General features: G+C 72.9%; 49 protein-coding genes and 2 tRNA genes (1 of these 51 running past the window's edge). 25 read left to right on the top strand and 26 right to left on the bottom strand.

Annotation, left to right across the window (positions count from 1 at the left end; translation table 11 throughout):
- The 5 genes from J2X59_RS00255 to J2X59_RS00235 form a co-directional block, all read left to right on the top strand.
- Positions 1-2,489 carry the 3' portion of an MMPL family transporter gene (locus J2X59_RS00255; protein ID WP_326495296.1) on the top strand. 220 nt of this gene lie to the left of the window's left edge, so 2,489 of the gene's 2,709 nt are visible here — the last part of the coding sequence; its start codon lies off the left edge, out of view; it ends in the stop codon at positions 2,487-2,489.
- Positions 2,490-2,641: 152 nt separating this feature from the next.
- Complete coding sequence (locus J2X59_RS00250) at positions 2,642-3,088, top strand: MarR family winged helix-turn-helix transcriptional regulator (protein ID WP_326495295.1); 447 nt, start codon at positions 2,642-2,644, stop codon at positions 3,086-3,088.
- Positions 3,089-3,137: 49 nt separating this feature from the next.
- Positions 3,138-3,350 carry a hypothetical protein gene (locus J2X59_RS00245; protein ID WP_326495294.1) on the top strand — a complete coding sequence of 71 codons (213 nt, stop codon included), beginning with the start codon at positions 3,138-3,140 and terminating at the stop codon, positions 3,348-3,350.
- A gap of 53 nt (positions 3,351-3,403) precedes the next feature.
- The gene (locus J2X59_RS00240) at positions 3,404-4,498 is read left to right on the top strand and encodes an alkene reductase (RefSeq protein ID WP_209685658.1); all 1,095 of its coding nucleotides are present in this window, start codon (positions 3,404-3,406) and stop codon (positions 4,496-4,498) included.
- A 121-nt stretch (positions 4,499-4,619) separates the two neighbouring features.
- Positions 4,620-4,829: a hypothetical protein gene (locus tag J2X59_RS00235; RefSeq protein WP_326495293.1), complete on the top strand. Its 210-nt coding sequence runs from the start codon at positions 4,620-4,622 to the stop codon at positions 4,827-4,829.
- On the opposite strand, the gene J2X59_RS00230 is transcribed toward J2X59_RS00235, so the two are convergent.
- Together J2X59_RS00230 and pucL are read right to left on the bottom strand one after the other, a co-directional pair.
- A complete protein-coding gene (locus J2X59_RS00230; protein ID WP_326495292.1) occupies positions 4,787-5,494 on the bottom strand; it encodes a nucleotidyltransferase family protein in 708 nt (235 codons plus the stop codon). The genes J2X59_RS00235 and J2X59_RS00230 overlap by 43 nt on opposite strands.
- A 14-nt stretch (positions 5,495-5,508) precedes the next feature.
- Positions 5,509-6,450, bottom strand: coding sequence for a factor-independent urate hydroxylase (gene pucL, locus J2X59_RS00225; RefSeq protein WP_326495291.1), 942 nt, complete (start codon positions 6,448-6,450; stop codon positions 5,509-5,511).
- A gap of 283 nt (positions 6,451-6,733) precedes the next feature.
- On the opposite strand from pucL, the gene J2X59_RS00220 reads away from it, so the two are divergent.
- The 3 genes from J2X59_RS00220 to J2X59_RS00210 are packed head-to-tail and all read left to right on the top strand — an operon-like array spanning position 6,734 to position 11,351.
- On the top strand, positions 6,734-7,567 hold the full coding sequence (locus J2X59_RS00220; protein ID WP_326495290.1) for an FAD binding domain-containing protein: 834 nt from the start codon (positions 6,734-6,736) through the stop codon (positions 7,565-7,567).
- On the top strand, positions 7,564-10,359 hold the full coding sequence (locus tag J2X59_RS00215; RefSeq protein ID WP_326495289.1) for a molybdopterin-dependent oxidoreductase: 2,796 nt from the start codon (positions 7,564-7,566) through the stop codon (positions 10,357-10,359). Before J2X59_RS00220 ends, J2X59_RS00215 begins: the two co-directional genes overlap by 4 nt.
- Positions 10,359-11,351: an XdhC family protein gene (locus J2X59_RS00210; protein ID WP_326495568.1), complete on the top strand. Its 993-nt coding sequence runs from the start codon at positions 10,359-10,361 to the stop codon at positions 11,349-11,351. Before J2X59_RS00215 ends, J2X59_RS00210 begins: the two co-directional genes overlap by 1 nt.
- 129 nt (positions 11,352-11,480) lie before the next feature.
- Here the strand turns inward: J2X59_RS00210 and J2X59_RS00205 are convergent, their stop codons facing one another.
- The gene (locus J2X59_RS00205) at positions 11,481-12,779 is read right to left on the bottom strand and encodes an amidohydrolase family protein (protein ID WP_326495288.1); all 1,299 of its coding nucleotides are present in this window, start codon (positions 12,777-12,779) and stop codon (positions 11,481-11,483) included.
- Between the two features lie 147 nt (positions 12,780-12,926).
- On the opposite strand from J2X59_RS00205, the gene J2X59_RS00200 reads away from it, so the two are divergent.
- Entirely contained in the window at positions 12,927-14,324 is a 1,398-nt protein-coding gene (locus tag J2X59_RS00200) for an amidohydrolase family protein (RefSeq protein ID WP_326495287.1), read from the top strand.
- Between the two features lie 98 nt (positions 14,325-14,422).
- Here the strand turns inward: J2X59_RS00200 and J2X59_RS00195 are convergent, their stop codons facing one another.
- Together J2X59_RS00195 and J2X59_RS00190 are read right to left on the bottom strand one after the other, a co-directional pair.
- Positions 14,423-15,376 carry a PDR/VanB family oxidoreductase gene (locus J2X59_RS00195; RefSeq protein ID WP_326495286.1) on the bottom strand — a complete coding sequence of 318 codons (954 nt, stop codon included), beginning with the start codon at positions 15,374-15,376 and terminating at the stop codon, positions 14,423-14,425.
- Positions 15,373-16,008 carry a helix-turn-helix domain-containing protein gene (locus tag J2X59_RS00190; protein WP_326495285.1) on the bottom strand — a complete coding sequence of 212 codons (636 nt, stop codon included), beginning with the start codon at positions 16,006-16,008 and terminating at the stop codon, positions 15,373-15,375. The genes J2X59_RS00195 and J2X59_RS00190 overlap by 4 nt, the downstream gene beginning before the upstream one ends.
- Before the next feature lie 212 nt (positions 16,009-16,220).
- Here J2X59_RS00190 and J2X59_RS00185 point away from each other — a divergent pair, with 212 nt between their 5' ends.
- The 7 genes from J2X59_RS00185 (at position 16,221) to J2X59_RS00155 (ending at position 23,488) form a co-directional block, all read left to right on the top strand.
- Positions 16,221-17,513 carry an amidohydrolase family protein gene (locus tag J2X59_RS00185; RefSeq protein ID WP_326495284.1) on the top strand — a complete coding sequence of 431 codons (1,293 nt, stop codon included), beginning with the start codon at positions 16,221-16,223 and terminating at the stop codon, positions 17,511-17,513.
- 26 nt (positions 17,514-17,539) lie between these two features.
- On the top strand, positions 17,540-18,331 hold the full coding sequence (locus tag J2X59_RS00180; protein WP_326495283.1) for an ABC transporter ATP-binding protein: 792 nt from the start codon (positions 17,540-17,542) through the stop codon (positions 18,329-18,331).
- A complete protein-coding gene (locus tag J2X59_RS00175) occupies positions 18,331-19,200 on the top strand; it encodes an ABC transporter permease (RefSeq protein WP_326495282.1) in 870 nt (289 codons plus the stop codon). The genes J2X59_RS00180 and J2X59_RS00175 overlap by 1 nt, the downstream gene beginning before the upstream one ends.
- A gap of 119 nt (positions 19,201-19,319) precedes the next feature.
- Entirely contained in the window at positions 19,320-20,516 is a 1,197-nt protein-coding gene (locus tag J2X59_RS00170) for an ABC transporter substrate-binding protein (RefSeq protein WP_326495281.1), read from the top strand.
- A 118-nt stretch (positions 20,517-20,634) separates the two neighbouring features.
- The gene (locus tag J2X59_RS00165) at positions 20,635-22,032 is read left to right on the top strand and encodes an FAD-binding oxidoreductase (protein ID WP_326495280.1); all 1,398 of its coding nucleotides are present in this window, start codon (positions 20,635-20,637) and stop codon (positions 22,030-22,032) included.
- Positions 22,029-22,868 carry a creatininase family protein gene (locus tag J2X59_RS00160; RefSeq protein ID WP_326495279.1) on the top strand — a complete coding sequence of 280 codons (840 nt, stop codon included), beginning with the start codon at positions 22,029-22,031 and terminating at the stop codon, positions 22,866-22,868. The genes J2X59_RS00165 and J2X59_RS00160 overlap by 4 nt, the downstream gene beginning before the upstream one ends.
- Positions 22,865-23,488, top strand: coding sequence for a pyridoxamine 5'-phosphate oxidase family protein (locus J2X59_RS00155; RefSeq protein WP_326495278.1), 624 nt, complete (start codon positions 22,865-22,867; stop codon positions 23,486-23,488). Before J2X59_RS00160 ends, J2X59_RS00155 begins: the two co-directional genes overlap by 4 nt.
- Positions 23,489-23,516: 28 nt before the next feature.
- On the opposite strand, the gene J2X59_RS00150 is transcribed toward J2X59_RS00155, so the two are convergent.
- The 6 genes from J2X59_RS00150 to J2X59_RS00125 form a co-directional block, all read right to left on the bottom strand.
- A complete protein-coding gene (locus tag J2X59_RS00150; RefSeq protein WP_311206012.1) occupies positions 23,517-23,942 on the bottom strand; it encodes a hypothetical protein in 426 nt (141 codons plus the stop codon).
- Positions 23,935-24,234 carry a hypothetical protein gene (locus J2X59_RS00145; RefSeq protein ID WP_326495277.1) on the bottom strand — a complete coding sequence of 100 codons (300 nt, stop codon included), beginning with the start codon at positions 24,232-24,234 and terminating at the stop codon, positions 23,935-23,937. The genes J2X59_RS00150 and J2X59_RS00145 overlap by 8 nt, the downstream gene beginning before the upstream one ends.
- A 227-nt stretch (positions 24,235-24,461) precedes the next feature.
- Positions 24,462-24,683, bottom strand: coding sequence for a hypothetical protein (locus J2X59_RS00140; protein ID WP_326495276.1), 222 nt, complete (start codon positions 24,681-24,683; stop codon positions 24,462-24,464).
- Positions 24,684-25,155: 472 nt separating this feature from the next.
- Positions 25,156-25,228, bottom strand: a tRNA-Arg gene (locus J2X59_RS00135).
- A gap of 112 nt (positions 25,229-25,340) precedes the next feature.
- Positions 25,341-26,126, bottom strand: coding sequence for a dienelactone hydrolase family protein (locus tag J2X59_RS00130; protein WP_066655775.1), 786 nt, complete (start codon positions 26,124-26,126; stop codon positions 25,341-25,343).
- A gap of 102 nt (positions 26,127-26,228) precedes the next feature.
- Positions 26,229-27,653 (bottom strand): glucose-6-phosphate dehydrogenase, encoded by a 1,425-nt coding sequence (locus tag J2X59_RS00125; protein ID WP_326495275.1) that lies wholly within the window; start codon positions 27,651-27,653, stop codon positions 26,229-26,231.
- A gap of 81 nt (positions 27,654-27,734) precedes the next feature.
- Between J2X59_RS00125 and J2X59_RS00120 the strand changes: the two genes are divergently transcribed.
- From J2X59_RS00120 to J2X59_RS00110, 3 genes are all read left to right on the top strand, one after another.
- Positions 27,735-28,904 carry a Gfo/Idh/MocA family protein gene (locus tag J2X59_RS00120; protein ID WP_326495274.1) on the top strand — a complete coding sequence of 390 codons (1,170 nt, stop codon included), beginning with the start codon at positions 27,735-27,737 and terminating at the stop codon, positions 28,902-28,904.
- Between the two features lie 52 nt (positions 28,905-28,956).
- Positions 28,957-30,771: a thiamine pyrophosphate-requiring protein gene (locus J2X59_RS00115; RefSeq protein ID WP_326495273.1), complete on the top strand. Its 1,815-nt coding sequence runs from the start codon at positions 28,957-28,959 to the stop codon at positions 30,769-30,771.
- Positions 30,772-30,893: 122 nt separating this feature from the next.
- Positions 30,894-33,236, top strand: coding sequence for a bifunctional metallophosphatase/5'-nucleotidase (locus J2X59_RS00110; RefSeq protein WP_326495272.1), 2,343 nt, complete (start codon positions 30,894-30,896; stop codon positions 33,234-33,236).
- Positions 33,237-33,489: 253 nt separating this feature from the next.
- Here the strand turns inward: J2X59_RS00110 and J2X59_RS00105 are convergent, their stop codons facing one another.
- From J2X59_RS00105 to efeU, 3 genes are read right to left on the bottom strand one after another with little or no spacing between them, the layout of a single operon-like run.
- The gene (locus J2X59_RS00105; protein ID WP_326495271.1) at positions 33,490-34,773 is read right to left on the bottom strand and encodes a Dyp-type peroxidase; all 1,284 of its coding nucleotides are present in this window, start codon (positions 34,771-34,773) and stop codon (positions 33,490-33,492) included.
- The gene (gene efeO, locus J2X59_RS00100) at positions 34,770-36,020 is read right to left on the bottom strand and encodes an iron uptake system protein EfeO (protein ID WP_326495270.1); all 1,251 of its coding nucleotides are present in this window, start codon (positions 36,018-36,020) and stop codon (positions 34,770-34,772) included. The genes J2X59_RS00105 and efeO overlap by 4 nt, the downstream gene beginning before the upstream one ends.
- Positions 36,007-37,596 carry an iron uptake transporter permease EfeU gene (gene efeU, locus J2X59_RS00095; protein WP_326495269.1) on the bottom strand — a complete coding sequence of 530 codons (1,590 nt, stop codon included), beginning with the start codon at positions 37,594-37,596 and terminating at the stop codon, positions 36,007-36,009. Before efeU ends, efeO begins: the two co-directional genes overlap by 14 nt.
- 69 nt (positions 37,597-37,665) lie before the next feature.
- Here efeU and J2X59_RS00090 point away from each other — a divergent pair, with 69 nt between their 5' ends.
- Both J2X59_RS00090 and J2X59_RS00085 read left to right on the top strand, forming a co-directional pair.
- On the top strand, positions 37,666-38,439 hold the full coding sequence (locus J2X59_RS00090; RefSeq protein WP_066655795.1) for a trimeric intracellular cation channel family protein: 774 nt from the start codon (positions 37,666-37,668) through the stop codon (positions 38,437-38,439).
- A gap of 439 nt (positions 38,440-38,878) precedes the next feature.
- A complete protein-coding gene (locus tag J2X59_RS00085; protein WP_066655808.1) occupies positions 38,879-39,487 on the top strand; it encodes a TetR/AcrR family transcriptional regulator in 609 nt (202 codons plus the stop codon).
- 388 nt (positions 39,488-39,875) lie between these two features.
- Here the strand turns inward: J2X59_RS00085 and J2X59_RS00080 are convergent, their stop codons facing one another.
- From J2X59_RS00080 to J2X59_RS00050, 7 genes are all read right to left on the bottom strand, one after another.
- Positions 39,876-42,233, bottom strand: coding sequence for a transglutaminaseTgpA domain-containing protein (locus J2X59_RS00080; protein ID WP_326495268.1), 2,358 nt, complete (start codon positions 42,231-42,233; stop codon positions 39,876-39,878).
- On the bottom strand, positions 42,230-43,561 hold the full coding sequence (locus J2X59_RS00075; RefSeq protein ID WP_326495267.1) for a DUF58 domain-containing protein: 1,332 nt from the start codon (positions 43,559-43,561) through the stop codon (positions 42,230-42,232). The genes J2X59_RS00080 and J2X59_RS00075 overlap by 4 nt, the downstream gene beginning before the upstream one ends.
- Entirely contained in the window at positions 43,561-44,553 is a 993-nt protein-coding gene (locus J2X59_RS00070; RefSeq protein WP_326495266.1) for an AAA family ATPase, read from the bottom strand. Before J2X59_RS00070 ends, J2X59_RS00075 begins: the two co-directional genes overlap by 1 nt.
- 188 nt (positions 44,554-44,741) lie before the next feature.
- Complete coding sequence (locus J2X59_RS00065; protein ID WP_326495265.1) at positions 44,742-45,740, bottom strand: glycosyl hydrolase family 18 protein; 999 nt, start codon at positions 45,738-45,740, stop codon at positions 44,742-44,744.
- 147 nt (positions 45,741-45,887) lie between these two features.
- Positions 45,888-45,977 (bottom strand) — tRNA-Ser (locus J2X59_RS00060).
- Positions 45,978-46,320: 343 nt separating this feature from the next.
- The gene (locus J2X59_RS00055; RefSeq protein WP_251160378.1) at positions 46,321-46,995 is read right to left on the bottom strand and encodes a GntR family transcriptional regulator; all 675 of its coding nucleotides are present in this window, start codon (positions 46,993-46,995) and stop codon (positions 46,321-46,323) included.
- 149 nt (positions 46,996-47,144) lie between these two features.
- On the bottom strand, positions 47,145-48,545 hold the full coding sequence (locus J2X59_RS00050) for an MFS transporter (RefSeq protein WP_066658565.1): 1,401 nt from the start codon (positions 48,543-48,545) through the stop codon (positions 47,145-47,147).
- Between the two features lie 248 nt (positions 48,546-48,793).
- On the opposite strand from J2X59_RS00050, the gene J2X59_RS00045 reads away from it, so the two are divergent.
- The 3 genes from J2X59_RS00045 (at position 48,794) to J2X59_RS00035 (ending at position 53,544) form a co-directional block, all read left to right on the top strand.
- Positions 48,794-49,993, top strand: a complete 1,200-nt coding sequence (locus J2X59_RS00045; protein ID WP_066655822.1) for a cobalamin-independent methionine synthase II family protein — start codon at positions 48,794-48,796, stop codon at positions 49,991-49,993.
- Positions 49,994-50,117: 124 nt separating this feature from the next.
- Positions 50,118-51,533: a magnesium chelatase gene (locus J2X59_RS00040; RefSeq protein WP_326495264.1), complete on the top strand. Its 1,416-nt coding sequence runs from the start codon at positions 50,118-50,120 to the stop codon at positions 51,531-51,533.
- On the top strand, positions 51,526-53,544 hold the full coding sequence (locus J2X59_RS00035; RefSeq protein WP_326495263.1) for a vWA domain-containing protein: 2,019 nt from the start codon (positions 51,526-51,528) through the stop codon (positions 53,542-53,544). Before J2X59_RS00040 ends, J2X59_RS00035 begins: the two co-directional genes overlap by 8 nt.
- Before the next feature lie 119 nt (positions 53,545-53,663).
- Here J2X59_RS00035 and J2X59_RS00030 read toward each other — a convergent pair whose 3' ends face one another.
- Genes J2X59_RS00030 through J2X59_RS00020 form a run of 3 tightly spaced genes read right to left on the bottom strand, consistent with a single transcriptional unit; the run spans position 53,664 to position 55,798 of the window.
- Positions 53,664-54,440 (bottom strand): SCO1664 family protein, encoded by a 777-nt coding sequence (locus J2X59_RS00030; protein WP_251154492.1) that lies wholly within the window; start codon positions 54,438-54,440, stop codon positions 53,664-53,666.
- Entirely contained in the window at positions 54,437-54,964 is a 528-nt protein-coding gene (locus J2X59_RS00025; protein WP_326495262.1) for a DUF3090 domain-containing protein, read from the bottom strand. The genes J2X59_RS00030 and J2X59_RS00025 overlap by 4 nt, the downstream gene beginning before the upstream one ends.
- Before the next feature lie 33 nt (positions 54,965-54,997).
- The gene (locus J2X59_RS00020; protein ID WP_326495261.1) at positions 54,998-55,798 is read right to left on the bottom strand and encodes an MSMEG_4193 family putative phosphomutase; all 801 of its coding nucleotides are present in this window, start codon (positions 55,796-55,798) and stop codon (positions 54,998-55,000) included.
- A gap of 61 nt (positions 55,799-55,859) precedes the next feature.
- Between J2X59_RS00020 and J2X59_RS00015 the strand changes: the two genes are divergently transcribed.
- Positions 55,860-56,318: a BLUF domain-containing protein gene (locus tag J2X59_RS00015; protein ID WP_144411358.1), complete on the top strand. Its 459-nt coding sequence runs from the start codon at positions 55,860-55,862 to the stop codon at positions 56,316-56,318.
- A gap of 32 nt (positions 56,319-56,350) precedes the next feature.
- Here the strand turns inward: J2X59_RS00015 and J2X59_RS00010 are convergent, their stop codons facing one another.
- Positions 56,351-56,962: a ScbR family autoregulator-binding transcription factor gene (locus J2X59_RS00010; protein ID WP_326495260.1), complete on the bottom strand. Its 612-nt coding sequence runs from the start codon at positions 56,960-56,962 to the stop codon at positions 56,351-56,353.
- Between the two features lie 76 nt (positions 56,963-57,038).
- Positions 57,039-57,509 (bottom strand): BLUF domain-containing protein, encoded by a 471-nt coding sequence (locus J2X59_RS00005; protein WP_066655844.1) that lies wholly within the window; start codon positions 57,507-57,509, stop codon positions 57,039-57,041.
- Positions 57,510-57,671 lie beyond the last annotated feature (162 nt).

Genomic DNA, 57,671 nt, shown 5'->3' with positions numbered 1-57,671 from the left:
TCTTCGAGACGACCGACGGCAAGGCGTTCACCGCGACGCAGCAGGCCGACGTCAAGGACTTCCTGGACGGGATCGCCGACCTCGACGGGGTGAAGGAGGTCCGTGACGGCTTCACCACGCAGGACCAGCTCGACGAGCAGCGGCAGAAGATCGTCGACGGGCGCCAGCAGATCGAGGACGGTCGCAAGCAGATCGAGGACGGCCAAGCCCAGCTCGACCAGCAGAAGGACCAGCTGGAGTCGGGCAAGCAGCAGATCGAGCAGGCGCAGGCGCAGCTCGACCAGCAGAAGGCCCAGGCCGAGGCGCAGGCCCAGGCCGCCGGGGCCGCCGCCGCGAACAGTGCGGCCGCGCAGGCCGGTCAGCAGCAGCTCGAGCAGGCCCAAGCACAGATCGACGCCCAGCAGCAGCAGATCACCGCGGGCGAGCAGCAGATCGCCGACGCCCAGCAGGAGATCGACGACAACACGAAGAAGCTCGAGGACAACGAGCGCGAGCTCGAGCAGGGGTCCGACCTGCTCGACCTGTCGAAGGACATCCGCTTCGTGTCGTCGAACGGCGCTGCTTCGATCGGCACCGTGCAGTTCACGAAGTCGACCTTCGAGGTGCCGCAGGAGACCAAGCAGGAGATCTCCGACCGGGCCGAGAGCGCGAAGATCGACGGCGTCGAGGTGTACGTCTCGAACGACATCGCGCAGGGTGTCCCGTCGATCCTCGGCCCCGGCGAGATCGTCGGTGTCATCATCGCCGCGCTCGTGCTCTTCCTGATGCTCCGCACGGTCATCGGCGCCGCCATCCCGCTGCTGTCCGCCGTGCTCGGCGTCGGCGTCGCGACCCTCGCGTCGCTCTCCTTCTCGAGCCTGGTCGAGTTCATCTCGGTCACGCCGGTGCTGGGGGTGATGCTCGGCCTGGCGGTCGGCATCGACTACTCGCTGTTCATCCTCAACCGACACCGGACGCAGCTGAAGGCCGGCATGGGCGTCCACGAGTCCATCGGTCTCGCCAACGGCACCTCCGGCAACGCGGTGGTCTTCGCGGGCACGACCGTCATCGTGGCCCTGCTCGCGCTGAACATCACCGGGATCCCGTTCCTCGGCCTGATGGGCACCGTCGGCGCCGTCGCCGTGCTGTTCGCGATCCTCATCGCGACGTCGTTCACCCCGGCGCTGCTGTCCCTGCTCGGCATGCGGATCCTCCGGAAGAAGGAGCGGCAGCAGATCGGGCACACCGGGTCCGTCCGGGTGCCGAACAAGCCGATGTCGACCTGGCGCGCGGTCGTCACGCTCGTCGCCGGCATCGCGGTGCTCGGCACGATCGCCCTGCCCGCCACGCAGATGCGCCTCGGCCTGCCGACCGGTGCCTCCGAGGCCACCGACTCGTCGCAGTACAAGGCCTACAAGGCGCTCGAGGACGAGTTCGGCGCCGGCCAGAACGGTCCGCTGCTCGTCGTGGCCGACCTGCCGGAGGCGATCGCGAAGGACGACGTCACCGCGACCGAGGTCACCATCGGCCAGGCACTCGCGAAGAACGACGACGTCGAGGCCGTCCTGCCGATCGGCGCGTCGTCAAACCGCGACATCATCGCCTTCCAGGTCAAGCCCGCGGGCGGCCCGGACAGCGTCTCGACCGAGACCCTGGTCAAGGACCTGCGCGAGCAGACCGTGCAGACCGACGACGGCACGGTGACGCTCGGGGTCGCGGGCAACGCCAGCGCGAACATCGACGTGTCGGAGAAGCTCGCGAACGTGCTGCCGCTCTACCTCGTCGTGGTCGTCGGCCTGTCGCTGATCATCCTCATCGTGGTGTTCCGGTCGTTCCTCGTCCCGATCACCGCGACGGCCGGCTTCATCCTGTCCGTGCTCGCATCCTTCGGTGGTCTGACGGCCATCTACCAGTTCGGCTGGCTGGGCTCCGTGTTCGGCGTGCACGACCCTGCGCCGATCCTGAGCTTCCTGCCCATCATCGAGATCGGCATCCTGTTTGGGCTCGCGATGGACTACCAGCTCTTCCTGGTGTCCGGCATGCGTGAGGCGTACGCGCACGGCGCCTCCGCCAAGGTCGCGGTGCAGCGCGGTCTGCACGCCGGTCGTGCGGTCGTCACGGCAGCTGCGATCATCATGATCTCGGTGTTCGCGGGCTTCATCTTCTCGGAGTCCTCGACCATCAAGCCGATCGGCTTCGGCCTGGCGTTCGGTGTACTGGTCGACGCCTTCGTCGTCCGGATGCTGCTCATCCCGGCGGTCATGCACCTGCTCGGGAAGAGCGCCTGGTGGATCCCGAAGTGGCTCGACCGGATCCTGCCGGACGTCGACGTCGAAGGCGCCAAGCTCGAGCGCTCGCACCCCGGTGACGACCGCGGCCACGGCGCCGAGCCCGCCGTCGCCGGTGCCACCGCCGGGGCCGGAGCCGGAGCGCACCGCGGGTCGCACGCCGCCGACGTGGAGCCCGATGCGAACCCGCACGAGGGGCACACGCCGACGCACCGCGCCTAGGCGTCGAGCATCCGCGGGGGCGCCAGCCCCACTGCACCGCCGGGAGGCCCGGTGCCGGTCCACGAGACCGGCACCGGGCCTCCCGTCCGTGTGCCGCGCGCGATCGTGGCACCGGGCACCCCGACCGTTCGTGGACGAAGTACCGTGGAGACATGACTGCGACCGACGTCGACCCCCTCGCCCTCGACCGGCAGCTCTGCTTCGCCCTGGCCGCCACGAGCCGCAGCGTCATCGGCCTGTACCGCGACCTGCTCGACCCACTGGGCCTGACGCACCCGCAGTACCTCGTCATGCTCGCCCTGTGGGAGCACGACCCGCGCTCGGTGCGCGAGATCGCCGCGGAGCTTCGCCTCGACTCCGCCACGCTGAGCCCACTGCTCAAGCGGCTCGAGGCATCCGGCTACGTCCGGCGGCAGCGCAGCACGGCCGACGAACGCCAGCTCGAGGTGTCGCTCACCACGGCGGGTCGAGCACTCCGCGAGCGGGCGAGCACCGTCCCGGTCGCGGTGGCCGACCGGCTCGGCTGGCCGCTCGACCGGCTCGAGCGACTGAAGGACGACCTGACGGAGCTGCTCGGACGCATCGATGTACTCGACTGAGCGGGTACTTCGTGGCAGAATGATTCGCGTACGAACGAAAGGACGGACCGTGGGTCGCTTCGGCAGCTGGTACGACCGCTGGAACCGCACACTCATCGAGAAGATGGGCCCTTCGCAGATCGGCGCCGGACGCGCCGAGGGCATCGACGACCGCAGCGTGGACCGTCCGTGCCCGATCTGCCTCCAGCCGCTGTCGCAGCACACGGTGATCCGCCCCGAAGGGCAGGTCCGCTCGAGCACCCTGGTGTGCCCCGGTCGCTGAGGATCCGCTCCCGAACCGGAATTGCTCGCCGCAACACGTGGTTCAACGGAGACGTGAAGCTCTTCGAAGCCGCCGACCTCGGCGCACTCCACCTCCGCAACCGCATCGTCATGGCACCCCTCACCCGGACGCGCGCCGGTGAGCAGGGCATCCCCAACGACCTCCTCGTCGAGCACTACGCGCAGCGCGCCGGCCTCGGCATGATCATCACCGAGGGCACCTGGCCCGTGCAGGAGGGCCGCTCCTACCCCGGGCAGCCCGGCATCGAGACCGACGAGCAGGTCGCCGGGTGGCGCCGCGTGACGGACGCCGTGCACGAGCGCGGCGGCACGATCGTCATGCAGCTCATGCACGGCGGTCGCGTCTCGCACACCGACATCTCGCAGACCCCGCGCATCGTGGGCCCCTCGGCGATCGCCGCTCCGGGGCAGACGCACCTGGCCGACGGCTCGAAGGCCGACATGCCCGTGCCGCACGAGCTCACCACCGACGAGGTCCGCGAGGCCGTCCAGGGCTTCGTCCGCGCCGCTCGCAACGCGATCGCGGCCGGGCTCGACGGCGTCGAGGTGCACGGTGCGAACGGGTACCTCGTGCACGAGTTCCTCTCCCCCGTCTCGAACACCCGCACCGACGAGTACGGCGGCTCGCCCGAGAACCGGGCGCGCTTCGCCGTCGAGGTCACCACGGCGATCGCGGAGGCCGTCGGCGCCGACCGCGTGGGCATCCGTCTGTCGCCGCAGCACAACATCCAGGGCGTGCTCGAGGAGGACGACGCCGACGTCCGTGCGACCTACACCGCCGTCGCCGAGGGCCTCGCGCCGCTCGGACTGGCCTTCGTGGACGTCCTGCACGCCGAGCCGGCCAGCGAGCTCGTGCAGCACGTGCGCCGCACCGCCGGTGCCCCGTTCATCGCGAACTCGGGCTTCTCCTCCATGACCACCCGCGACGAGGCGATCACGCTGCTCGACGGCGACCTCGCCGACGCCGTCGCGGTGGGTCGGGCCGCCATCGCGAACCCGGACCTCGCCGAGCGCTGGGAGCAGGACGCGCCGCTCAACGAGCCGCGTCCCGAGCTCTTCTACGGTGCGAGCGCCGAGGGCTACACCGACTACCCGACGCTCGACCAGGTTCGCGAGCCCGTCGCGTAGTCGACGCGACCAGCGACGGACGGGAGGCGCGGTGCCGGCTGGTACCGCGCCTCCCGTCCGTCCGTCATCCGTGTCGCACCGGTGCCAGGTCGGAGGCTCCCGGCCCACCTAGGACCTCCCGGTGAGCACCGCGACCGCGCCGCCGACGCCCCTCGATCGCCCCGACCACCTCGTCGAGCGCTCGGTGCAGTTCCCGCTCATGGTGCTCGTGGCCTCCACGCTGGCCGGCCGTCGACGCTCACGGTGGGTCTTCTGGGTGGTGCTCGGCATCGGGATCGTGGACGCGACCTACCAGTCGTACCGGTCCGCACTCGGCGACTGGGGCGACTGAGCCGTCAGCGGTCTGGTCGCGGGCGGTCCGGGCGTCGGGCGGTCCCGGTCCTCGCCGTCCCACAGGTCCGCGCAGTCGACCGCGGAGACCCCCGCCCGTCGGAGCCAGGCACCGGCGACCCGGTCCCCCGGGTCGGCCGTGACCGCCGCGACGAGCGCCCCGCGGTGCGCCGGACCGACCAGCACCGGGTGACCCGGTCGGCCGTCGAACGCGGCACGCCGCAGGGCGTCCGCAGCCGCAGACGCCCCGATGACGCGGCGCACGACCGTCGCTGGCATCGTCGGCAGGTCGACGAGCGCGACGCACGCGACGACCCCGTCGTCGAGCACCTGCAGCCCCGCCGCGAGCGACGCACCGGGTCCCTCGGCCCAGCGCTCGGCGACCACCGTGCGGACGGACGGCAGGTCCGGCACGAGCACTCGGGCGTCCCCGGCCGCTGCGCCGAGGACCACGACCACCGAGGCGCAGCCGCCGTCGAGCAGTGCCCGGCTCACGGACCCGAGCCACGGCGTCCCGTCCGTCGTCCGCACCAGCGCCTTCGGCATGCCCATGCGCGTCCCGGCACCGCCGGCGAGCAGGACCCCGGTCACCGGCAGCGGGCCGTACGGGTCGACCGGCAGCGGGACGTGCGGGGCGACCGGCAGCGGGTCGTCCGCTCGCGGCACGCGCGGGCCGCCGCTCAGACGAACGCCGGGACGGACGTCCAGGCTGCCGGGGCGTCCTCGACCCCGTCACGCACGACCGTGCCCGAGATGAGCCCGTAGGGACGGTCGGCGGCGAAGAACACCTCGCCCGGGTTCTCGAGCCCGAACGGGGACAGGTCGACCAGGAAGTGGTGCTTGTTCGGCATCGAGAAGCGCACTTCGGCGATCTCGGGGAACGACTCGATCGCCGCGCGCCCCATCGCGAACAGGGTCTGCTGCAGGGCGAGCGAGTGCAGGTCCGCGAAGGTCGCGAGCATCCGGTCGAGCACGCCGGTCCACACCCCGTCGTAGTCGATGCCGGCGGCGACCGCCTCGGGTGTGTAGCGCCACCGCGCGGTGACCGACGTCGCGAGGATCCGGTCGTCGGTCTCGGCGAGCGTCGTGTACGCGTCACGCGGGAAGCCGTGGAACTCGCTGCCCGTCGACTTCAGGACCGTCAGGTCGGTCACGCCGGCGAGCACGTGGACGTCGTCGCCGTCGACCTGCACCACGGCGGTGCGGGTGCCGCGGCCGGACCGGACGAACGCGTGGTCGTGCGCCCGACCGTCGACCGCGATCCGCTCCCAGGCGTGCTGCTCGGCGGACAGCGTCGACCCGTCGTACCAGTCGAACGCCGTCGCGAAGTGCCGGCCGAGGCGGAGGAGGAACTCCTCCGGGGCGCCCACACCGTGCTCCTTCGCGAACGCGTAGACGGTGTTCTTCTGCGTGTCCGTCGCGACGACCTTCGCGTTGTCGCCCTCGGTGTAGGACTCGGCGAGCGCCGCACCGCGCAGCTGGGTCGTGACCGTCAGGTCCTCGATCTCGTGGCGGTCGGTGTCGCGGGTGACCCGGACGAGGCGGACCTCGGCCTTGCCGTACTGGTTCGCACCGAGGCGGACGGACGTGCTGACGGGGGCTGCGGTGGCGGTGGTGTCCATGCGGTGACGATGACAGCCGCGTGTTTCGGTGGTGCGTCGATCAGGTCACGAGCTCCGTCCGCCGAGCCGGCCCGGTCGTGACGCGGCCGTCGTTCCCCCGTAACGGTGCCGAAACACCCGTTCCCTAGCGTTGCCGCCACGAACCGATCCGACCGAGGAGGCACCGTGGCGCGCAGCACCGCACCCCGAGCGTCCTCGGCGTGGAACCGCGGGATGATCGCGCACGGCCGACGACCGGGCGACACCGTCGTCACCCGTCCCGCCACCCCGATCGGACCCCTGCATGGACCTCGTCACCGTCCGCACCCTGCGGACACCGTCGCACCGCGACGACCTCGCGCTCGCCCCCGGTGAGCAGCCGCTCGCCGGCGGCACCTGGCTGTACTCCGAGGAGCAACCGGGAACCACCGGCCTCGTCGACCTGACCGGCCTGGGCTGGCCGGACGCCGAGCACACGCCGGAGGGCCTGCGGCTCGGTGCGACGTGCACCATCGCGGCGCTGCTGCGGCTCGACCCCGAGCCGGGGTGGCGTGCGTGGCCCCTCGTCGAGCGGTGCGCGAACGCCCTGCTCGCGTCGTTCAAGGTGTGGAACGCGGCGACGGTCGGCGGGAACGTGGCGACGGCGCTGCCCGCGGGAGCGATCACGGCGTTGCTGGTGACCCTGGACGCGACGGCGGTCGTCTGGACGCCGGACGGCGGGGACCGCCGCCTGCCCGTCGCCGACCTCGTCACCGGGGTCCGCGCCACGGCACTGGCGTCCGGCGAGGTGGTCCGCGCGTTCGACGTGCCGGAGTCGGCGCTCAGGAGCACCACCGGGTACCGCCGTGTGTCGCTCAGCCCGCACGGTCGGACCGGCGCGCTCGTGACCGCGCGCTGGGACGCCGACGGCTTCGTCCTCGTCGTCACCGGCGGGACCCCGCGACCGGTCGTGCTGCGGTGGGACGCGGTGCCCACGGCTGCCGAGGTCGACACGGTGCTCGCCGCCCACGACGAATGGTACGACGACCCGCACGGCTCCCCCGACTGGCGCCGGGCGGTGTCCCGCCGCTTCGCCGCCGAACTCGTCGCCGAGGCCGGCGGCTCGGGTCTCGCTGCTGCGGAGGGGGACGCCCGATGAGGTTCGAGGTCGACGGGACGACCGTGGACGCCGCCCCCCAGCCGGGCCAGGTCCTGCGCACCCTGCTCCGCGAGCACGGTGTCACCAGCGTCAAGAAGGGCTGTGACGCCGGCGACTGCGGTGCCTGCTCGGTCCTGCTCGACGGGATGCCCGTGCACTCCTGCATCACACCGGCGCACCGGCTCGAGGGTCGCGTGGTGACGACGGCCGCGGGCCTCGGCACGCCGGAGCAGCCCCACCCCGTGCAGCGGGCGTTCGCCGAGGCCCCCGGGTTCCAGTGCGGGTTCTGCACCGCCGGGTACGTCGTCACCGCGTCCGCCCTCGACGACGACCAGCTCGCCGATCGACGCCGGGCGCTCAAGGGCAACCTCTGCCGGTGCACGGGGTACCGCGCGATCGAGGACGCCCTCGACGGCGTGCGCAACACGGCGTGCCCGAGTGCCGGGGCCGCCGTCGGCACGTCCGTCGCAGCCCCGGCGGCGATGCGGATCGTGACCGGGGGCGAGGAGTACACGCTCGACGTCCGCCCGACCGAGGCGCTCCTGCACGTGGCGGTCCTCGGCAGCCCCCACCCGCACGCCCGCGTCGTGTCGATCGACGCGAGCGCGGCCGAGGCCCTGCCCGGTGTGCACCTCGTGCTCACCCACCACGACGACCCCGGCGTGCTCTTCTCGACCGGGCGGCACGACTCGCGGCTCGACGACCCCGACGACACCCGCGTGTTCGACCGGGTGCTGCGGTTCCGAGGGCAGCGCGTGGCGGCCGTCGTCGCCGACAGCGTCCGGATCGCGGAGCAGGCGTGCGCCGTGCTGCGGGTCGAGTACGAGCTGCTGCCGAGCGTGCACGACGTCGACGCCGCGCGCGGCCCGGGCGCTCCCCTGCTGCACGGCGACAAGACGACCGCCGAGCACCGCATCGCCGAGCCCGGCCGCAACGTGGTCGCGGCCCTGCACGGCGAGACCGGCGACGTCGAGGCCGCGCTGGCGTCCGCCGTCGCGTCGGTCGACGGCACCTGGACCACCGGTCGCGTCTCCCACGCGGCGCTCGAGACGCACGCGACCCGCGGTTCGCTGGACCGGGACGGGAGGCTCGTGCTGCGGACCGCCACGCAGGTCCCGTTCCTGGTCCGCGACGAGATCGCGCACGTCTTCGGCCTCGACCCGTCGCGTGTGCGGGTGGTCGCCAAGCGCGTCGGCGGTGGGTTCGGCGGGAAGCAGGAGATGCTCACCGAGGACCTCGTCACCCTCGCCGTGCTGCGCACGGGTCGGAGCGTGCAGTACGAGTTCAGCCGCCGGGACGAGTTCACGATCGCGCCCACGCGGCACCCGATGCGGGTGCGTGTCCGGCTCGGTGCGGACGCGTCCGGCCGCCTGACCGCGATGCACGTCGACCAGGTGATGGACACGGGCGCCTACGGGAACCACGGCGTCGGCGTCATGTTCCACTCGGTCAGCGAGTCGGTCGCCGTCTACCGCTGCCCGGCGAAGCGGGTCGACGCCGAGTCCGTCTACACGAACAACCTGCCGTCTGGAGCGTTCCGCGGGTACGGCCTGGGCCAGGTGGTGTTCGCGATCGAGTCGGCGATGGACGAGCTCGCGCGTCGGCTCGACCTCGACCCGTTCGAGCTCCGGCGGCGCAACGTCGTCGTGCCCGGCGACCCCCTCGTCGTGACCGACCCCGACGAGGAGGACGACCTGCGGTGGGAGGGCAGCTACGGCCTCGACCAGTGCCTCGACCTGGTGGAGGACGCGCTGCGCGCACCGCTGCCCGAGGTCCCGCCGATGGACGGCCCGGAGCTCGACCCGCCCACGGCGGACGGCACCGCGGACTGGGCGTACGGCACCGGCATCGCGCTGGCGGCCATCGCGACGATGCCGCCCCGTGGGCACCACGCGCACGCGACCGTCGAGGCCACTGCGGACGGCCGCTACCGGATCGGGGTCGGCACGGCGGAGTTCGGCAACGGCACGACGACCGTGCACACCCAGCTCGTCGCGACCGCCCTCGGCACCACGCCGGACCGGGTCGACGTGCACCAGTCCGACACCGACGCCGCGCAGTACGACACCGGTGCGTTCGGCTCCGCAGGGGTGGTCGTGGCGGGCAAGGCGCTGTTCGTGGCGGCCGAGGACCTCCGCGAGCAGCTGACCGCCCGGGCGCTCCGGATCGTCGCCGCGCGCACACCCCGTGCCGCCTCCGGGCCGCTCGGCCCCGCCGTCGAGGTCCTGCCCGGCGGCGTCCGCGTCGGTGACGAGGTCGTCGGACACGCCGAGCTCCTCGCCGAGGGACCACTGGTCGCGCACGGCAGCCACGACGGCACCCCGCGGTCGCTCGCGTTCACGGTGCACGGTGCCCGTGTCGCGGTGCACCGACCGACCGGCGAGGTCCGGGTGCTCCACAGCGTGCAGGCCGTCGATGCCGGGACCGTCCTGAACCCCGAGCAGCTGCGCGGACAGGTCGAGGGCGGCGCAGCACAGGCGATGGGATCGACCCTGTACGAGGAGGTCGTGCTCGACGACACCGGTCGCGTGACCACCGACGCCTTCCGGTCGTACCGGGTGCCGAAGATCTCCGACGTGCCCCGCACCGAGGTCCGCTTCGCCGACACGCACGACCCGCTCGGACCGCTCGGGGCGAAGTCGATGAGCGAGGCCCCGTACAACCCCGTCGCCCCGGCGGTGGCGAACGCCGTCCGCGACGCGATCGGCGTGCGTCCGTACCGCCTCCCGATGACGCGCGACCGTGTCTGGGCACTGCTGCAGGGCGACGCGACCGACGCCGGGGGTGCGTGATGTTCGAACTGGCACCGCGCCTCCTGGCCGTCCTCGACACGGGTGCACCGGTCGTCGTCGCGACGGCGGTCTCGATGACCGGCAGCGCGCCGAGCGGCGTCGGGACCTCGATGGCGGTGCTGCCGGGCGGTCAGGTCGTCGGCACGATCTCGGGAGGCTGCGTCGAGGGCTCGCTGTTCCTCACCGCCGAGCAGGTGCTCGAGACCGGCGAGGCGGTGTTCGAGCGGTTCGGCTTCGACGACGACCCCGACGACCCCGACGCCGTGTGGGCCCCCGCGCTCCGGTGCGGTGGTCGCGTGGAGGTGCTCGTCCACCGGGTCACGTCCGACGACGCCCTGCTCGTGAGCGCGCTGCGTGACGCCGCGGCCGGTCTGCCGACCTCGCTCGCCGTCTCGCTGGAGCCGGGGACGCTCGGGGTGGTCGTCACCGCTCCGGACGGGTGCCGCGACCGGGTCTTCGTCGAGCGCAGTGACCACCGCCCCCGCTGCGTCGTCGTCGGCGCCGTCGAGACCGCCGTCGCCGTGACGAACGCCGCCGCGGTGCTCGGCTACGCCGTGACCGTGGTCGACCCCCGCCCGGTGTTCCTGACGGACGAGCGCTTCCCGGCCGCGGACGAGCGGATCGTGGGCTGGCCGACGCGCGTGTTCGAGGGGTTGCCCGTGGACCGGACGACCGCCGTCGTGGTGCTCGCGCACGACGACCGGTTCGACGCCGAGGTGATCGACCAGGCGCTCCGCCGCGGAGCCGGGTACGTCGGCGCGATGGGTTCCCGATCGACCCACGAGCGGCGGCTCGCGGAACTGCACGCGCTCGGCACGCCGGACCTCGATCGGCTCCGCTCCCCGATCGGTCTCGACATCGGCGCGCGGACCCCGGCCGAGACGGCCGTCGCGATCATGGCCGAGGTCGTCGCCGTGCGGACGAGCTCCTCGGGAGGGGCGCTGACCGGCGGGTCCGGCCCGATCCACCGCGTCCCCGCGCGGGTCCCCTGACGCACGACCGCCCGTCGCGGTGTGCACGGGCGCGTCGTGTGCGTCGCGGTCCTCCTCCTCGGCCGGCGTGCGGGTCGAGGAGGGACCAGACCGGGACGGCGCGCCCCTCCCCAGCTCGGTGGCTCGCGTTCAGACCGCGGCGGGGGTCCGGGCGAGGCGCTCGCCGAGCCGGGCGGTGATCTCGCGCTCGTCGCCCGTCACGAGTCGGAAGTCCCGGACGACCACCCGCCCTCCGACGACCACGTGCCGCGGCCGACGACCCGGGGACGCCCAGAGGAGCCCCGCGACCGGGTCCGCGACGCCGGCATCGGCGACACCCGAGACGTCCCACACGCACAGGTCGCCCGCGGTGCCCTCGCCGAGGTGCCCGAGCTCCGGCCGCCCCAGTCCCGCCGCCGACCCCTCCGTCATCATCCCGAGCACCTGGCGCGCCGGCAGCTGCGGCCCGACGAGCGCGGACACCTGCATCGCCAGACGCCCGTCCGCGAGCAGGTGTCCGGCGTCGTTGCTGCCCCCACCGCTCGTGCCGAGGCCGACCGGGATCCCGGCCGCCGTGAGCTTCGCGACGGGAGCGACCCCCCACCCCATCGGTACATCGCATCCCGGCGCGTGCGTCGCCGTGACGCCTGTGGTCGCCAGTCGTGCGATCTCGTCGTCGGTGACGTCGCAGAGGTGCGCGATCGTGACGTCGGGCGCGAGCCAGCCCCACTCGTCGAGCAGGTCGAGGGGCCGACGGCCGTACCGCTCGAGCGCGATCGCGGTGTCGACCTGCTCGTTCGCCTGGGTCCGGCGCCGGAGACCGTGCCGTTCCGCGACCTCGCCGAGCGCGCGGAACGTGGCCTCGCCGTCGGAGTGCACGCCGGCCGGACCGACGGCGAACTGGAGACCGCCGTCCGGGTCGACGCCGCCCACCGCACGCTCGTGCAGCAGACCGGTCGCGATCGCGTCTGCCGAGGCCGCGGCGCGCTCCGGGTCGTCCCGCGCCGACCCGCGCACGAACACGAGCCGTCCGCCGAGACCACGCACCCCGTCGACCGTCGCCGCGGCGAGCGCCACGGTGTCGTCCGTGCTCACGCCGGACGGCCAGTTCAGGTGGTGGTCGGCGATCGTCGTGACGCCGGACAGGAGGCCCTCCGCGGCTCCGGCAGCCGCCGCCAGTCCGTACAGCTCGGGATCGTGCCCGGCCCGGCCGTACGCCGCGGCCATGGTCGGCAACCAGTCGGCCATCGGCACGCCGCGGGTGCCGGGCAGGGTGCGGAAGGCGGTCTGGAGCAGGTGGTGGTGCGCGTTCACGAGACCGGGTGTGACCACACAGCCGGACACGTCGAGCGTGGTCACGACGTCGCTGCCGTCGTCGATCACGACGTCGCCGTCCCGTTCGGTCCGGGGGTCGACGAGGACACGGTGTGCACCGGTGACGGTCAGCATGCGACGGTTCTAGCAGCCGCCTGTTTCCGGGGCGTGACGACGGGTCGCACGGTCTCGCCGACCCCGCCCGTTCCGGTCGACCGCGCCGCGCGGTCCGGGAAACCCGGCGGTGACACCCGCGAAACACGGGCACCCTAGGTTCGCCCCATGACGCAGACCCTGATCCGCGCCGGCTGGGTGCTCACCGCCGCACCGGACGGCTCCTCCACACCCGCAGCGATCCGCGACGGCGCCGTCCTGCTCGACGGGGCCCGCATCGCCGCCGTCGGAACCTTCGCCGAGCTGTCCGCTGCGCATCCCGACGCACCCGTCCGCGGCGGCGCGTACGACATCGTGACCCCGGGCTTCGTGAACACACACGGCCACTTCAGCGAGGGGCTCATCACGGGCATCGGCTCGCAGTACACGCTGTGGGAGTGGCTCACCGCACTGATCGGCCGCGTCAACCCGGTGATGACCCGCGAGAAGGCGTACGCCGGCACGGTGCTCCAGGGCATCCAGCTCCTCCGGAGCGGTGTGACGACCGCGAACGACATGTTCTGCGCCGACCCGGTGCCCGACGAGCCGGCGACCCCGGGTGTCGTGCAGGCACTCGAGGACCTCGGGCTCCGCGGTGTCGTGTCGTTCGGCTCCGGCGACGTCGACCGCGACTTCGGCGCGACCCCGATCCTCGACGAGTTCGAGGCCCTGCGCGAGGCCGCCGACGCCAGCCGCTACAGCACCTTCCGCGTGGGCGTCTCGTCGATCGGCCGGTACACCGACGACACCTGGCAGGAGCACGTCGACTACGCGGTCGCGGGCGGCCACGGGGTGCACGTGCACTTCCACGAGGTGCGCGAGGAGGTCACCGCCGCCCGGCAGCGCACCGGTCGGACGGCGATCGGCCACGCCGAGGCGACGGGCATGTTCCAGGTCCCGGTGATCGCCGCGCACAGCGTCTGGGTCGACCGCGAGGACCGCGAGCGATACGCCACGCACGGCGTCGGGGTCGCGCACAACCCCGTCGCGAACGGCATCCTGGCGAGCGGCATCGCGCCGGTCGCCGAACTGCGAGCGCTCGGCGTCCCGGTCGGGATCGGGGTCGATGGTCCGGCGTCGAACGACTCGCAGGACTTCCTGCAGGCGATGAAGACCGCGGCCCTGCTCGCCCGCGTCCGCGACCTGCAGGCAACCGCGATGAGTGCACGCGAGGCCCTCGAGATGGGTACGATCGGCGGCGCCCGGGCCCTGCGGATGGAGCAGGAGATCGGGTCGCTCGAGCCCGGCAAGCGCGCTGACCTGGTGGTGTTCGACGGCGACTCCCCCACGCTGGCGAACGTGCACGACCCCTACCAGGCGGTCGTCTTCGTCGCGGGCAGCCGTGAGGTCCGCGACGTCTGGGTCGACGGCGAGCTGAGTCTCGCCGACGGCGACGTCACGAAGGTCGACGTGCGCGAGGCGGTGGACCGCGCCCGCCCCCTCGCCCGCCAGCTCGTCGCCGAGGCAGGGCTGGAGCGCCTGTCGGCGCTCACCGGTGGCGCGCTCGACGACACCGAGCGTCCCTGACGGCGCACACGGACCGGGTGGGGGACGGGACCGGACGGGAGGCGGTGCGCACGTCGTGTGCACCGCCTCCCGTCCGTCTCGTCACCGGCGACGGCCCGTCACAGTTCCAGGACCAGGCGCGGGCAGCCGCGCCGGGCGCGTGAGACGCACACCATCATCGTGCGGTCGTCCGCCTGCTCCTCGGGGCTGAGCACGGTGTCCCGGTGCTCGACCGAGCCCTCGAGGACCGGGGTCTCGCAGGTGCCGCACGTGCCCTCGCGGCACGAGGACAGGACGAAGGCGCCGGCCTCCTCGGCGACCTCGAGCAGCGTGCGGTCGGCGGGGACGGTGAGGGTGACGCCGGTGACGGCGAGGTCGACCTCGAAGGGTTCCCCGGGGGCGTCGACATCGTCGGCCGGTTCGAACCGCTCGACCCGGACGCTCCCGGCGGGCCAGTGCGCGGCGGCTGTCTCGACCGCGTCCATGAGTCCGCGCGGACCGCAGCAGTAGACGACGGCGTCCCGCGGTTCGGCGAGGAGGCCGATCACGTTCAACCGCGGGTGTTCGTCCGCCGCGGCGACGACGACCCGCTCGGGGTGTGCCGCCACGAGGTCGTCGACGAAGGCCATCCGGCTGCGGCTGCGGCCGGCGTAGTGGAGCTCCCAGGGCGTGCCGGCGCGTTCGGCGGCGATGATCATCGCCACGAGCGGCGTGATCCCGATGCCGCCGGCGACGAACACCGCGGGCCTGGTCGGGTCGAAGCCGAAGTGGTTGCGCGGTCCGGCGACCACGACCTCGTCGCCGACCGCGAACCCGTCGTGTACGGCGCGGGATCCCCCGCGGCCGTCCGGTTCCCGGAGCACCGCGATGCGCCAGTGCCCCTCGGGCGTGGTCGTGACGAGCGAGTACTGCCGCTCGGTGCCCGGCGCGACCTCGAGGTCGACGTGCGCCCCGGGCTCCCAGTCGGGCAGTGGTGCGCCGTCGTCCGGTGCGAGGTCGAGCGCGACGACGTCGGTCGCGACCGCGCGGCGGGCGGCGACCCGCACGCGGCGACGCTCCGACGCGGCGGTCACGCGTCGACTCCGGTGCTCGGGGCCGCTCCGGCGCGTGGGGTCTCCTTGACCACGATCATGTGGAAGCGGCTGCCGTCCGCGCTGCACCAGCGGTGCCCGGTGCCGCCGCGGTAGTACGCGGAGTCACCCGGCCCGAGGCGCAGGGGTGCCTGCCCGCGGAGGTCGAGCAGGACGTCGCCGGCGAGCACGGTGAGGAACTCGTCCTCGCGGTGCTCGAAGTACTCCCCGACGTCGGTGTTGTCGCCCGTCCACTCGAGCGGCTCGAAGGCGTGCGGTCCGGCGTGCACGAGCAGCCGGGCCTCGCCGCTCGAGAACGGCCCGCGGGCACCCTCGCCGGCGCGGATGACCTCGGGGGCGCGCACGTCGTGGTCGGGGCGCTCCGGGGCGCCGGCCGCGAGCAGCTCGACCTGGGTGGTCCCGAGCGCGGCGGCGATCTTCTCGAGGGACACCATGCTCGCTCGGGAGTGCCCTCGTTCGACCTGACTGAGGAACGGGTGCGACAGCCCGGTCAGCTCGGCGACCTGCACGAGGGTCAGTCGTGCAGCGCGTCTGCGGGCGCGGATGTGCTCCCCGATCCGCTGGGTCTGGTCGTCGACGACGCGGTCGGTCTCGGTGGTGGTGCCGGTGCTCACGCGCACTCCTCTCGGCCTGGTGGCGGCGCTCCGGTGCGGTGGTGGGCGGGTCGGACGAGTCCGCCGGTCGGAACCGTCGTTCCGGCCGCCCGGTCCGGCCGGGACGGGTGTCACACACGGCAACCGCCTCGAAACGAGAGGGAAACACTGCCGCCCTAGCATCGGAGATGTTGATGCGATCAACATTCTCACACACGATCGGGAGGCACCGGATGGACGCCGCAGCACCTCGCCAGGTCGGACTCCTCCGGTCCGCGCTGCTGCCGGACGGGCGCCTGGTCGACGTCGCGATCGACGGCGAGACCGTGACCGACGTCGCCTCCGCCGGCACGCTCTCGGCTCCCGCCGACGCCGTGCTCGACCTCGACGGACGCCTGCTGCTCACCGCACCGGCCGAGCCGCACGCGCACCTCGACAAGGCCCTGAGTGCCGACGCGATCCACCCCCCGCTCGGCGACCTCGGTGCCGCGATCGCCTCGTGGTCCGCGCACGCCGCCACGATGACCGTCGAGGACGTCACCGACCGGGCACGGACCGCCGCACTGGCGCTGCTCGCCACCGGCACCACGTCCGTCCGCACCCACGTCGACGTGCTGAGCGGCCGACGCACCGCCGAGGACGCCCCTGCCCCGGTCGAGTCGGCCACCCGCGGCGCCCGAGCCCTCGTGCAGGTCCGCGACGAGCTCGCCGGCCTGATGGACATCGAGCTCGTCGCGCTCGCCGGGCCGCTCGCACCCGACCACCACGTCGAGGCCGTCCTCGACTGCGGCGTCGACCTGGTCGGCGGCGCCCCGCACCTGGCCGAGGACCCGCTGGCCGACGTCGACCGACTGCTCGCGATCGCGGAGCGGTACGGGGTCGGAGTGGACCTGCACACCGACGAGAGCCTCGACGGGCCGGTCACCCTCGACCACTACGCCCGCGCCGTCCTGCGGATGCCGCGCACCGGCCGGCAGTACTCGGCCGGGCACTGCGTCCGGCTCGGCACGCTCGGCCACGAGCGCCTGGCCGAGGTCGTCGCCGACGTCGCCGCCGCGGACCTCGGCATCATCACGCTGCCGATCACGAACCTGTACCTGCAGGGGTGGCAGCACCCGGTGTCCACGCCCCGGGGGCTCACCGCGATCCGCGCCCTGACCGAGGCCGGTGTGCGCGTCGCCGCGGGCGCGGACAACGTCCGCGACCCGTTCAACCCGGTCGGGCGGAGCGATGCCCTCGAGACCGCGAGCCTGCTCGTGTCGGCCGGCCACGTCACGCCGGACCAGGCGTACGCGATGGTGAGCGACACCGCCCGGAGCGTGATGGGCCTCCCGGCCGCCGGCCCCGTCCCCGGACGGCGGGCCGACCTGCTCGCGATCGCCGCGACGAGCGTCACCGACGCGGTGGCGAACGCTCCGGCCGACCGCATCGTCCTGTCCCGCGGGCGCCTCGTCGCCCGCACCGAGGTCCGCACGACCGTCGCCCTCCCGGTGTCCGTGCGCGCGACCGCACCCGTCCCCGCCTGACCCCCTCGCCCCACCACCGCGAACCCGTGACCCGAGAACCCGAGGTGCCCGTGACCACCACCGCCCCGCCGCCCGTCACCACGACGGACACGCTGCTCGACTTCCGGAACGTCGAGATGACCTTCCCGAACGGCACCATCGCCCTGCAGGGCGTCGACCTGACCGTCGACCGCGGGCAGTTCGTGTCCGTCGTCGGGCCCTCCGGCTGCGGCAAGTCGACGCTGCTGCGCATCGCCTCCGGACTCGAGTCGGCGTCCGACGGGTCCGCCGACGTCGCCGCCGACCGCATCGGCTACGTGTTCCAGGACGCGACCCTGCTGCCGTGGCGCACCGTGCAGGGCAACGTCGAGCTGCTCGCCGAGCTCGCGCACGTGCCGAAGGCCGAACGGGCTGCCGATGCTGCTCGTGCGATCGACCTGGTCGGGCTGAACGGCTTCGAGACGAACCTGCCGAAGCAGCTGTCCGGCGGCATGCGGATGCGCGTCTCGCTCGCCCGGTCGCTGACGCTCGACCCCGAGCTGTTCCTGTTCGACGAACCGTTCGGCGCCCTCGACGAGATCACCCGCGAGCGCCTGAACGACGAGCTCCTCCGGCTCTTCGTCGAGCAGCAGTTCGCCGGACTGTTCATCACCCACTCGGTGTCCGAGGCCGTGTACCTGTCCACCGAGGTCGTCGTCATGTCCGGCCGTCCGGGCAGCATCGTCGGCCGGTTCGAGGTGCCGTTCCCGATGCCCCGCGACCCCGACATCCGCTTCACCCCCGAGTTCGCCGAACTGGTCGGCGAGGTCTCGCACGCGCTCCGGGAAGGACACCGCTGATGGTCACCCTGCAGGAGGTCGCCGAGACCCGCGCCGTCCGAGCGGCCGCACGTCGCACCGCACCGCGATCCCGCCGGCGCGTGTCGTGGTGGCAGCCCGTCGTCGTCCTCGCCGTGCTCGTCGGCATCTGGTACGCCGCGGCCGCCTACTACGACCACGTGCGTGGGCTCGCGTTCCTGGTGCCGTACCCACACCTCGTGGCGAAGGCGATCGTCGCGCCGACGATGCCGGACGGCTCCCCCTCGACCTTCGGGTCCGATCTGTGGTCCGCCCTCGGCCGCACCACCGTCGTGTCCCTGGTCGGGCTCGGCTTCGCGATCGTGATCGGTGTCGTCTGGGCGATGGCGATGGCCCAGGCGAAGTGGCTCGAGCGCTCGCTCTACCCGTACGCGGTGGTGCTGCAGTGCGTGCCGATCCTCGCCCTCGTCCCGCTCATCGGCGCCCTGTTCGGCTACGAGTTCGCGAGCCGGGTCATCGTCACCGTGATGATCGCCCTGTTCCCGATGGTGTCGAACACCCTGTTCGGCCTGCAGTCCGCCGACCGCGGGCAGCGCGAGCTCTTCCGGCTGCAGCGGGCCAGCCGGTTCGCCCAGCTCGTGAAGCTGCAGTTCCCCGCCGCCCTGCCGTCGATCTTCGTCGGTCTGCGGACCTCGGCCGGCCTGAGCGTCATCGGCGCGATCGTCGGCGACCAGTTCTTCCAGCGCGGCAACCCCGGGCTCGGCGTCCTCATCCAGGTGACCGCCTCGCGCCTCATGGGGCCGGAGCTCTACGCGACCATCATCATCGCCTCGCTCTACGGCGTCGCCGTCTTCCTCGTGTTCGGACTGATCGGCCGCCTGGCCGTCGGTCGCTGGCACGACTTCAGCTGACCCGCGTCGCGGCGGTCTCCCCCGGCCGCCGCGGCGCGGGTCGCCCCGACTCCCCTTCGCTTCCCGTCCCCCTCCCCGACCCACAGCACCACGAGACCCGCACCACGAACGGAGCCTCCATGCGCACCACCCGAACCACGACCCGGATCGGCGTCGCGACCGCAGCCCTCGCCGCGACGGCTCTCGCCCTCACCGGATGCGCCGCCGGCTCGTCCGCAGGCACCGCCGCGTCGAGCGCCCCCGCGAAGACCGCGTCCGGCCCCGCCATCGACCTGTCGGGCGTCTGCCCGTCGACCGTCGTCGTCCAGACCGACTGGAACCCCGAGGGCGAGCACGGTCACCTGTACGAGATGCTCGGCCCGAACCCGTCGATCGACGCCTCGAGCAAGACCGTCACGGGCGACCTCTACGCCAACGGCAAGAGCACCGGCGTCAAGCTCGAGGTCCGCGCCGGCGGCCCCGCGATCGGTTACACCAAGGTCGCGTCGCAGATGTACCAGGACAAGGACATCACCCTCGGCTACATGTCGACCGACGAGCAGGTCCAGTTCTCCGGCAACCTGCCCACCACGGCCGTCTTCGCCGAGAACGACCAGTCGCCGATGTCGATCATGTGGGACCCGAAGACCTACCCCGACGTGGACTCCATCGAGGACCTCGGCAAGGAGCTCGAGGAGAACGGCGGCGTCGTCCGCTACTTCAACGGCGCCGCGTACATGACGTACCTCGAGCAGTCCGGCATCCTGCCGAAGAAGGTCCTCGACGGCAGCTACGACGGCACCCCGTCGAAGTTCGTCTCCGCCGGCGGCAAGGACGCGCAGCAGGGCTTCGCCACCGCCGAGCCGTACATCTACCAGAACCAGGTCGCGGCCTGGGGCAAGAAGGTGGCGTACAAGCCGGTCTCGAGCACCGGCTGGAACCCGTACCCCGAGGCGATGTCGGTCCGCACCGGCGACCTGTCGGAGCTCACGCCCTGCCTGAAGAAGCTCGTGCCCGTCATGCAGCAGGCGGACGTCGACTACCTGAAGGCGCCGCAGGCCACGAACGACCTCATCACGCAGCTCGTGCAGCAGTACAACAACGGCTGGACGTACGACTCGAAGGTCGGCGCGTTCGCCGCGAAGCAGATGGTGGACCTCGGTCTCGCGAAGGACACCGACGGCTACATCGGCTCGATGGACGAGCAGCGCATGCAGGACTTCATCGACAAGGCGAAGCCCGTCTTCGCCGGCACCGGTGACGTGAAGAGCGACCTCGCGCCGTCAGACCTGTTCACCAACGAGTTCCTCGACAAGTCCATCGGACTGGGCAACTGACAGCCGGTCGGCCGCGCGCGTCGTGTCGGCCGACCACCCGTCGGACGGGAGGCGCGGGGCACGCCCGCCCCGTGCCTCCCGTCCGCTGTTCCCGCACCACCCACCCACAGGAGTGAGCATGACCACCGTCACCCCCGCCTCCACCACCCCCGACACCGCCGTGTCCGCCGCGGCGCTCGCGGCGCTCGGCGCCGACCTCGTCGACCTGCTCGGTGAGCGCGGCGTCAGCGCCGACGAGCGCACCCGCGCCCGCGCCTCCGTCGACGAGGCGACCATGAGCCCGATCCTCAGCGCGCAGCTGCCGCTCGGACTGGCCGACCTCGTCGCGTACCCGGCGTCGGCGGACGACGTCGCGGCCACCCTCCAGGCCGCCGTCCGGCACGGCGTCCCCGTCACGACCCGCGGCAAGGGCACCGGCAACTACGGCCAGGGCATCCCGCTGCACGGCGGGCTCGTCCTCGACACCTCGCGCGCCCGCGCCGTCGTCGAGGTCGGCGACGGCTGGATCACCGCCGAGGCCGGCGCCTCGATGGTCGCCATGGAGCAGGCCGCCGCCGCGACCGGTCAGCAGCTCTGGATGTACCCGTCCACCGCGCAGTCCACCATCGGCGGCTTCCTGTCCGGGGGCTCCGGCGGCACCGGCTCGATCGCCCACGGGTCGAACTGGCAGGGCTTCGTCACCGCGCTCGACGTCGCGCTGCCCGGCGCGGACGCGCTCCTGCACGTCGAGGGCGACGAGGCGCAGCCCTTCGTGCACACCTACGGCACCGCCGGCGTCATCGCCCGCGCCACCGTCCGGCTCGAGCCGCTGCAGGAGTGGCGTGCGGTGTACGCGGCGTTCCCGACGTTCGAGGACGCCCTGGTGGCCGTCCGCACGCTGCGCGGACTCGACCCGCTGCCGCGCCTCGTCAGCGCCGACCGCCCCGAGGTCGCCGCGACCCTGCCGTCCGACACCGCGATCCCGGACGACCGGGCGAGCCTGCGAGCGATCATCGACGACGTCGTGCTCGACCAGGCCCGCGCGCTCATCGAACAGGCCGGCGGCACCGTCGAGGACGTCCGCGACGGACTCCAGCAGACCACCAAGGTGTCGATGCTGTCGTACAACCACCCGATCTGGTGGCTCAAGCGGAACACCCCCGACACCGAGTACTTCCACGTCGAGGTCGGCGGCGAGGCGCTCATCGACCAGATCGCCGAGGTCGAGGCCGTCTACCCGGGCGGGATGCTGCACATCGAGGCGGCACACGTCGGCCCGATCGGCATGCTCACCGCGCCGTACACCGGGGCCGAGGACGTCTACGCCGGCTACCCGGTGCTCCGTGAGCTGGGCGTCCGGGTGCACAGCCCGCACCAGTACTACGTCGACCACGGGGTCGAGGAACTCGTGGCGCTGAAACAGCGCACCGACCCCGAGGGGCTGCTCAACCCGGGCCACGTCATCGACCCGTCGCTCGTGGTCAGCGGTGGCTCGACCGCGTCGGCGCAGCCCGTCGTGCCGGGGTTCGGCAAGTGAGCGGCGCCGTGCGCTCGCGTCGTCTGGCGGAGCTGTCGGGGCCGGCGGTCGCCGCCGGCTTCGGACCGGAGACGATCGTCGTGCAGCCGACCGGGGCCGTCGAGCACCACGGGCCGCACCTGCCGCTCGTCACCGACTTCCTGCTCGCCGACCACATCGGCGGCGCGGCCGTCGAGCGGGCCGCTGCCGAGGGCCTCGACGTCTGGCAGCTGCCGACGCTGGCGTTCACGAAGTCCGACGAGCACAGCTGGGCGCCGGGCACGGTGTGGCTCGACGAGTCGACGATGTTCGACACCGCCGTGCAGATCGGCCGTGCCGTGGCGCTGACGGGTGCCGGGTCGCTCGTCTTCGCGAACGGGCACGGCGGGAACGTCGCCCTGCTCCAGGTCGCCCTGCGAGAGATCCGGAAGCGGTACGGCCTGAAGACGTTCCTCATGCCCACGCTCGCCCGGACGCCCGGTCCCGCCAGCGAGGACGCCGACGAGCGCGGGTTCGGCATCCACGGTGGGGCGGCGGAGACGTCGATGATCCTGCACCTGCGGCCCGACCTGGTCGACATGTCGCTCGCGGAGCGGTGGGTGCCGGACCACCTGGCAGCGTTCGAGAAGATCCGGTTCAACGGTGGGCCGGTGTCCTTCGGGTGGTTGTCGAACGACTTCGGCACGCCCGGCGTCGTCGGGGACGCGAGCCGGGCGACCGCGACCTACGGGCAGGTGCTGTGGGACCTGTCCCTGGACGAGGCCGTGGCGTCCCTCCACGAGATCGCCCGCTTCGACCCGGCGGTCGCGAAGCCCGCCGCCGCTCCACTCGTGTCCGACGTGGTGACGGTGCCGTGACCGTCCTGCCGGGGCAGGCGGCGGCCGCGCAGGACGACGCTGCCGCCACCCCGGCCGACCCGCTCGAGCTGGCCGCCGCGTGGCTCCCGGCCGCCGAGGACGGACCCGGCCCCACCATGACCCTGTCCACGCTCGGCCTCGACGGCTACCCGTCCGCCCGGACCGTGCTGCTCTCGCGGTTCGACGGAGAGCGCCTGCACTTCCACACCGACAGCAGGAGCCGCAAGGCCGCCGAGCTCGCCGCGCTCCCCCGCGCCGCGGTCACCCTCGTCTGGCCCCAAGCGGCACGGCAGCTCGTGGTCGTCGGGGACGTGGCACCCGTCACCGATGCCGAGGCCCGCGCCGCCTACGCCGCCAGGACCCGGTACCTCCAGGTGCTCGCGTGGGTGAACGACCACGCGGCCGCCGCCGACACCCACGGGCGACGGCGGGAGCTCTGGGCGGCGTTCGAGCGTCAGCGACCGGGTGCCGGGCTCGAGCCACCGGGCACCTGGACGGGCTACGCGCTCACGCCGGTGCGGATGCTGTTCTGGCGCGGTGCGACCGATGCGGCGAGCAACCGGCTCGCGTACGAGCGCCACGCCGACGGCTCGTGGGCGCAGGAGTCGTGGCCGGGCTGACCAGCCAGCGGCAACCGGCATCACCGGGTCAGGCTGAGCGGATGATCTCCACTTGACGGGCCGGCAGGGCGTTCTTCGATGCTGACGCCAAGCGCGCCGGCAACACCACACCAGCGGTCCGCGCCGCGAGGTAGTCGACGAAGACACCGACGGAACTGTCAGCGCTCGGCTGATCACCCTCGCGGCGCATGTCATCGGCACCTCGGACGTCGAGCGCTCCGTCGACGTCCATGACCGACACTCGCCGGACACCGTCGCGCGTCTTGACGAAGACGTTGGCGAACCCGCCCACTGCCTCGATGCGACGGAGGAGCACCGGAAGCCGTTCGTCCTCGAGTGCGACCACCACCGGCGATCGTCCCTCGACGTCGACGACCTCGAGTTCGATCTCCGCGAAGCGGCCGACCGCCAGAGAACGATCGACTTCCTGACGGAACGCGTCGAGTTCATGCATCGTGCTCGCGCCTGCCCTTCATGTCCCGGATCGTAACGGCGTACTCGAAGACGCGGACCGACGCTTGCGGGAAGAGCCTGTCGACGTCCTCGAGGCAGTGCAACGGCGCGATCGACGAGACCGAGCCGTTCGTGTGGTGGAGGTGGACGTGTCCGTGGCAACAGACCGCCCGGGCCCGTTCGACCCACTGCCCGTCGAGGTCGACCGCGAGCACCACGATCGCGAAGTCGACGAATTCGCCGTTGCACCGGAACAGTCGATGGTCGATCCGGATCGTGTCGGCATCGTCCACGGTCTGGAACCACGAACGCTCGGAGCAGTCGTCACGCTGGGGCGGACGGTACAGGCCGCGATCCTGGTCGTCGAGACCCGCCGACAGTTCCTCGTGCGCACGGCGTTGATCCCGTCGTGCTCGCTGCGTGCGCCGGACCATGCCGGAACGATGGTTGCGGGTCGAGCGGGCCGGCGAGGAATCTGTTAGCACGCACGGCGCTGTGCGATGTGGCGCGCGAACCGGCGTCAGCGGAGCGTGATCTCCTGGATCGTCGCCGACACCGCGGTCGGATCGTCAGCCCTGGTCTGCGCGGAGCACGACCACTCGACCGGTTCCGTCGCCTCGCCGTCTTCCACACGTTGTACCGAGGACTCGCCGGTGACGATCACGGTGGTCACCTCGTCCGAGCCCCCCGGCCCGTCCTCGACGGACGTCGACCGGGTGTCGACGATCTTCCACGGGGTCATCCCGTACCCGTCCCGCCACCAGGCGACGATCGCCGGCCCGACCCTCGTCTCGCACGCCGCCCGCGACCCCGTCGAACGAGGTCTGCTGCTGCGTGCACCCGGTGAGCACGACGAGGGCCACCACGACAGCCGTGGCCGCGACGGTGCGGGTCCTCATGGAGTCATGGTGCAGGACGCCGCGCGGTACGTACAGCCCCTGCCCTGGCGACGGCGAGCGAGGCACTCCCCGGCGCTCCGGACGACGCCGGCATCAGCAAGAGACGACGGCGTCGTCGCCAGACGAACTCGCTCCCCCGAGACACCGCCGGATCACCGGGCGTCTCGCTCGACCGGCGGCGTCTCAGCACGACACCGGCGTCTCGCTGCGAGCTGCAAGCGGCGAGCGGCGAGCGGCCCAGGACGCTCGCGCGGCAAGGAACATCAGCGGGAACGACGAAGGCCCCGTCGCAGTGCGACGGGGCCTTCTCAGATGTGCGCTCGAAGGGACTCGAACCCCCAACCTTCTGATCCGTAGTCAGATGCTCTATCCATTGAGCTACGAGCGCATCCGGTCTTGCGACCGATGCTGGCCTTGCGGCCGTGGAAGACTCTACAACAGGTGCGGCGCGGAACGCCAATCGAGCCGCGCCGCACCGAGCCCTCGGCGTGTCGCGCCGTTCAGACCACGGTCGGCTCCTCGTCGAACACCTCGGCGAGGAACACCTGCAACGCCTGCCACGAGCGGCGGTCGGCGCGCTCCTGGTACTGCGCCCCGTGGTCCGGCGCATCGGTGCCCGGCACCGCGAACGCGTGCATCGCGCCGGCGTAGGTGGTGACCTGCCAGTCGACCGACGGCACCGCGCGCATCTCGTCCTGCCACTCGGCGACCGTCGTGTCCGGCACCATCGGGTCCGCTCCCCCGGTGAGCACGAGGAGCTTCGCCCGGATCGCGGACGCGTCCGAGGGCTCGTGCACGATCAGGCCACCGTGGAACGACACCGCACCGGCGAGGTCCGCACCGGTGCGTGCGAGTTCGATCGCACCGGAGCCGCCGAAGCAGTACCCCATCACGACGATGCGGGAGTGGTCGACGTCGGGGTCCTCGCGCAGCCGGTCGAGCCCCGCGGTCAGCCGGGCGCGGAACAGCGGCAGGTCCTGGTAGAACGAGCCCGCGACCTCGCCGGCGGTGTCGTCGCCGGGACGGACGCCCTCGCCGTAGACGTCCGCACCGAAGGCGACGTAGCCGAGACGGGCGAGCATCGTCACCCGGGCCTCGACGTGCTCGTTGACGCCGTGCCAGTCGTGGATCACGAGGACGGCGGGGCGGGGCCCCGACACGGCGTGGTCCTTCGCCAGCACACCGAGGAGCGCGGTGCCCTCGTGGTCGTAGCGGACGGGCTCGACGCGGACGTCGGAGCCGGCGGGGACGGGGACGGTGGACAGGACGTCGTCGGTGGTCTTCACGTCACCGGACGCTACGCCGCGCGACCGGCAGACGGACGGGAGGCGCGTGGCGGCCCCGCCACGCGCCTCCCGTCCGGCACCGCGTCTCCCGCCGACGCGACGTCAGCAGTCGATGTTGTCCCAGCTGTCGGGACCGGCCGACCCGGCCGCGTACTCGTCGAGCGGCGCCTTCCCGTCGCGCCACGCACGCAGGAACGGCTCGACCACCTTCCACCCCTGCACCGCGCTGTCACCGCGCACCGACAGCGTCGCGTCGCCCTCGAGCACGCCGGCCAGGACCTCGCCGTAGGCGCTGAGCCGACCGGGGTTGAAGTTCACGGACAGCGCCGTGTGGTCGATCGTGTACGGGTCGCCGGGACCGTTGACGTTGAGCTCGAGCTGCATCTCGTCCGGGGCGATCCAGATCCGCAGCTTGTCCGGACGCTCGGCGCCGCTCAGCCCGTTCGGCACGTGCGGCGAGTCCTTGAAGGTGATGACGATCTCGCGACGCTGCTGCTCCAGCGCCTTGCCGGACCGCAGCGTGAAGGGCACGCCGGCCCAGCGCCAGTTCGCGACCTCGAGGGTGAGCTGCGCGAGGGTCTCGGTGCCGAGCGACGGGTCGACGCCGTCCTCGTCGACGTAGGACGGCAGCTCACGGTCCCCGATCGTGCCGGCGGTGTAGCGCGCACGCTTGCCCGCGGCGACGACGTCCTCGCCCCACGGCCGGACGGCGCGCAGGACGAGCTCCTTCTGCGTGCGGAGGTCGTCGGCGTCGATGGATGCAGGCGCCTCCATCGCGACGACGGCCATCACCTGCAGCAGGTGGCTCTGGATCATGTCGACCAGGGCACCGGCCTTGTCGTAGTAGCGCGCGCGGCCCTCCAGCCCGAGGGTCTCGTCGTAGACGATGTCGACGCGGTCGACGTGCGCCGACGACAGCAGCGGCTCGATGATGCGGTTCGCGAAGCGCAGCCCGAGCAGGTTGAGGACCGTGGAGCGGCCGAGGAAGTGGTCGACGCGGTGGATGCGCTCCTCGGGCAGGAACGAGTGCAGCAGGTCGTTGAGGTGCTCGGCGCTCTCGGCGTCGGTGCCGAACGGCTTCTCGAGCGCGAGCCGCGTGCCACCGGGCAGGTCGAGGTCCTTGAGGACGGCGCAGCTCTTCTCGGTCACGGCCGGCGGCAGCGCGAAGTAGATCGCCGGGTCGTGGTGGCACGCGTCGAGCAGGGTCCCCAGGTCGCCGGCGTCGGTGACGTCGGCCTTGCGGTAGGTCGAGGCCTCGATGACCTCGATGAGCCGCCGGCTGAGCTTCTCGCCGCCGTCGTGCACGCCCTCGTCCTCCTCGTTCTTCGACGCCTGCGCGTTCTCGAAGGACGTGCGCACCTGCGCCTTCCAGTCGTCGTCCGAGATGTCCTCCACGCCGGCCCCGACGAGCTGGACGTCCCAGTCGTCCTTGACCTCGAGGAGGGTGGCGAGACCGGGCAGCAGCAGTCGCTTGGACAGGTCGCCGCTGGCTCCGAGGATGAGCAGGCTGGTCTGGAGGCTCGACATGCCCCCGACCGTACTCACGCGTTCCGGCGCGTGGCCGGGTTGCGTCGGTACGGTGGGGCGAGTCCGGCGCGAGGGAGCACCATGAGCAGTGGGTACGGAGGGCGACGCATCCGCGTCGCCGTGGTCGGCACCGGGATGATCGCGGGGGTGCACGCCCGTGCGGCACGGGCCGCGGGCGCCGAGGTCGTCGGGGTGCTCGGCCGGACGCCGGCCCGGTCGGAGCAGGTCGCCGCACAGCTCGACGTGCCCCGCGGCTACGCCTCGCTCGACGAGGTGATCGCCGACGCCCCCGACGTCGTCCACGTCTGCACGCCGAACGACCAGCACCACCCGCAGTCGCTCGCGGTCGTCCGCGCCGGGATCAACGTCGTGTGCGAGAAGCCGCTCGCGATCAGCGCCGAGCAGGCCGCCGAGCTGGTCGCCGCAGCCGACGAGGCCGGCGTCGTCGCGACCGTGCCGTTCGTCTACCGGTACCACCCGGTCGTCCGGGAGATCCGCGCCCGCATCGCCGCCGGGGAGCTCGGCCGGTTGCTCGCCGTGCACGGCCACTACCTGCAGGACTGGATGCTCGACGAGGACGCCTCGAGCTGGCGGGTGGACGCCGGTGCCGGCGGGGTGTCCCGGGCCTTCGCGGACATCGGCTCGCACTGGTGCGACCTGGTCGAGTTCGTGACCGGCGACCCGTTCGCCGCGGTGAGCGCCGCGACCGACATCGTCTACCCGACCCGTCCGGCTGCCTCCGGGCCGTCGTTCTCGGGCTCGCCGGACCCCGACCCGGTGGCGGACGCCGGGCAGCGGGCCGAGGTCGCCACGGAGGACACGGCCGTCGCGACCTTCCGCACCGGCACCGGGCGCATCGGCAACGTCGTCGTCTCGCAGGTCGCGGCCGGGCGGAAGAACCGGCTGTGGTTCGAGGTCGACGGCACCCTCGGGTCGGCGGCCTTCGACCAGGAGCAGCCCGAGGCGGCGTGGTTCGGCAACGAGCGCGGCGCCCAGATCGTGGTGCGCGACCCCTCGCTCGGGTTCCCCGACCAGCGTCGGCTGGCGGTCGTGCCGGCCGGGCATCCGCAGGGGTACCTCGACGCCTTCGCGGCGTTCGTCGCCGACACCTACGCGGCGGTCCGGGCGGCGGGCGACCGTGCGGCGTGGCCCGAGGGGCTCCCCACGTTCGCCGACGGTGCTCGTGCGGCGTCGGTCATCGAGGCCGTCGTCGCCAGCGCGGCCGACGGGACGTGGCGTCCCGTCGCCTGACGTCCTCCGGGCGACCTGAGCGCGTACAGGAACCGCCGAGCACGGTGGGTGCATGAGCACGACCGTGAGCGACTTCGTCATCGACCGCATCAAGGCATGGGGCGTCTCGCGCGTCTTCGGCTACCCCGGGGACGGGATCGGTGCGTTCGACGGGGCGCTCGGTAAGGCCGACGGCAGCGAGCGCGAGCTCGAGTACGTCCGCCCGACGCACGAGGAGATCGCCGCGCTGATGGCGACTGCGCACGCCAAGTTCACCGGCGAGGTCGGGGTCTGCGTCGCGACCTCGAGCCCCGGCGCGTTCCACCTGCTCAACGGGCTGTACGACGCGCAGATGGACAACCAGCCGGTCGTCGCGATCGTCGGGCAGCAGGGCCTGGCGTCGATCGGCACGTTCACCCAGCAGGAGTCGAACCTCGAGCGCGTGTTCGCCGACGTCGCCTGCTACGTCGAGACCGTCGCCACGCCGGACGCGGTCGGCGTCGTGGTCGACACGGCGTTCCGCACCGCGATGCTCCGCAAGCAGCCGGCGGTCGTCGTGCTCCCCCACGACGTCCAGGCGATGGCGTACGAGGCCCCGGCCGCCGAGCACTGGGTGTCCCGGTCGAGCGACGTCGCCCCGTCGACCCGGATCGTGCCGCCGCAGGACCAGATCGCGCGCTTCGCCGAGATCCTGAACGCCGGGGAGCGCGTGACGTTCCTGGTGGGTGCCGGCGCGCGCGGCGCCACGGACCTGGTGCTCGAGGCCGCAGAGAAGACCGGCGCCGGCATCATCACCGCGCTGCGCGGCAAGGACGTCGTGCCCTCCGACGTGCCGTACCACACGCAGCAGGTCGGGCTCCTCGGCTCACGCCCGAGCCTGACCCAGGTCAAGGAGTGCGACACGATCGTGCTCCTCGGCTCGAACTACCCCTACGGCGAGTACCTGCCCGCCTCCGGTCAGGCGCGCGGGGTGCAGGTCGACATCAAGCCCGAGCAGATGGGCCTGCGGTACCCGACCGAGCTCAACCTGTGGGGCGACGTCGGTGCGACGCTGCAGGCGGTCATGCCGCTGCTGCGCGACAAGCAGGACACCGCGTGGCAGGACAAGCTCGCCTGCGAGATGCGCGAGTGGGAGGCGGAGATGCACCGCCAGGCCGAGGTCGCGTACGACGACGGCGTCAACCCGCGCCGCGTCATCCGGGCCGTGAACGAGCGCCTGCCCGAGGGTGTCACGGTCACCTGCGACGCCGGGACCACCGCCGACTGGTACGGACACCACATCCGGCTGCGCCGCGGCATGCACGGCGACATGTCCGGACGGCTCGCGACGATGCTCGCGGCGATGCCCTACGCCGTCACCGCGAAGTTCGCCTTCCCGGACGCCCCGGCGGTGTGCACCATCGGCGACGGAGCCTTCCAGATGCTCGGCATGAACGAGCTCATCACGGTGAAGAAGTACATGGCCCAGTGGCCGAACCAGCAGCTCGTGATCGTGGTCATGCACAACGACGACCTCGGCCAGGTGTCGTGGGAGATGCGGACCGAGGACGGCAACCCGATGTGGTCCGGGTCGCAGGACGTCGAGTCGATGGACTACGCCGGGTACGCCCGGCTGCTCGGCTTCGAGGGCATCGCGGTGCACGGTGACGACGAGGTCGAGGCGGCGGTGGAGCGGGCGTTCGCCAACCCCGGGGTCACGCTCATCGACGCCTACGTCAGCCGCAACGTGCCGCCGCTGCCGCCGCACATCACCGCCGAGTACGCGGTGAACACCGCGAAGAGCCTGCTCAAGGGCGACCCGGCGGAGATCGGCGTCATCAAGGACTCGGCGAAGGCCATGGCTGCCGAGGCCGTCGAGCGGGTGAAGGGCGCGCTGGGCCGGGACTGACGCCGATCCCGCCGTGGTTGTCCCCCGAACGGGAGGAACGTCCCCCGTGGTGTGAACACCACGTGACGTGTTGCGGCAACCCCTGGCGCGTCGGCTGTGGGAGTTCATAGGTTCTTGCGGTGATGAACGCTCACACTCCCCCGCGTCGCCGGCGCCTGGCCGGGGCCTCCGCCCTGGTCGCCGCCGGCGTCCTCACCGCCCTGACCGTCCCGTCCGCCGCCCTCGCCGCCGAGGGCGACACCACGATCGACCTCTACAACGTCAACGACTTCCACGGCCGCATCGCGCAGTCGATCTCGAAGGACTCCGCCGGTGCTCCGGCACCGCGGGACGGCGACGCCGCCGGTGCCGCGACCCTCGCCGGTGCACTCGAGCAGCTCCGGGGTGCCGATCCCTCGACGTCCGCCTTCGTCAGCTCCGGCGACAACATCGGCGGCTCGACGTTCGAGTCCTTCATCCAGGACGACCAGCCGACGATCGACGTCCTCAACCAGATGGACCTGTCGGTCAGCGCCATCGGCAACCACGAGCTCGACAAGGGCCAGGACGACCTGCGCGACCGCGTGATCGGCGGCCAGGGCGAGGGCGTCCGCGCGGCGCAGTGGGACTACGTCTCCGCGAACATCCTCGACTCGACCACGGGCGAACCTGCGTTCCAGCCGTACTCGATCCAGGAGATCAGCGGCAAGCGCGTCGGGTTCATCGGCGCGACGGTCGACCTCGTCGGCCAGGGCCTCGTCGCTCCGGACGGCATCGCCGGACTGGAGATGGGCGACATCACGACCGAGGTGAACAAGGTCGCGGCGCAGCTCACCGACGGTGACACGGCGAACGACGAGGCCGACGTGCTCGTCCTCCTCGTGCACGACGGCGCCGAGTCCCCCGCCGAGGTCGCGCCCGGCGACGACTCCGACTTCGCGCGCGCGGTCCACGGCGTCACACCGAAGGTCTCGGCGATCCTGTCCGCCCACACGCACCAGACGTACGCCTACTCGGTCGTCCCGACCGGCGGTACCGTCGCCCGCCCCGTGATCCAGACCGGCTCGTACGGCTTCAACCTCGGTCACGTCGAGCTGACGGTCGCCGCGGACGGCACGGTGACCGCGGCGACGCCCGAGAACCTGCGCCTGGTCGACGGCACGTACACGCCCGACCCCGCCGTGCAGACCACGGTCGACGCCGCCGTGCAGGAAGCCGACCGCCTCGGCGCCGTCGAGCTGGGCACGGTGGACCGCGACCTGCAGCGCGCCGTGCAGTCGAACGGGTCGGAGAACCGCGGCGGCGAGTCCACCCTCGGCAACTTCGTCGCCGAGGTGCAGCGTGACCAGACGCAGCGCCAGGGCTCGCAGATCGCCTTCATGAACCCGGGCGGTCTCCGCGCGGACATCGCCTCCGGCGCGGTGACGTACAAGGAGGCCGCGGTCGTCCAGCCCTTCGCGAACACGCTCGTCGTGCTCGACCTGACCGGCGACCAGATCCGGCGGGCGCTCGAGCAGCAGTGGCAGCCGTCGACCGCGAGCCGCCCCTTCCTCAAGCTCGGCGTCTCCGAGGGCTTCAGCTACACCTACGACCCGCTGGCCACGGCCGGCGAGCGCGTCACGGGCATGACGCTCGACGGTGACCCGATCGCGTCCGACCGCACCTACAAGGTCACGGTGAACTCGTTCCTCGCGACCGGCGGAGACAACTTCGCCGCCTTCAAGGACGCCGCCGCGAAGCAGGACAGCGGCATGGTCGACCTCGAGGCGCAGGTCCAGTACTTCCGAGCACACCCGACCGTCGCGGTCCAGGAGGACCAGCGGGCCGTCGGCGTCCGGGTCTCCGAGGCACCTGCCGACGGCTTCGGCCCCGGCGACGACGTCCGCATCGACCTGTCGTCCCTGACCTTCAGCAACGCGGCCGACCAGGGCGGCACCGTCTCGGTCAGCGCCGGTGGTCAGGAGCTCGCGTCCGCCGAGGTCGACACGACGGTCGTCGACACCACCGACGAGCAGGGTCGCGCGACCCTCGCGTTCACCGTGCCGGGCACGCCTGCCGTGGACACGGAGCCGACGGCCGTCCCGACCGCTGCTGCCCGCGCCGCCGCCCCGACCGCGACGACCGACCAGCCGCTCGTCATCACCCTGCCGAACGGGCAGACCGTGACCCTCGCCGTCACGGTCCCGGTCGAGACGGCCGCCGAGCCGGAGCCGGGCACCGGCGAGCCGGCCGACCCCGGTACCCCCGGTCCCGGTCTGCCGGGCAGCGGCGACACCGACGGCGGCGGCAGCGCGGGTGGTGTCCCCGGCACCGGTGTCGTGGACGCCGACCGACCGGACGCCGCTCGCGGCGACCTGGCGTTCACCGGCGCCGACCTGGTGTTCCCGGGCATCGCCGCCGGCGTCCTGCTGCTCACCGGTGCCGTGGCACTCGTGCTCGCACGCCGGAAGCGCGCCGTCGAGGACGGGCCGGTCCTGACGGACTGACACGGCGCCTCCCGGCCGACAACGCGGCGGGCCGTCCCACCTGGTGGAGCGGCCCGTTCCGCTGTCCGATCCCAGAACGGGACTGCTCAGGGGCAGTCCCGCGAGGTACGCTCCCCCTGTCGCATCGCGATGCGTCGCGCCGGGTCGTCCCCCCAGGGGGCGGGCGGTGGTTCCGTCCGCCGGACTCCGCGGCGCGGGTGCTCTCCGTCTCCAGGGAAACGACGGAGGGCACCCACCTCGACTCCCGCCGGGGTCAGTGGAAGAGCTGCTCCCCGATGTACGAGCCCTTGCGGGGTGCCGGCGGCACGGCGAACACCCCGGACCCGATGTGCGACACGTACTCGTTCAGGCGGTCGGACGCACCGAGCTTCCGCTGCAGCCGCGTGACGTGCTCCGGGTCGTTCACGTACGCCGCGAAGAGCAGGCCGGCGTCGAGCTGCCCGTACTGGTTCAGCCCGTCGGTGTAGTTGTACCCGCGGCGCAGGATCTTCACGCCGCCGTTGTTCTCGTGCGCCGCGAGGGCGACGTGGGAGCGCGGGTCGATCGCGGTCCCGCCGTCCGCGTCGGTGCCGTGCGGCGCCCGGGCGTGGAAGTCCGGCGTCGTGTGCTCCGACCCGCCGGAGAGCGGCGCGCCCTCGACCTTCGTCCGGCCGAACACCCGCTGCTGGTCGGAGACGACGTCGGCGTCCCAGGTCTCCAGGTTCATGCGGATCTTCCGCACCACCTGGTACGTGCCACCGGCCATCCAGTCGGCTCCGCGGTCGAGCCACACGAACCGGTCGTACTCGTCGTCCGTCGTGACGTTCCGCGTCCCGTCCTTGAACCCCATCAGGTTGCGCGGCGTCGACTGCGTCGGACCGGCCGAGGCACGGCCGAACCCGATCACGGTCCACCGCACGGTCGCGGTGCCCCGGGCCATCCGGGCCAGGTCGCGGACCGCGTGGTACGCCACCTGCGGGTCGTCGGCGCAGGCCTGCAGCGACAGGTCGCCGCCGGTCAGCTGCGCGTCCAGGACGTCGCTCGGTAGCGGCGGGATCGCAGCCAGGTGCGCCGGACGCTTCGCGGCGAGGCCGAAGCGCTCGTCGAAGACCCCGGGACCGAGCCCGACGGTGACGGTCAGCGACGCCGGGCCGAGGTCGAGCGCCTCGCCCGTGTCCGCTCCAACACCGTCGCCGTGGACGGGTTCGACGCTGCCGATCGTCCGGCCGGCCTGCAGCTGCGCGATCGCGGCCGACCAGCGGGCGAGCAGGACCTGGAGCTCGGTCGCGGTGGACGCCGTCAGGTCGAACACCATGAAGACGCAGTGCCGCTGCGGCGTCGTGCGGATCCCACCCTGCGGCTGCCGGGCGGCGGTCGCGTAGAACGGGACCGACTGCGACAGGTCGACGGACTCGTCGCCGTTCGCGGCCGCGGTGAACGGGTCGACGCCGGTGGCCGCGGCCGACCCGGCGACACCCGCGACGGCACCCACGCCCGCACCGGCGGCCGCGAGCCCGGCACCGATCAACCCGCGGCGGGAGAAGCGGGAGTCGTTCACGCCGTCGCGACCTTCTCGGCCAGGCGCGAGAGCGGGTCCTGCAGCGCCTGGACCTGCTGCGAGATGCGGTTGGCGTCCTTCGCCTTCGCGGCGGCGTCCCACGTGGCGAAGCCGCCGAGGGAGTCCGCGTCGCGGAAGCCGTCCATCATCTTGTTCGTCGTGTCGAACCGGGTCGCGATCTGCTTCGTCAGCGCCGGGTCGACCTTCGTCAGCCCGGGCTTGAGGTAGGCGAAGGCCTGCCGGGCACCCTCGACGTTCGCGGCGAGGTCGACGAGGTCGATGTGGCTGTACGCCTCCTCCTCGCCCGTGACCTTGTTCGACTGGACCTCCTCGAGCAGCCCGGCCGCGCCGTTCGCCAGGTCCTCGGGCTTGTACTCGATCGACGGCACGCGCTTCGCGAGGAGCTCGACGTCGGCGGTCAGTGCGGCCGCGGTCTCCTTCGTCGACGCGGTGATCGCGCCGGCCTGGAACAGGTCCTTCTCGACGGCGTGGAAGCCGCTCCAGCCGACGGCGTCGTCGAGGTTCGACGCGCGCATGTCGATCAGGTAGTCGAGGTTGCCGGCGTTGTCGGTGGCCGAGAACCCCTGCTTCACGAAGCCGTCGACGTCGCTCTCGACGTGCTCGTAGAACGGACGGGCCGCCGCGTAGTCGCGCTTCGCCGCGTCGAGGTCGCCGGCGTCGACGTCGTGCTGCAGCTGCTGCACGGCCGCCACCATGTCGGTGACCTGGCCGTCGACGTAGGTCGCGTAGCCCTTCGCTCCGTCGGCGAGCAGGGTGGCCGCGCTGCTGTTCGCGGTCGACGCAGCCTTGCCGGTCACGGTGAGGTCGGTGAGCTCGTGCTCGGCACCCGGGCAGTAGACCTGGTACTCCCCACCGCTCAGCGTGGCGGTGAAGCGGACGGCGTCGAGCCCCGGGGCGAGGTTCTCCTTCTCGCCGAGGATGCGCTGGTCCTGCAGGAGCTCCACCTCGGTGATGGCGGTGGACGATTCGTTGTGCACCGTGAACGTGACGGGGCCCGCGGGGACCTTCGTGGTCGACACGGCGCAGGCGTCGGACCCGTCGTTCGTCAGGGTGATGGTGACGCGGGAGACCTTCCCCGTGCCGCTCGAGGCGTCGTCGCCGGGCGACCCCGCCGAGCAGCCGGTCAGGGCGAGGGCGGTGACGGTGCCGAGCGCACCGAGGACGATCAGGGGGCGGGCGGCCAGGGGGTGGGCGGCGCGGGGGCGGGCGGTCCTACCGAACGGCATGGTCGAGGCTCCTTGCAGGGATGTCGGCGGGCGGTCCGCGCGACGGGTCGGTTCCGGGGGTCATGGTCGGTGGGGCGACGGCGCGGCGACGGTCGCGGAGGGCGAGCAACGCCTGTGCGGCGGCGGCGACGGCGAGCGCGGTCGGCAGCCAGGTGCTCCAGAGCCGCAGCTCGGCAGCGCGGGTGTGCGCCGCGGCCAGGTCCGCGGCCGCGCGGTCGACGCGGTCGGTCGGCACCGCCCACACCGTGCGTTCCAGCGTGGTGGTCCGGGCGGCCGGGAGGCCCCCACCGCGCAGTGTGAGCACGTCGCGTTCCGAGCGGGTCGCGTCCAGGACACCCCCACCGACGGTGGTCAGGGTGACGGTCTCGCGGACGGACCAGCGGGCCGTGAACGGCCCGGGGTCCGTGCTCGGCGAGATGCCGACCGGGACCCGGCCGAAGAGTCCGACGAGGTCGTCGAGCGTCAGCGAGGTGGGGCGCTCGTCGGCCGGGACGTCCTCGGTGACCTGCCAGCGGTCGGCGGCGACGCCGGAGCGGGTCACGCGGCGGTGGGCCGACGCGGGCAGGGTGCGTCGTGCCTCCCGGCCGGTGCCGGAGACGCGCAGGACTGCTGCCGGACCGTCGACGTCCGCCGTGACGGCCCGTGCGTCACCGGTGAGCGCGGTCGTACGCGGCAGGTCGACGTCCGTGCTCGGGACGACCAGGGCGAGGACGACGGCCGTGGCCGCGAGCCCGGCGGCGACCGCCGCGCGGACCACCGGGACGCGGGCCGGCGACGGACGCCAGCGGCGCGGCCAGACCGCGACGGCGAGGACGGGCACGACGTAGAGGAACCAACCGAGCACCTCGATCACGCGCGGATCGGCGGGGATCCCGAGGACGCCGGTGACGAGGGCGCCGCGGAGCGACCCGTTGGGGGCGAGCCACCCGAGGTCGACCGTGCGCTGCTGGCCGATGACGAGCCACCCGGCCTCGTGCGCGTGCCGCAGTGCGGTGAGCACCAGGCCGCCGGCGACGAAGACGAGGAAGACGCCGGTACCGGTGAAGAACCGGCCGAGGTCGAGCCGGACCCCGCCGGTGTAGATGCCGTACCCGACCGCCACTGCGACCGCGATGCCGATGACGGCACCGACGGCTGCCGTGCCGGTGTCCGACGACGCCTGGAAGGTCGCGAGGAGGAAGACCGAGGTCTCGAACCCCTCCTTGAGGACCGCGAGGAACGCCATGCCCGCCAGCGCCCAGGCGGTCCCCCGTCCGAGCGCCGCCGACGCACTGGCCTGCAGGTCCCGCGACAGCGTGCGCGCGTGCGTGCGCATCCAGACGATCATCCCCGTGACGAAGACCACGGCGACGGCTCCGATGACCGTCTCCATGCCCTCCTGCTGGGCCTGGGGCAGTGCCTGCTCGACGAGCTGCAGGCCGAAGCCGACGGCGATGCTCAGCGCGACGGCGAGCCCGACGCCGGCCCACATCGGGGCGAGGGGCGCGCGGTTGCGACGGAGGAACGCGGCGATGATGCCGACGATGAGCGTCGCTTCGAGGCCTTCACGGAGGCCGATGACGAGGGTGGCGATCATGGCGAAGGTGAGGCTAACCTAACCAGCGTTCGGCCCGCCACTCCGGCGACGTGGGGTTTGATTGTTCTCATGAACGTGCTGACCCCGGAGGCCCTGGCGTCGGTCACCAACGTGCTCGACCTCGCCGGCGTGTTCGCCTCGGCACTGCTGGGCGGCTCGCTCGCACGCACGATGGACTTCGACCTGTTCGGCTTCCTCGTCGTCGGCTTCGTCTCCGGCCTCGGCGGCGGCATGCTCCGCGACACCCTGCTGCAGAACGGGCCGCCCGTCGCGCTCGTCGACCCGCTCTACCTGCCCGTGGCGATCGCCGGCGCACTGGTCGCGTTCTTCGTGTCGTTCTCGGAGCTCACCTGGGACCGACTGTTCACCGTGCTCGACGCCGCCGTCATCGGCTTCTGGTCCGTGGTCGGGGTCCAGCGGACCTTCGACGCCGGTCTCGGCTGGCCCGCCGCGATCATCATGGGCACCATCACCGCGGTCGGCGGCGGGGCGATGCGCGACCTGCTGCTCCGTCGCGTGCCCGCGGTGTTCGGCGGGAACGCGCTCTACGCCACCGTGGCCGTCGCCGCGTCCGCGGTGATGGTGGTCGCCTCGTACCTCGGATCGCCGTCGATCGGCATCATCGCGGCGATCGTGCTGTCGCTTGGGCTCCGGTACGGGGCCGTCAAGCGCGGCTGGGGGCTGCCGAACGGTCGCGAGTGGCAGCCGAAGTCGACGCTCGGCGCACTGCTGCAGCGCGGGCGACGGCTGCGCCCCGACGCGATCCGGCTGCTCCGTCGCCCCGGACGCCGCACCGGCGACGGGGCCGTCCGCAGCGACCGGGACACGCCCGACGGCGTCTGACGAGCCGCGGTCGGCACCCCGTCAGCGCCCCGTCAGCGCCCCGTCAGCGCCCCGGCCGGCGCCGCGGTCGGCGCCTCGGTCGGCGCCTCGGTCAGCGCCTCGGCCCGGGCTCCGGTCGGTGCCCGGGCACGCCGGTGACCCACCGTCCGGACGACGCACGATCCCGTCGCTGCAGCGGCCTGCCGCGGTACGATCGCTCCCGCCGGGTACCGACCCGGTGACCACCGTCCTCGACGCACCGACACGACCCGAACGTGGCGGTCCACCGAGCGACGGGGCCGGGGGCTTCGCTGGTGCCGCGCGTGATCACGACGCGCGGCGCGGCAGGTCTCCGAGGGTCGCACCGGACCGGGTGCGGCACGGCCCGTGCGCCACCGACGCGCGGGGATCGACAGGACGGCGCACCACCGTCCACGACGACGATCACGGACCAGGACCCATGCGCGACGACGCTTCCTCCCCCAACCCCCGGACACCCCGCGCCGAGGTGCGCGAACGACTGCTCGTCGCCGGAGCCGACGTCTTCGCCGAGTCCGGCGTGCACGGCGCCCGGCTCGACGACGTGGCCGCTCGCGCCGGCTTCAGCAAGGGCGCCGTCTACTCGAACTTCACGTCGAAGCAGGACCTCGTCGCCCAGGTCATGCAGCGCTCGACGAACCGGATCCTCGCCGCGCTCCAGGAGGTCGTCCACGAGGACGTCGCCGCCACGAGCATCGCCGAGGTCGTCCGAGCGGCGTTCGGGCGGTACGACCAGGGTCGGCAGTTCGCCCTCGTCTCGGAGCTCCGGGGGTACGCACTCCGCGACCCGGAGTTCATGCCCGAGTTCGTCCGGCAGCGGCGCGAGCTGCAGGACGGCGTGCTCGACCTGGTCCGGTCGTGGTTCGGGGCGCACCCCGAGGTCGAGCCGGGCATGCCGCTCGAGGACTTCGCCACGCTGCTCATCGGCGCGAACACCGGGATCGTGTTCGACGGGCCGGCCCTGCCCGGGGTGAACCCCGGCGACGTCATCGCGAGCCTGGTGGACGCGGTCGTGCGCCCGCGGCGCTGACGCGCGGCCGCGGCGGCGCCGCCGCATGCGCCCCGGCGCGGCGGGGCGCCAGCAGCTGTCCGCACAACCGGAAGCACGTCGCGCCACGCGATTCCGCGGCGTGACGTGCTCCCCGTTGTGCGCGAGCACGCCACACCACGCCCGGCCCGGCACGGCCGCGGTCGTGCGGCCGCGGCGCTGACGCGGCCGCGGCGCATGCGCCCCGGCGCGGCGGAGCGCCAGCAGCCGTCCGCACAACCCGAAGCACGTCGCACCACGCGATTCCGCGGCGTGACGTGCTCCCCGTCGTGCGCGAGCACGCCACACCACGCCCTGCCGGCACGGCCGGCACGGCCGGCACGGCCGGCACGGCCGGCACGGCCGGCGCCGGCAGCGCGCCGCCCCGCGGCTAGGCCGTGCGCCGGCGCTGCCGGCCCTCGTGGGACCACGCGGACGAGGGCAGCAGGCTCGGCGGGAACAGCCGCGCCCGGACCACGCGCGCCCGCGGGACGGACGCGTCGAGGGCGACACGAGCCTCCAGGACTGCCCGCCGGAGTGCTGCCGTGTCCACGCCCGCCGCACCGTCCGCGGCGAAGCGCTCCAGGTCGACCGCATCGACGATGCTCGTCAGGTGCGGGAGCACGCTCGCGGGGACGGTCCCGACGAGCCGACCGCGCACCGCACGCGCCGTCCGCGCTGCTGCGGCGGCGTCACCCGGCGGCGCGAGCCCCGGTGCGTACCCGTGGTCGGCGACGTCGTCGAGCACCTCGCGCCAGGCCTGCAGTGCGGGCGAACGTCCCGCCTGCACCGCGGCGAGCCGTCGGCGCCGACGCACCACACGGACGACCCCGGGTGCGACGAGCACCGCCAGCAGGAGCAGCAGTCCGGCCACCAGGCCGGCGGCACCGGGTCCGGCGCCGCCGCCCGTCGTGGCCGCCGCGCCCGCTCCGGTCGAGGCGGAGGGCGTCGGGGTGGGCGAGGCCTCGGCGGGAGCGGTCTCCCCCGGGGCCGGCAGCGGCGTTTCCGACGGGGCCGGAGCCGGCGTCGCCGACGACTCGGTCCCTGCCTGCGCTGCGGCGTCGGAGCTCGGGGTCGGCTCGAACGACACCCAACCGGCGCCACGGATGTACAGCTCGGGCCACGAGTGCAGCTGTCGGTTCGAGACGGTGTACTCGCCGTCCTCCGTCTGGTCGCTGCTCGCCCGGTACCCGACCGCGATGCGCGACGGGATCCCGAGCGTCCGCGCCATCACGGCCATCGACGACGCGAAGTGCACGCAGTACCCCTGGCGCACGCGCAGGAACGTGTCGATCACGTCCATGCTGTCGCCGTCGTAGCCCTGCTCGACGGGGGCCGTCTCGGAGTAGGTGAAGAGGTCGCTCCGGAACCACTGCTCCAGGGCACGCGCCCGGGCGTAGTCGTTCGGCAGCCCGCCGGCCACCCGCTGGGCCGCCGCCCGGATGTCACGTGGCAGGTCCTCGGGCAGTGCCAGGTCGGTGCGGAGCTGCGTCTCGCTCGGCGCCGTGAACCCGCGGCCGTCGGTGCGCCCGAGGATCCCGCTCGCGGCGATCGCGTCGAGGTACTCTCCCGACCAGGTCGAGGCGCCGAAGACCTGGTAGGTCGAACCGCGCTGGGTCACGGGACCGGTCGACCGGACCGTGCTCGAGTCCCCCATCCAACGCCACTGCGACAGGTCCAGGTTCGTCGACTGCGACTCGAGCGACACAGCGCCGCCGGGCACGGGCAGGTAGTTGCTCGACAGCCCGGTGATCCGCACGGTCAGGTCGCCGCGGCTCGCCAGACGGGGGTTGATCCCGACCGCCCACTGCTGCTGGTCCGCGGTCTCCGCGGTGCTGGCGTCGGTCACGGTCGGCACCCAGTCGCCGGTGCCGAACTCGTCGAGGTCGGCGAGCTTGAGGTACTCCGGCTGCCCGTCGGCGGTGCGGTAGCGGAACACCTCGAGCTCGTTCGGCTGGCGGAGGTCGCGACCGAGCTCGAGCAGCGTGCCGGGACGACCGGGCTGGATCGGGGCCTGCAGCGCGCCCGTCACGCCGGACAGCCAGCTGGCGTTGATCGGGACGAGCACCGGGAGCCCCACGGCGACGACGAGCCCGATCACGCCGACCACGGCGGCCGGGAACGCCCGTTGCACCGGTCGGACGGACAGCCAGAGGAGGCCGAGGAACGCCGCCCCCACCAGGACGACGAGCACCGGCGAGGCGGGCTCGCCCGTGACGACACCGGGGACGATGAGCACGACCAGCGCGGGCACCGCCGCGAGCGCGACGGTCGGCGCGATCGCGGCGAGGAACAGGGTCACCCCGGCCACCCAGGCGATCGCGACGGTGACGATCAAGCGGATCGCGTCGCTCTGCGGCAGCGGCGCGGGATTGAGCCGGATCGCGGCGAGCGCCTCGCCGAGGGCTCCCTCGCGGTCGAGCCAGCCGAGGGGGTGGACGTCGTTGACGACCGCGGCGACGCACGACCCGACCACCAGTGTGGCGACGAGCGCGATGAAGCGGACGCCCGGTGCGCGACGGCGGACGGCGAGGACGACGGCGACGAGCACCGCCGTGAAGACGACGCCGGACAGCCACCAGGCGGTGCCCTGCACGAGCGGACGCATCGCGAGCGCCGCGATGAGGACCGGCAGCGGTGCCAGGGCGACGACCCACGGTCCCGGGGCGTCGTCGCGTTCGGCCGGACGCTCGGGGCGGCCGCTGCGCGTGGGCGTCCTGACGCGGTCGGCCGTCGAGGTCCCGCTCACCGAGTGCTCCCGTGCGCCTGCGCGCCCGCGACGGGCACGACCAGGGTCCGCCAGCCGGCACGGTCGAGGGTGCCGCGCACCACGGGGTCGGGCGGGACGATGGTCGCGAGGATGCCGCGACTGGAGCCGCTCGTCGCGGCGACGAGTTCGGCGGCCTGCTCGGCGGTGCACCGGCCGGTGACGACGGCGGTCATGCCGTGGACGTCGCGACCGTGCACGTCGGACAGGACCTCGGTGACCGGGCGGGCGTCCGAGCGGACCCGGACGTCGGCGAGTCCGACGAGCAGGTCCGTCAGGCTGCCGACGTCGCCGGTGTGCCGTCCCGCGCCCGGGGCGTCGTCGCTCACGAGCACCACGCGCGACGTCCGCGCGCTGAGGGCACGGGCGACGCTCGCGGCGACGACGACGGCGTGCTCGAACGCGGCGTCGCCACCGAGGTCGCTCAGTTCCGCGAGGTCGTCGCGGCCGAGCGCCTGGTAGGACTCTCGGCGGAGGTCGATGGCGATGACGGCCTCCGGCGGCTGCGCCTGCGTGGTCTGACGGACGTGGAGTTCGCCGCGTCGGGCGCTCTGTGCCCAGTGCACGCGGCGGATCGGGTCGCCCTGCCGGTACGGCCGGAGCTCGCTGTCGTCGGCGGACCCGCCCTGACCCACGCGGCCCTCGTCCGCCGAGACGGCACCCGCGAGCGCTCCGGTGTCGATGGCGCCGAGGGTGGTGGATGCGGGGACGATCACGACCTCCTCGGCGGGGACGACCGGTCGGTCGATGCGCAGCAGGCCGAAGGGGTCCTCGACGCGGATGGTCACGGGGCCGACCAGCGTGCGGCCCCGGTGCATCGCGAGGGCCTCGACGTCGAGCACCGCCGGAGGCTCGTTCGGGCCGACCAGGGCGTAGGTCTGCGCGTCGGACACGCTCGCGAGGGCGTCCTCGAGCTGCTCCCGCACCAGCAGGGTCGTCCGCGGCCCGATCGGCAACGACGTCCCCCGCAGGGTGATCCGCTCGCGGTGGACCTCGCCGACCTGCACGACCGAGCGGGCGGTCGACCGGGTCGCGCGCAGCGGCGCCGCGACGACGAGGGCCATCACGATCCCGAGCACGAGCAGCACGAGCAGCAGGAGCCCGGCGGAGACGGCGATGCTCGTCGTGGCGACGAGACCACCGCCGACGAGGGCGATCCCCGACCCGAGCACCGTCCACCCCCTGGCCGTCGGCCGCGGGAACGGGGTCCGGCGGAGCATGGCCGCGCCGCGTCGCCCGGTGCGGAGCACCCACGACCGCACCGCGCCCGCACGCAGCGCGGACGTCGAGGGCCCGCTGCCGTCGGGCATCAGGAGCGGACGGCGGCCGAGGCGAACGGCACGGCGGTGTCGGACACGATCCGGACGACCACGTCGCGCGCGGTGTCCTCGGCGGCCCCGCCGAGCCCGCGGGCGACCGGGACGAGACGGTGGGACAGGATCACCGGTGCGAGGTGGGCGACGTCGTCGGGGGTGACGAACGGGCGACCGAGCAGCGCGGCGTGGGCACGAGCGGCCTGCGCCAGGTGCAGGGTGGCGCGAGGGCTCGCGCCCAGCACGAGGTCCGGGTGCGTGCGGGTGGCACGGACGATCGCGACGATGTAGGCCTCGACGTCGTGGGCAAGGTGCACCCCGCGCACGGCGTGCACGATCGCCCGCAGCGTCTGCACGTCGACGATCGGTCGGAGCGCGGACAGCGGGTCGCGGGTCCCGCGCGCCGCGAGCATCTGGCGCTCGGCGTCCGCGCTGGGGTACCCCATCGCGATGCGGGCCATGAACCGGTCGCGCTGGGCCTCGGGCAGCGGGTACGTGCCCTCCATGTCGATCGGGTTCTGGGTCGCGACGATCATGAACGGCGACTCCAGCGGCCGGGTCACGCCGTCGACGGTCACCTGCGCCTCGGCCATCGCCTCGAGCAGGGCCGACTGGGTCTTCGGGCTCGTGCGGTTGATCTCGTCACCGATGACGACGTTCGCGAACACCGGGCCCGGCGAGAACCGGAACGTGCCCGACGACTGGTCGTAGACGTTCACCCCGGTGACGTCGGACGGCAGCATGTCCGAGGTGAACTGGATGCGGTTCACCGTCCCGCCGACCGAGGCACCGAGCGCCTTCGCGAGCACGGTCTTGCCGACGCCGGGGACGTCCTCGACGAGCAGGTGCCCCTCGGCGAGCATCACGGTGAAGGCCGTGCGGATGGCGTCGACCTTGCCGTCCACCACGGTGGAGACGGCTGCGACGACGTCGTCGCCCACCGCTCGCACGTGCTCGATCGGGAAGGCTTGGTCGGGCTGGTCCGGCACGCAGGCCTCCTCGTCTCGGGACAGGTGTCGTGCATGCTACAACGGCGCGGTGACAGGCACCGGAGGATGCGTCACCGATCATCCGGAAGGCACACACGGGCCGTGCCCCGCGACGGACGGGAGGCGCGGTGCGGGGCCGCCACGCGCCTCCCGACCGCCTCCTGGTCACGGTCCGGTCGGTGCGGGCGTCAGCGCGGCAGGGCCTCGGTCGTCAGCGACCAGAGCGCGACGCCGTGCAGCCCGAGTCGCTGCGCCAGCGCGACGCGTGCCCGGTAGGAGCGGGCGTCCGACCAGTGCAGCTCGTGTCCGTCGCGGAGGGTCGCCGACCACTCCCCCGTGCGGTCCGACCAGCGTGCGGCACCGCCGGCCAGCGCACGGGCCCGCGCCGGCGACACCTGCCCGGCGTCCGGTCCACCCCAGCGGTACCCGTACCCGGCGACGCCGAGGTCGGTGCGGTCGGCCGGCAGTCCCTCGTGCTCGGCCACCTCGACGACGCGCTGCGCCCACGGCAGGGCGCCGATCGTGCCCGGTCCGCTCCACGGGCCGTGCTGGTCGTAGGTCATCAGCACGAATCGGTCGACGTGCTGCGCCAGACGACGGAGGTCGTACCCGGTGTCCCGGAAGCCCGCGGCCGAGGTGGACGCCATCACGGCCATCGACACCGGGGCGTCGGCACCGAGCTCGTCGTGCACCGCGTCCTCGAGCGCGGCCGCGAAGGCGACGAGTCCCGCGCGGTCGCGGTCGCGCAGTGATTCGAGGTCGATCTGCACGCCCGTGCAGTGGTGGTCGTGCGCCAGGGCCGCCAGGTCCCGAGCCACCTGTGCGCGGGCGACCGGGTCGGCCAGCAGCGCCGAGGCGGTCTCCGGCGAGAAGTCACCGAGCGTCCCGGAGAAGTTGCTGACGAGGAGCTCCGGTCGCGCGCCCCCACGGGCTGCGGCGCGGGCGAGTCGGTCGACGCCGTCGGGCAGCGGCGCGAGGCCCCTGCCGTCCGCGGTGAGCGTGACACCGTCGATACCGATCGTGTCCGCCCGCTCGGTGGCGGCTCGCACCCGGGCGACCGCCGTCGGGGCTCCCGGCTCGACGTACGCCTCGACGGCGACGCCGCGGGCAGCGGACGCGTCGGCGCAGCCGGCGACCGTGGTGACGATCACGACGAGCGCGACGGCGAGGGCGGATGAGCGGAGCACGGGGCAACGGTAGTGGGCGGGGCCAGGGCACCCGTGCCGGGCCGGCCCGTGCCTCCCGACCGTCGAGCACGGCCGCACCGTCGTGTTCCCGCGCGCACCCTGCCGGAACGACGAAACCCCCGCCGGTGGCAGGGGTTTCGTCGACTGCGGAGACGGAGGGATTTGAACCCTCGGTCCCCTCAAAGGGGACTCCACCTTAGCAGGGTGGTGCACTCGGCCGGACTATGCGACGTCTCCGTGCGCTCTCACGAGCGCGAGACCCACCATACAGGAGGACGAGCGTCCTCTCGACCTCCCGCCACGACACGATCACCTCGGGTCGGTCGCCGGGTCCCCTGAAGTGGGGACAGCTGGGGCTTGTCCGCTCGTACCCCGACGCCTAGCATCGTCGGGACGCGGACATCACGTTCCGGGGGCATCACCTCCCCCGTCGCCGCGACACAGCACCAGACGTCGTCCCCCCTTCTGCCGAGCCCGACGCACCCGACCGCGGCGGCCGGACGGGGACGACCAGGGGGCGCGGACCCGGTCCGCGCCCCCGCTCTGGGTGCTCTCCGGTGGGCGCTGCCCCCACCGTGCCTCACGCGGCGGAGCGGAACCGGTCGGGCAACGCGATGAGGTCCTCCGCCAACCCCACGAGCGCTGCGGCGCACTCGTCGAGCTGTCCACGCTCCGCCGCAGCAGCCGCCCGTTCGACCTGCTGCACGCGAGCACGCCGCCCGACGACGGCGTCGATGCCGTTCGCCACGGCGACGTCGTCCGTGAAGAAGGTGTCGAGCACGGCCCGCTGCGCCGTGAGCCAGTCGGCACTGACGATCGCACCGCGCCGACGGAGGTACCAGGCACCGAGCTCGACGAGCGCCCCGGCCTCGGTCAGGCAGGACCTGAGCACGAGCGCGTCGAACTGCTCGTCCGCCCCCTGGCAGCCAGGAGCGGGATCGGCGATCATCGCCCGGGCGACCCGGAGTCGCTCGACCATCTGGCCGACGGACCAGTGGGCGACGACGACGCCGACGTACCGCTGCACGCTGACGAGCCGCAGCGACTCGAGCGGGACGAGGGCTTCGCGGACGGGTGTGCGCGAGACCTGCATGTCCCGGGCGATGTCGTCGAGCCGGAGCCGTTGCCCTCGCCGGTAGACCCCGCGCAGGACGTTCTCGAGCAGCTTGAGGAAGACGGCGTCACGCAGCAGGCTGCGGCGGATGCCGTTCGGGTCGGGGACCCGGTCGTTCCCCGAGGACGATGAGCGATCCATCGCCCCAGGGTCACGCACGACGACCACCCGGTGCTCCGGGAGCGGGCGACCAGGGGAACGATCCGGTCGGGGTCGGGATGTGGAGGAGTGCCATGCCGAGACCCTCCCAGCGGGAGGGTCTCGGCGCTAAACATCACGTATACGAAATCCTACTTCTTGGACGCGTCAGTGAGGACGGACAAGGGTTGGGTGATGTCCTCCAGACCCTTGCGCGCCGCGTCGACCCCGAACACCAACGCCACGATCCCGCCGGCGATCATCACCGCCGACCCGAGCAGGTACCCCCAGAAGAGCGGTTCACGTGACGACCCGTCCCCGATGAACGCGCCGTAGATCGCCGGGGCGACCGCACCGAAGATCTGCGCGAGGGCGAAGAAGTACGAGATCGCCTGCGACCGCAGCTCGAGCGGGAAGATCTCGCTCACGGTCAGGTAGGCGCTCGAGGCACCGGCCGAGGCGAAGAAGAACGAGACGCACCAGAACACGACCTGCACGGTGGCGCTGATGGCGTCGGCTCGGAACAGGAACGCCGAGGTGGCGAGCACCAGACCCGACACCAGGTAGGTCAGGAAGATCATCTGCCGACGACCCCAGGTGTCGAAGAACCGGCCGAGCACGATCGGCCCCAGCAGGTTGCCGATCGCGAACGGGAAGAAGTACACGGCCGTCTCGGCGGTCTTCAGCCCGAAGAAGTTCGTGAGCACCAGGGCGTAGGTGAAGAAGATCGCGTTGTAGAGGAACGCCTGGGTGATCATCATGGTCGCGCCCACCAGGGTGCGGGTCGGGTACTGCTTCAGCAGCACCTTGGCGATCGTCAGGAACCCGACCTTGTCCAGCGGCGTGACGGTCATGGCCTTCGACTCGTCGACGTCCGGCAGCCGGTGTCCGGTGGACTTCTCGACGGAGGCCTCGATCTCGGAGACCGTGCGCTCGGCCTCCTCCTCGCGTCCGTGGGTCATCAGCCACCGCGGGCTCTCCGGGATGTGCCGCCGCAGGAAGATGATCGCGATGCCGAGCACCGGGCCGAGGAAGAACCCGATGCGCCACCCGATGTTCTCGGCGAAGATCGACGTGTCGAGCAGGTAGATGTTGGCGAAGGCGCCGAGCGCCGCACCGCCCCAGTACGTGCCGTTGATGGCGATGTCGACGTGGCCGCGGTACTTCGACGGGATGAGTTCGTCGATCGCCGAGTTGATCGCCGCGTACTCACCGCCGATGCCGAGGCCCGCCACGAAGCGGAACGCCGCCAGGAACCAGAAGTCCTGGGCGAGTCCGGCGATGCCCGAACCGATCAGGTAGATCGCGAGCGTCAGGATGAAGAGCTTGCGGCGGCCGAGCCGGTCGGACATCCGTCCGAAGACCAGGGCGCCGACGACCTGCCCCACCAGGTAGATGGTGCCGAGCAGGGTGACCTGCTGCGTCGACAGGTCGAGGTCGGCCTGGAAGCCGGCGTTCGAGACGATCTGGATCTCGAGGCCGTCGAGGATCCAGGACACCCCCAGGCCCACCACCACGCTCCAGTGGAAGCGCGTCCACGGCAGTCTGTCCATCCTGGCGGGGACCAGGCTCTTGATCGCCCCGTTCGTCGTGCTGCTCACGAGAGCGGACCGTACTCCGGAGATTCCAGGCTGGCTCCCAGTACCAGCGCAGCTTTACATCCTCACAGATTCAGGAAGTCGTGCAGCGCGGACGGGAGGCGCGGGGCGGCCCGCACCGTGCCTCCCGTCCGCGTCGGATCACGGTGACGCGCGACGTCACGACCGCACGCGGCCGGCGCCCGCGTCGGTAGCGTGACGACGTGCCCACCCAGAACTCGATCGACCGCATCCTGACCACGCACACCGGGTCGCTCCCCCGTTCGCCCGAGCTGACCGCGCTCCTGGTAGCCCGCGACCAGGGGAAGCCCCACGACGAACAGGCACTCCGCGAGGAGATCGCCGCCGTGCTCGCGCGCACCGTCGATGCGCAGCTCGACGCGGGCCTCGACGTCGTCAACGACGGCGAGGTCCCGCGCGTCGGCTTCTCGACCTACATCCGCGACCGGTTGTCGGGGTTCGGGGGCTCCGGTCACCGCAAGCCGACGCTCGACAGCGTGAAGTTCCCGGAGTACGCGGCATTCCAGGCCCGGCAGATCGACGAGGGCGCGGAGTTCGCCCGGGTGTGGGACACCCCGCTCGCCCAGGGGCTGCTCGAGTACGACCAGGAGCGCGCCGGCATCCGCGAGGACCTCGACGGCTTCGAACGCGAGCTCGCCCGGAACGCCGCCGCCGGCCGCACCCCGGCCGGCACCTTCATCTCGGCCGCGACGCCGGGCATCGTCGCCACGACCCTGCTGCTCGACGACGAGAACCCGCACTACCGCGACCACCGGGAGTACGTGTTCGCGCTGGCCGAGCAGCTCCGCGTCGAGTACGAGGAGATCGTCGCCCGCGGGCACGTCCTGCAGCTCGACGCCCCGGACCTCGCCATGGAGCGCGTGATCCACTTCGGCGACGCGTCGCTCGACGAGTTCCTGGCCGCCGTGGACCTGCACGTCGACGCGCTCAACCACGCGCTGCGGAACATCCCGAAGGAGCAGACGCGGCTGCACGTCTGCTACGGCAACTGGCAGGGCCCGCACCAGGACGACGTCCCGGTCGACGTGCTGCTCCCCCACCTGTACCGCGCCGAGGTCGGGTCCTTCAGCATCCCGTTCGGCAACCCGCGGCACGCGCACGAGTTCCCGGCCTTCCGCGACCTGCCGCTCCCCGACGACGCGGTGCTCGTGCCGGGCGTCATCGACGTCACGACCAACTACCTGGAGCACCCGCAGCTCGTGGCGAACCGGATCGTCGAGGCCGCCGAGGCCGTCGGCGACCCCACCCGCATCGTCGCCGGGACCGACTGCGGCCTGGCGACCTTCGCGAGCTACGAGTTCGTCGCCTCGGACGTCGCGTGGGCGAAGCTCCGAGCACTCGTCGAGGGTGCGGAGATCGCGTCGCGCCGCCTGTTCGGCTGACGCTCCCGCCGCGCTGTTCCCGCAAGACGCAACGTCGGCGGGTCCTCGCAGCGGTACAGCGCTGCGAGGTGTCGCGGAGGTTGCGTTTTCCGGAGCCGAGCGCCGCCACGCGCCTCCCGTCCGCATGTCGGTGCGCGGGCGTAGCGTGCGGAGCGTGACCCGACCTGACATCCACACGGTCGGCGAGCTCCGCGCTGCTGGGCACGTCCAGAAGTCGGTCCGCGCCGAGATCCGCGACAACCTCCTCCAGGCCCTGCGCGAGGGCCGCGACCCCTGGCCCGGCCTGCACGGGTTCGAGACGACCGTCATCCCCCAGCTCGAGCGTGCGCTCATCGCCGGGCACGACGTCGTGCTGCTCGGCGAGCGCGGGCAGGGCAAGACCCGCCTGCTCCGCACGCTGCAGGGGCTGCTCGACGAGTGGACCCCGGTGATCACCGGGTCCGAGCTCGGCGAGCACCCGTTCGAGCCGATCACCACCGCGAGCACCCGCCGCGCCGAGGAGCTCGGCGACGCCCTGCCGATCTCGTGGGTGCACCGCGACGAGCGCTACGTCGAGAAGCTCGCGACCCCCGACACCAGCGTGGCGGACCTGATCGGTGACGTCGACCCGATGAAGGTGGCCGAGGGCCGCAGTCTCGGCGACCCCGAGACCATCCACTTCGGGCTGATCCCCCGCGGGCACCGCGGTATCGTCGCGATCAACGAGCTCCCCGACCTCGCGGAGCGCATCCAGGTCGCGATGCTCAACGTGATGGAGGAGCGCGACGTGCAGATCCGCGGCTACGTGCTGCGCCTCCCCCTCGACGTGCTCGTCGTCGCCAGCGCCAACCCAGAGGACTACACGAACCGCGGCCGCATCATCACGCCGCTGAAGGACCGCTTCGGCGCCGAGATCCGGACGCACTACCCCATCGAGCTCGCCGACGAGGTCGCCGTCATCCGGCAGGAGGCCCAGCTCACCGCCGAGGTCCCCGACGCCCTGGTCGAGATCCTCGCCCGGTTCACACGCGCCCTGCGCCAGTCCAGCGCCGTCGACCAGCGGAGCGGCGTCAGCGCCCGCTTCGCCATCGCCGGCGCCGAGACGATCTCCGCCGCCGCCGTGCACCGCGCCGCGCGGCAGGGCGAGGAGCACCCGGTCGCGCGGCCGATCGACCTCGAGACCGCGGTCGACGTCCTCGGCGGCAAGATCGAGTTCGAGAACGGGGAGGAGGACCGTGCCGACGAGGTCCTCGAGCACCTGCTCCGCACCGCCACGGCCGAGACCGTCCGCTCGCGGTTCCGCGGGATCGACTTCGGCGTCCTCGTCGAGGCGCTCGACGGCGGCACGATGGTGACGACGGGCGAGCAGGTCAGCGCCCGTGCCTTCCTCGAAGGGCTCCCGTCGATCGGCGAGTCGGACGTCTACGACCAGGTGTGCGAGCGGCTCGGGGCGACCGACGACGGCGAGCGGGCCGGCGCGATCGAGCTCGCGCTCGAGGGGCTCTTCCTGGCCCGGCGCATCAGCAAGGAGTCGGGGGGCGGCGAGGCCGTCTATGGCTAGCCGGCAGAACCGCCGCCTGACCCGCGACGCCCGCTACGGGAAGTACGAGGGCGGACCGGATCCCCTCGCTCCCCCGGTCGACCTGACCGAGGCGCTCGACGCCATCGGCGAGGACGTCATGGGCGGCACCTCCCCCGAGCGCGCCCTCCGCGAGTTCCTCCGGCGCGGCGGCCAGACCCAGCGCGGGCTCGACGACCTCATGCGTCGCGTCGCCGAACGTCGGCGCGAGCTCACCAGCCGGAACAACCTCGACGGCACCCTGCAGCAGGTCAGGGAGCTCCTGGACCAGGCCCTGCTCGCCGAGCGCGGTGAGCTCGCCCGGAACGTCGAGCTCGACGACGGCGACCGCGCCCTGGCCGAGCTGCAGCTCGACAGCCTGCCGCCGTCGCCCGCGAGCGCCGTGCAGGAGCTGAACGGCTACGACTGGACGAGCCCGACGGCCCGGCAGAAGTACGACGAGATCAAGGACCTGCTCGGGCGCGAGGTGCTCGACCAGCGCTTCGCCGGCATGAAGCAGGCGCTCGAGAACGCGAGCGACGAGGACCGCGCAGCCGTGTCCGCGATGATGCGGGACCTCAACCAGCTGCTCGACGACCACCGCCGCGGCACGGACACGCAGGAGCAGTTCGACGCGTTCACGGCGCAGCACGGGCAGTACTTCCCGTCCGGCCCGCAGAACGTCGAGGAGCTGCTCGACGACCTCGCCGCACGAGCCGCGGCCGCGCAGCGGATGCGGAACTCGATGACGCAGGAGCAGCGCGACGAGCTCGACGCGCTCGCGCAGCAGGCGTTCGGCTCACCGGACCTGATGGGTCAGCTCGGGCAGCTCGACGACACCCTCCGCGCGCTCCGCCCCGGCGAGGACTGGGGCAGCTCCGAGCGGATGGACGGCGAGCAGGGCCTCGGACTCGGCGACGGGACCGGGGTCTTCCAGGACATCGCCGACCTCGACGCCCTGGCCGAGCAGCTGGCGCAGTCCGGGCCCGGGTCCGACCTCGCCGACCTCGACCTCGACGCCCTGCAGCGTCAGCTGGGCGACGAGGCCACCGTCGACGCCAGGACCCTGCAGCGGTTGGAGCAGGCCCTGCGGAACTCGGGCGCGGTGCAGCGCGGCACGGACGGGCACCTCCGGCTGACCCCGAAGGCGATGCGGCAGCTCGGCAAGAGCCTGCTCAGGGACGTGGCCGAGCGGATGTCGGGGCGCCAGGGCGCGCGTGACCTCCGTCGCGCCGGGGCGTCGGGCGAGCCCTCCGGGGCGACCCGACCGTGGGCGTTCGGCGACACCGAGCCGTGGGACCTCCCCCGGTCGATCACGAACGCCCTGGTCCGGACCGCGGCGGACGGACGCACCGGAGCGGGTGTCCGCCTGACGATCGACGACGTCGAGGTGCAGGAGACCGAGGCGCGGACCCAGGCGTGCGTGGCGCTCCTCGTCGACACGTCGTTCTCGATGGCGATGGAGGACCGCTGGGTCCCGATGAAGCGGACGGCCCTCGCGCTGCACACCCTCGTCAGCACGAGGTTCCGCGGCGACGACCTGCAGCTCATCGCCTTCGGGCGCGAGGCGGAGGTCATGGACGTCGAACGACTCGTCGGCCTCGACGCCCAGTGGGACAAGGGCACGAACCTGCACCACGCACTGCTGCTGGCCAACCGGCACTTCCGGAAGCACCCGACGGCGCAGCCAGTGCTCCTGGTCGTGACCGACGGCGAGCCGACCTCGCACCTCGAGCCGAACGGCCAGGTGTGGTTCGGCTACCCGCCCGATCCCGTGACGATCGCGCTGACGGTCCGCGAGCTCGAGAACGCCGGCCGGCTCGGGGCGCAGACGACGTTCTTCCGACTCGGTGACGACCCCGGGCTGGCGCGGTTCATCGATGCCATGGCCCGACGGGTGGACGGCTCGGTCGTCGCGCCCGAGAACGACGACCTCGGTGTCGCCGTGGTCGGGTCGTACCTCGGTTCCCGTCGCGGAGGCGCGTCCCTGTTCGGCGACGACCGGGCGGGCTGACCGGGCCAGCCGACAGACGGGAGGCTCCCCACCGGGCACGGCCCGGCAGCCGCTGGCGCGTCTGCCGGGAACCGGCCGGCGTGGGCCCCGGCGCCGGACGGTGCCGCGCCTCCCGTCCTTCAGAAGAGGGGCCAGGGGACGGCGGGTCCGTGTCCGGGCGGCGGCGGGAACATCCCGACCGCGCGCAGCGCGGCGCACCGGGCCCGCAGGTTGTCGATCTCCCCGCGGGTCAGGTGCTCGGCGAGCGCGACGCCCAGGTCCCCGCGGAGCGCCTCGGACACCCGGTCGAGCCCCTCGAGCTCGTCGGGGTCGAGCGGCTCCCCGATCCAGCCCCACAGGACCGTGCGGAGCTTGTGGTCCACGTGGAAGGTCAGCCCGTGGTCGACGCCGTGGCGGTGCCCGTCCGGCATGGCGAGCACGTGCCCGCCCTTGCGGTCGGCGTTGTTCACCACCACGTCGAACACCGCCATCCGGCGGAGTGCCGCGGTGTCCTCGTGCACGAGCGTGACGGGCTGGTCGTGCTCGTCGATGGCCTCGAGCACGGGCAACCACGGGGTGCCCTCGGCGTCGGCCTCCTCGGTCGGCACCAGGTCGACGGGGTCCTGCTCCGGGTCGACGTCCTGCCAGCGCTGGACCATGCCGGGGCCGAACGGGCCGTCGCCGAGCCAGGTGGGCGGCACGATGCCCCACCCGAAGGCCTCGGAGACCAGGTGTGCCGCGACCTCCCGGCCGGCGAGCGTGCCGTCCGGGAAGTCCCACAGCGGACGCTCCCCCTCGACGGGCTTGTACACGACGGACTCGCCGTCGAGGTCGGCGAGGAAGGTGGCGTTCGACGCCTCGCGGATGCGCGCCCGGATCGTCAGCGGGCCGTCGTACCGGGGTGCGTCGTCGCTCATGCGTCGCCGGGGCGCCGACCGGCAGCGACGACCTCGCGGGTGCGTTCGACGAAGGCCCGGGCGCTGCCGACGGGGATCTTCACCTGGAAGACCTCGGCGGGCTCGGGCATCTCGACGACGGCCTCGACCTCGTCGCCGTCCTCGTCCGTCTCGGTGACGATCTCGAGCTCGTCCTCGATCGGGTACGCCTCGATGACCACCTGCGCCGTCGCCGGGTCGAACCCCAGGCTCAGTGCACCCGCGCGGAACTCGGGCTCCACCGGCTGGTCGAGCGGCGCGGCGTCCCGGAGTTCGGACGGTGCCGCCGGCGGGACGCTGAAGCGGTTGTCCCCGACGGTCGCGACCTCGTCGAGGAGCTCGGCGACCTTGTCCGCGAGCACCGCGGACTGCTCCTTCTCGAGCGCGACGCTGGTCACCCGCTTGCCGTCACGTGCCTGCAGGTAGAAGGCGCGTTCACCCGGGCGGCCGACCGTCCCGACGACGAGACGTTCCGGCCAGTCGAAGCCGTGCACGATGGTGGGCATGACCCGATTGTAGGAGCGTGCGGCTCCGTCCGTTCAGGGTCCAGCGGTCCCCGGCTGACCACTGCCGACCGCCCCGTCCGCCGAGCCGGTCCCGTCGTGTCCTGCTCCGCCGCCGGTCCCGTCCGCTCCGCCTCCGCCGCCGGTCCCGTCGTGTCCTGCTCCGCCGCCGACCGCCGCGTCGCCCGAGGGGGCCGGTGCCGCAGCGAGCCAGGACAGGTCGCCGGAGTCGGTGTTGGTGGCGACGACCTCGGGCCGGTGTTCCCCGTAGCGGACGACCGAGACGGACGCCGGACCGACCGCGATGCGCTGGAACAGGTCGAGGTGCATGCCGAGCGCGTCGGCGAGGACGGACTTCACGATGTCGCCGTGGCTCACGGCGACCCACACCGCCGTCGGGCCGTGCTGCGCCTCGACCTCGGCGTCGATCCGGCGGATCGCGGCGACCGCACGGGACTGCATCGTCTGCATGGACTCGCCGCCGGGGAACACCACGGCGCTCGGGTTCGCCTGCACCGTGCGCCACAGCGGTTCCTTCGCGAGGTCCGCGAGCTTCCGGCCCTGCCAGTCGCCGTAGTCGGCCTCGGTGATCGCCCGTTCGACCCGCACGTCGGGGCTGCCCTGCTGGCGGGCGAGCAGGACGCGTGCGGTCTGTCGGCAGCGCTCGAGCGGGCTCGTGACGAGCGCGGCGAGCGGGATCGGCGCGATGCGCTCGGCGGCCCGGTCGGCCTGCTCGCGGCCGACGCGGTCGAGTGCCACCCCGGCGGTGCGACCCGCCAGGACCCCGGTCGCGTTCGCGGTGGTGCGTCCGTGCCGGACGAGGAGGACGGTCGCCATGCGGTCGATCCTAGGCACCAGGGCGACCAGGACGCGAAGCGGATGGTGGACAGTGGTCGGCGTGCGCCGCACCATGCACGAAGATGGTGCGGTGCTCGTCTCCATCGTCTACATGAGCCGCTCGGCCGTGCCCTTCGACGACGACGCGCTCGCCGAGCTCCTGCGCGAGTCACGGCTCCGGAACGAGGCACTCGGGGTCTCCGGGCTGCTCGTGGCGAAGGGCGGCCGGTTCATGCAGCTGCTCGAGGGCCCGGCGTGGAGCGTCGACGACCGCTTCGGCGCCATCGCGCGCGATCCTCGGCACGACGGGGTGAAGTCGCTGATCCGCGAGGACATCGAGCGCCGGCGGTTCGACGGCTGGTCGATGGCCTACCGGTCGCTCGACGAGTCCGACGTGGCGACCGAGGACGGGTTCAGCCCGTTCCTGTCCGGCACGATGGACTTCGCCCCGGAGTTCGACGGCACGAGCGCCGCGTGGCTGCTCAAGTGGTTCCGCGACCGGGAGCTCACCGACCGCTGACGCGGACCTCCGCCCGTCGACGGTCCACGAGGTCAGTCTGCCGCGCGGAAGGTGTCGGCGACCACCCCGAGCAGGCGTGCCCGGTGCGCCGGCGCGGCGGTCGCCTGCAGGAGCACCCGCCACATCACCGCGACCGCGGGGTCGAGGTCCGCGCGACCGCTCCGCACCTCGGCGACCAGCTGCACCCCGGTGAAGTAGGGCACGACCGAACCGCCGAGCTCCTCCGGGGTGAGGTCGGTCTCGAGCTCACCGCTGCCGATCGCAACGCAGAACACGTCCACGATGCCGCCGATCCACTGCTCGTAGAACGACGACGTCGCTCCGGAGAACTCGCCGCGTTCGAGCGAGAGGCGGATGCCGGCACGCACGATCGGGTCGGTGCGGAGCAGGTCCGCGATCTGCTTCGACGCCCCGATCAGGGCGGCCGTCGGCGACGCGGCGTCGTGGCTCACCTCCGCGAAGGTCCGCGCGTTCTGCTCGTCGATCACGCCGAGGGCGAGCGCGAGCTTCGTCGGGAAGTGGAAGTGCAGCGTGCCCTGCGCCACGTCGGCGCGGCGCGCGACGGCGGCGATCGACGTGGCGGCGAAGCCGACCCGGTCGAACTCCTCCGCCGCGGCCACCAAGATCTGCTCACGTTTCCCCACGTGACCAGTGTCTCGGACCGGAGGCACGGTGCGGGCCCGCACCGTGCCTCCAGTCCGAGGGGGTCCCGTCAGGTCGTCACGCGGCGTGGCGGGCCAGGGTCATGCGCTCCTCGGGCACGTCCTGCAGGTCGCGTCCGCGGAACCAGCGGAGCAGCCAGTCGGCCGGCGAGCCGGCCAGCTCGGCCGGCAGGCCGGAGCGCTCGGTGAGGAAGGTGTTGAAGCCGGGCTCGTCGCGGACCTCGAGGTCCGACGGGTTGCCGAACGCCATCGACCAGCCGTCGAAGCGGCGGGTGTCGATGTCCTCGCGGGAGAGCGACTTCACGCCCTCGTGGCGGGTGTCGCGCTCGATCGCGGCGAAGCGGTCCTCGACGCTCCAGGAGGGGCCCTCGAGCACCTGCATGAAGCGGCCGCCCTTGGCGAGCAGGAGTCCGGAGACACCGAGCGCCTCGTTGCGCAGGCGGGCTTCACGGAGCATGGCGACCAGGTGGTCGTCGGTCATCTCGTCGACGGCGACGGACATGTACACGAGGGAGGTGAGTTGCGTCATCGGCGCCAGTCTGTGTGCTGCTCCGGTGGGGGGTCAATGCGGTCGTGGGCCCCCCCCCCGCGGGGGGGGGGGGGGGGGGCGCCGGGGGGGGGGGGGGGGGGGGGGCGGCGGGGGGGGGGGGGGGGGCCGCGGGGGGGGGGCGGGGCCCACCTCGGCGGAGAC

Origin of the sequence: Curtobacterium sp. 260 (genome assembly GCF_030803485.1) — a bacterium.
Lineage (GTDB): Bacteria > Actinomycetota > Actinomycetes > Actinomycetales > Microbacteriaceae > Curtobacterium.
This window is presented reverse-complemented; position numbering and strand designations above follow the sequence as displayed.

Coding starts and splice junctions, on each gene's coding strand:
- J2X59_RS00250 (WP_326495295.1), top strand. CDS start 2,642: ATGACTGCGACCGACGTCGACCCCCTCGCCCTCGACCGGCAGCTCTGC.
- pucL (WP_326495291.1), bottom strand. CDS start 6,450: ATGGACACCACCGCCACCGCAGCCCCCGTCAGCACGTCCGTCCGCCTC.
- J2X59_RS00220 (WP_326495290.1), top strand. CDS start 6,734: ATGGACCTCGTCACCGTCCGCACCCTGCGGACACCGTCGCACCGCGAC.
- J2X59_RS00215 (WP_326495289.1), top strand. CDS start 7,564: ATGAGGTTCGAGGTCGACGGGACGACCGTGGACGCCGCCCCCCAGCCG.
- J2X59_RS00210 (WP_326495568.1), top strand. CDS start 10,359: ATGTTCGAACTGGCACCGCGCCTCCTGGCCGTCCTCGACACGGGTGCA.
- J2X59_RS00205 (WP_326495288.1), bottom strand. CDS start 12,779: ATGCTGACCGTCACCGGTGCACACCGTGTCCTCGTCGACCCCCGGACC.
- J2X59_RS00200 (WP_326495287.1), top strand. CDS start 12,927: ATGACGCAGACCCTGATCCGCGCCGGCTGGGTGCTCACCGCCGCACCG.
- J2X59_RS00185 (WP_326495284.1), top strand. CDS start 16,221: ATGGACGCCGCAGCACCTCGCCAGGTCGGACTCCTCCGGTCCGCGCTG.
- J2X59_RS00175 (WP_326495282.1), top strand. CDS start 18,331: ATGGTCACCCTGCAGGAGGTCGCCGAGACCCGCGCCGTCCGAGCGGCC.
- J2X59_RS00170 (WP_326495281.1), top strand. CDS start 19,320: ATGCGCACCACCCGAACCACGACCCGGATCGGCGTCGCGACCGCAGCC.
- J2X59_RS00165 (WP_326495280.1), top strand. CDS start 20,635: ATGACCACCGTCACCCCCGCCTCCACCACCCCCGACACCGCCGTGTCC.
- J2X59_RS00150 (WP_311206012.1), bottom strand. CDS start 23,942: ATGCATGAACTCGACGCGTTCCGTCAGGAAGTCGATCGTTCTCTGGCG.
- J2X59_RS00140 (WP_326495276.1), bottom strand. CDS start 24,683: ATGACCCCGTGGAAGATCGTCGACACCCGGTCGACGTCCGTCGAGGAC.
- J2X59_RS00125 (WP_326495275.1), bottom strand. CDS start 27,653: ATGTCGAGCCTCCAGACCAGCCTGCTCATCCTCGGAGCCAGCGGCGAC.
- J2X59_RS00120 (WP_326495274.1), top strand. CDS start 27,735: ATGAGCAGTGGGTACGGAGGGCGACGCATCCGCGTCGCCGTGGTCGGC.
- J2X59_RS00115 (WP_326495273.1), top strand. CDS start 28,957: ATGAGCACGACCGTGAGCGACTTCGTCATCGACCGCATCAAGGCATGG.
- J2X59_RS00110 (WP_326495272.1), top strand. CDS start 30,894: ATGAACGCTCACACTCCCCCGCGTCGCCGGCGCCTGGCCGGGGCCTCC.
- efeO (WP_326495270.1), bottom strand. CDS start 36,020: ATGCCGTTCGGTAGGACCGCCCGCCCCCGCGCCGCCCACCCCCTGGCC.
- efeU (WP_326495269.1), bottom strand. CDS start 37,596: ATGATCGCCACCCTCGTCATCGGCCTCCGTGAAGGCCTCGAAGCGACG.
- J2X59_RS00090 (WP_066655795.1), top strand. CDS start 37,666: ATGAACGTGCTGACCCCGGAGGCCCTGGCGTCGGTCACCAACGTGCTC.
- J2X59_RS00085 (WP_066655808.1), top strand. CDS start 38,879: ATGCGCGACGACGCTTCCTCCCCCAACCCCCGGACACCCCGCGCCGAG.
- J2X59_RS00075 (WP_326495267.1), bottom strand. CDS start 43,561: ATGCCCGACGGCAGCGGGCCCTCGACGTCCGCGCTGCGTGCGGGCGCG.
- J2X59_RS00055 (WP_251160378.1), bottom strand. CDS start 46,995: ATGGATCGCTCATCGTCCTCGGGGAACGACCGGGTCCCCGACCCGAAC.
- J2X59_RS00050 (WP_066658565.1), bottom strand. CDS start 48,545: ATGGACAGACTGCCGTGGACGCGCTTCCACTGGAGCGTGGTGGTGGGC.
- J2X59_RS00040 (WP_326495264.1), top strand. CDS start 50,118: ATGTCGGTGCGCGGGCGTAGCGTGCGGAGCGTGACCCGACCTGACATC.
- J2X59_RS00035 (WP_326495263.1), top strand. CDS start 51,526: ATGGCTAGCCGGCAGAACCGCCGCCTGACCCGCGACGCCCGCTACGGG.
- J2X59_RS00030 (WP_251154492.1), bottom strand. CDS start 54,440: ATGAGCGACGACGCACCCCGGTACGACGGCCCGCTGACGATCCGGGCG.
- J2X59_RS00025 (WP_326495262.1), bottom strand. CDS start 54,964: ATGCCCACCATCGTGCACGGCTTCGACTGGCCGGAACGTCTCGTCGTC.
- J2X59_RS00020 (WP_326495261.1), bottom strand. CDS start 55,798: ATGGCGACCGTCCTCCTCGTCCGGCACGGACGCACCACCGCGAACGCG.
- J2X59_RS00005 (WP_066655844.1), bottom strand. CDS start 57,509: ATGACGCAACTCACCTCCCTCGTGTACATGTCCGTCGCCGTCGACGAG.